Source organism: Erythrobacter sp., from assembly GCF_030066995.1.
Classification (GTDB): Bacteria; Pseudomonadota; Alphaproteobacteria; order Sphingomonadales; family Sphingomonadaceae; genus Erythrobacter.
Genome location: NZ_JASJAP010000001.1, coordinates 1,029,130 through 1,086,176, shown reverse-complemented (window position 1 = coordinate 1,086,176; position 57,047 = coordinate 1,029,130). Strand labels below are relative to the sequence as shown.

The following is a 57,047-nucleotide window of genomic DNA, read 5'->3' as shown; positions in this document are numbered from 1 at the left end:
GGGCGTGTTCCTGATCCTCGTCGCGTTGGTGCCGACCACCACCGATCAGTGCAACGAGAGCCTGTTCTCGCTCCACGCGGCCTTTGCGGTCGCGTTCTTCGTGTGCCTCTTCATCGTCGCGATCTTCTTTTCCAAATCACGCCTCGATTACATCTTGTGGCCACCCTTGCGAGCCCGGTTCAAGCGCGCCTACGATGTGACCGGCTGCCTGATGATCGCGCTTCCCGCGCTCGCCTATGGCGTCCATCTGGTCGATGGGCGCGATTGCGGGCACGAGATCTACTGGATCGAATTTGCCGCGATCGCCGCGTTCTCGGCGTTCTGGTTCGTCAAGACCTGGGAATACAAACGCCTGCTGGGCCTCAGCGTACGCGATGTCGCCCGGCGCCTTGTTTCCTAGGGCGCCCCTGAGAACGCTGGGAAACCGGGCCGGGGCCTGGCGGTTATTCAGGCACTCGTTTCAGCAAAAGGGCCGACCCGATGCTCAATCACACGCAAGCAGCGCTCAACGCCTTCCAGCCCTACAGCTATCGCGGCGATCCCGCTGTGCCCGAGTTCGATGACAGCCGCTCGCTCTTCATCTTCGACCATCACTGCGTGCTGTGCTCAGGCGGGGTGGGGTTCATCATGAAGCGCGACAAGCGCGGCGCCATCGCCTTCACTTCCGCGCAAAAGACGCTGGGGGCCGCCTTGTGCCGGCATTACGGGATCGACTGGGACGAGAGCTTTCTGTTTCTCCACAAGGGACGACCTTACATCAAGTTCGACGGCTATTTCGCGGTTGCGCGGGCGATGGGCGGGCTGTGGCGCATCCCGACCGTGTTCCGGATTGTGCCCCGCGCGCTGCTTGACCGCGTCTACGATCTTGTCGCGCGCAACCGCTACAAGTGGTTCGGGCAAACCCAGGAGGCCTGCGCGGTTCTGACGCCCGATCAGCGCGCGCGGCTGATGTGAGTGGCTTGACCCAAGCGCGTGGCGAGGCCAGCGTAGGTGCCATGACCAAAGTCGCCCTGATCGCCGGATTGATCGGCTTGCTTTTCGCCGTGCCCGCTGCGCCCCGGGAAGGCGATCGCGCGCCCGACCCCAACCAGCCGCCCGAGCACCTCGCGCCCTATCCCAGTCTTGCGACGGGCAAGAACCGAAAGGAGCGCCGCGAGAGCTTCAATCTGGGGCCGCAGATGCAACGCGGCGTTCCGGCGCGCGTCATGCTCGAACAGCGCCGCCGGCTCGACGCGGCTCTTGCCCGGATCGAGCCGCAGCGTCGCGGCACGGTTGATGCGTATGTTGTAACGATTGCCCTTGATAGCGATCCGGTGTTCGCCCGCGAGGCGCGCGAGGCGGGCCGGGTGCTTGAGCGCCGCTACGATGCAAAGGGGCGCACGCTTGTTCTGGCGGGGCCGGATGGCGCGCGCGACGATCGGCCGCACGGATCGATCGACGCGCTGATTGTAAGTTTAGCGCGGGTGGCCGAAGTGATGGACTCGCGGGAAGATGTGCTGGTGCTTTACTCCACCAGCCACGGTCTCGATCTGGGCCTGACCTATCACTACGGGGACACCGGCTATGGCGTTCTTAGCCCCGCGCGCTTCAAGGCGGTGCTCGAAGAACTCGGGATCAAGCGGCGCATCCTGCTCCTGAGCGCGTGTTTTTCGGGCGTGTTTGTCGATCCGCTGTCGAGCCCGGACACCGCGATCTTCACCGCTGCGGCCTCGAACCGCTCTTCGTTCGGGTGCGAAGCGGATAACGACTGGACCTTCTATGGCGATGCGCTGATCAACAACGCGCTGCGCAGCCCCCAAAGCCTTGAAGCCGCTGGCGATCAAGCGGTGAACCTTGTCGCCAAATGGGAAGCGGAACGGCGCCTGCTGGCCTCGCTTCCGCAGGTGCGCATTGGTCCGGGTGTCGGCGATTGGCTTCCCGAGCTTGAGGCGCGCATGCCCCGCACGGCGACGAGCCCTGTGGGCCGCCCGGCGATCAGCGGCGAATAGGCTCTAGTCGGCGACGATCCGGCGCGCCTTGATGATTGTCACCGGCTCGGCCAGCATCTGGCCGCGCATCGCGCCTTCGCCTTTATCCGGATCGGTCGGGCTCCCATGGATCGCCGCCACCACGTCCATGCCCTCGATCACATAGCCGAACACTGCGTAGCCGTTCTGCCAGACCGGGTCCGGATCCTCGGGCCGCGCGTCGAGGCCGGTCTGGTCCTGGAGCATGATCGAGAAATCGCCATTCGCGCTGCCCGGCTCCAGCATCGCCATCGAAAGCGCGCCGTTGGTGTGGCTGAGCCCGGTCTTGGTGGTGGGCTCGTGTTCGATACCGGGCAGAATGCGCTTGGGATCGAACTGGGTGCCGCCCTGTAAAAGCCCGTTGGGCTTGGGCTCGCGGTCAAGGCTCATGGCGCGGTAGAACACGGTGCCATCAAAGCGCCCTTCCTCGACATAGCGCAGGAAGTTTGCCGCCGTGATCGGCGCGCGTTCGACCTCCAGCGCGATGGTGATGTCGCCCATCTGCGTTTCGAGCACGACATCGACCGTCTCGAATTGCGGGTCGGGTTCGGGCGCGTCGGCGACCTGAGCGGGCGGCGGCTCGTCGCTCTTGATCTCGAATTTGAGCAGCAGGTTGTGCTGGCAATTCGCGCTGCCGGTTTCGAAGCAATTGTTGAAGTTGTCGTCCGAGGCCAGATAGAGATAGCGCTTGCCGAACTGTTCGCGCAGCGCGAGCCCCTCGAAATTGTCCAGCGTGAGCGGTGCATCGAAAACGGCGAGCGTTTTCTGCGCGTTGTCGGGCGCAAGTTCGATGAGCGCGGCGCGGTTGCCGTAACCGGGTTTGAAGCTGCGGATGAGGACGTAGCAGGTGCCATCCTGCGCGCAGGCCGCGTCTGTGGGTGCGCCGCCGTGTTCGGCGAGAGCGGGCGGGGCGAGGAGCTGAAAGCCCAGTGCCTCTCCCGTCTCATCGACCCTGACGCAATTGTTCTTCTGGGCATCCGCAAATTCAGCGCAGGCAATCATGCCTTGGCCGTGGGCCGCGAGTGCCTCAATTCCGTTGTTCGATGGCAGCAGGTCGGCGGGCATGAAGATGAGAGGCATCTCCTGCGGCGCCGAAGTGGGCCACTCGGCCGAAGCGGCTATATCGCTGTATTGCCAGATGCGATGATCTTGCTCGAAGCTGACCCACCAGCCGATTGTGGGCAGGAACGCAATCGCCTCCGCATCGCCATCGCTTTTGCCCTTGAGCTTGTCGCCATCAAGGTCGCGCAAGGTTCCGATGTCCATACCATAGATATCGCGCAGCACGCCGTTGCTTTCATCGGGCACGATCCGCATCCAGCGCCCGTTGTCGCTCACCGCCCACAGCGCGCCGCCGCCGGGAGCCGCCTCGTCATCGACCCATTCGAGGCCGGAAATCCCGCCGATCTCTTCCTCGCCCCCCTCGATTTCGGGCTCGATCCGAAGCCCGCCGCGATAGATCAATTCGCCCACTTCGATCCGCTCGGGATCGCTTTCATCGAGCGGCACGGGAAGGGTCTGCGGCAGAATGTCCTCGAACTCCTGCGCCGCCAGAGAGGCGGAAAGGGTCAAGCCCGTGAGAGCGATGAGGGCGCGCATCCATGTCATTGGCCGCACTCTATCGGCCGTCTATCGAGGCGCAACCGGGGAAATCCGGTGTTCATCCACGCTTCATGTTTACAAACGTAATCGATCCACCTACAAGTGTAATCGTCAGTTCCGCTGCGGGTGCTAGCGGGTGGGAGGAACGAACGTGCGCAAGAAGGCGATGGGCAAGTCCGGTTCGAAGGGCGAAAGCCCAGAGCGTATCACCGACGCGGAACACGCGATCATGGAAGCCCTTTGGGACCATGAAGGCGATGCCAGCGCGCAGGATATCTACGAAAGCGTGGGCACGGCTCGGTCCTGGAGCCTGGCAACGGTCAAGACACTGCTTTCGCGTCTCGTGCAGAAGCAGGCAATCGCTACGCGGCCCGATGGTCGCCGCTTCCTCTACGCGCCGCTGATTGCGCGCGCGGATTACGTGGGCGGGGAAAGCCGCCGTCTGGTCGACAAGCTGTTCGGCGGCCGCGCCGCCTCTTTGGTGGCGCATCTGGCCGAGTCCGAGGCTTTGAGCGTGGACGACCTCGCCGAAATCGAGCAACTTCTGAAGGAGCTGAAACAATGAGCGCCTTCCTCTTCGATACGCTGATCTGGACCGGCGCGCTGATCGCCCTTGTCCTCGTGCTGCGCCGCCCGGTCACTCGCTGGTTCGGAGCGCCCGCCGCTTACGCTCTGTGGGCGCTGCCCATGCTGCGCCTTATCCTTCCGCCGATCGAACTGCCCGCCTGGCTCGCGCCCGAGAAGACGGCGCCCGAAGCGGTTGAGGCAACCGGGCATACGGCGCCGCTTGTGGTCGAGATCGCTTCGGAGGCGGCCTCGGTCGCGCCGGACGCGGCTGCCACGAGCGAGGGCGCGACGAGCCTGATCGCTGCGCTTTCAAGCCTGCCGCTGACCGAAATCGCTCTTACAGCGTGGCTGGGCGGGGCGGCGGTGTTCCTTTTCCTGCGTTTCAGCGCCTATTTCCGCCTGCGCAACGGGCTGATGCGAGAAGCGCGCGCGGTCGGCAGCGCAAAAGGCCCGCTCGGCACGATCCGTCTCATAGAGACGCCGGGCACCACCGGGCCGCTCGCGTTCGGAGTGCTGGAGCCGGTGATCGCCTTGCCACCGGGTTTCATGGCCCAGGTCGATCGCAACGCGCGCGATCTGGCTCTGGCGCACGAACTCCAGCACCACCGGGGTTACGATCTTCTGATCAATGTGCTCGCCCAGCCGCTGTTTGCGCTCCACTGGTTCAACCCGCTCGGCCGTTATGGCTGGCTTGCCTTGCGGCGCGATCAGGAAGCAGCCTGCGACGCCCGTGTGATTGCGTCTGCGCCCAAGGAAACGCGGGCCGCCTACGCCGATGTGATTGCGAGCTTTGCAGCGGGTCCCAACGTCGCGCTGGCCGCCCCAATGGCGTGCCCCGTGCTGGGGGACAAATCGATTATCCAACGTCTGAGGAACCTAAAAATGACAGAACAATCCTCCAACACCAAGAGCCGGAAAATGGCCTCCCGTTTGATGCTGGGGACCGCGATCGTCGCGTTGCCGCTGACCGCTTCGGTCTCCTACGCCGAGAGGATCGCGCCCGAACCGCCCGCGCCGCCATCCGTTACCGCCGTGGCGCCCAAGGCCCCCGCTGCCCCTGTCCTGAGCGTTGTGGCTATCCAGGAAGCGCCCGAAGCGCCTGAGGCACCCGAACCGCCTGAGCCGCCGGAGGCACCCGAAGTCACCGAGGAAGAAGAAGTCACCGTCATTGTGATGGATCCTGACGAGGATGGGAAGGCCCGTTTCAAGCTCAAGAGCAAGGATGGCCAAGCCTTCATTTGGAAGGATGAAGACGGCACCGCCAAGGAACTCAGGAAAAGAGCCCGCTCGTACAGGGTCAAGATCGTCAACAAGGGCGAGGAGATGGACGAGGAGGAGCTTGAAGTGCTGCTCGAAGAGATGCGCGAAGGTCTCAACGAGGCCGATGAGGCCATGGAAGAGATGCGCGTCGAGCTGAAAGCGCTTGAGGAAAGCAAGGAATGGGCCGCCATGCTCAACGAGCAGAACCGGACCTTCGTGCGAATGCACTGTGACGACGATTCCGAGGACGTTGCCACCACGAAAGAGCTCAAGGGTGGCGGTACCGAAGTGCTGATCTGCCAGTCGCGCGTCATGGCGCGCGCTCTGGAGGGCTTGGAACAGGCGCGCGCGGCGATTGCCGAGAACCGCGAAATGCAGGCGAAAATGCGCGAGGAGGTCCTGCGCGAACTCGATCAGCAGATCGAAAGCTGGAAGAAAAAAGCGCGCTAGCTCTTTCGCGCTGCCACGCCTCGCCTGTGCATACAGAGCGAGGCCCAGAGATTAATGCGGCGGATCGTCACCAGACGGTCCGCCGCTCCTGTTTGCGCGGTTCATAACGAATTCAGTTCATCGCTCACAATGCACGGTTCGCCTCATGCAAAAAGGAGGATGAGCCGTGTCCGAAGAGCGAAGCCCCGCAATAAAACTCATGATCGTCGGCGCGCTTGGCGCGGTCTTGGTTGTGCCTTTGATGATGGTCTACTGGATACTCGGAGACCGTCAGCACCAGGCGCGCGTGGCCCAAAACTCGGTCACCGCAGCCTGGGCCGGGCCGCAGGTTGTCGCGGGGCCCGTTCTTGTCCTTCCCTACACCGCGCGCACTCGGACCACTGAGACCGTGGATGGCAAGCCGGTCACGCGCACCCGTGAAAGGCGCGCTTCGCTCTATATCGCGCCAAGCCAGCAGTCGCTTGGGACAGAGCTCGATCCCGAAGTTCGCACGCGCGGTTCGATCCACCGCACAGTGGTCTATGAGGCCGCGATCACCGGCAGTGCGCGCTTTGCGATGCCGCAGGATCTGGCGCGTTTCGGGATCCGCCCGGAAGATCTGATGCTCGACAAGGCGATCATCCAGATGCCGATCTCCGACCCGCGCGGGCTTCAGACCGATGCGCGCCTGTCCGCAGGCGGCAAAGCGCTGGATTTGCGACCGGGTCTTGGGACGAACGAGGAAGGAAGCGGCGTGCACGCGTTTTTCGACTGGAGCGCGCGCGGCGATGCCACGGTGGATTACGCGTACGCCCTGCGCGGATCGAGCGCGTTCAGCCTTGTGCCGCGCGGCGAAGAGACCGAACTCTCGGTGCGCTCTAGCTGGCCGCATCCCAGCTTTACGGGCGGATTTCTACCCAGCGAGGCTGACCGCGAGATCGGCGAGGATGGGTTCAGCGCGGCATGGTCGATCTCCAACCTCGCGCTTGGCCAATCGCTGGTGAGCGCGGCATCGCCCGGCTTGCCGCAGGCCGAGACGCCCGCAGACGCGCCGGACTACCGAGCCTCGCCTCAAGCCACCGGCGACAAGCGCGCGACGATCCGATTGATGGAACCCGTTGACCTCTACAAGCAGGTCGAACGCTCGGTGAAATACGGTTTCCTGTTCATCGGTTTCACCTTCACCGCGTTTCTGATGTTCGACGTCGTCGGCGGAGCGAGGGTCGCGTCGGCGGAATACCTGCTGACCGGGGCGGGGCTGATCCTGTTCTTCGTGATGCTGCTCGCTTTTGCGGAGATAATCGGTTTCGCGCCCGCTTACGCGCTCGCCAGCGCGGCAATCATCGGTCTTCTGACAAGCTACAGCGCGGCGGTTCTCCGCGGTTGGCGGCGCGCGACCTTTATCGGCGCCCTGCTGACGGCTCTTTATGCTGTGCTGTTCGTGCTGCTCAACCTGGAGGAGTGGTCGCTCGTGATCGGCTCGCTGATGCTGTTCGTGGCGCTCGCCAGCGTGATGTACGCAACGCGCCGCATCGATTGGTCGAGAGTGAGCCTGAAGGGCGAGGATGAGGCGCTGGCCGCTGCGCCGACCTGATCAGCGCCTGGAAACGACGGACCGGGAGACGACGCGCATCGTCTCCCGGCCCATGGTTTCCGGGACATACCGGGATCACTCGGCCTTGGGTCGCGCAGGATATTTGCACCCCTTGGCCTGTCCCAGACCCTTCAGATAGCTGCGGCGGGCCACACCGGCTGTGACCGCGGCTTCGGCCTTCCGCTTGTCGCCCGCGGCGCCGGAAATCTCGCGCACGACGCCGCGAAACGGAATGAGCGATCCAACCAGATCCTTGGCCGCTTTCTTGGTGTTGATATGGATCCCGTCTTCGTCCTTTTCGGCGATGTCGTAATCGTCGCCCAGCACTGTATCGAGCCTGGCAATTTCGGCGACCAGCGCGTTGCATCGACCGTTTCCGGCCGGCGCGTAGGGATCCTCGAGCGAGGCGAGCAGAACGTCGGCAAGCTCTTCCTTGCTCAGGCCGAGATCCTCCAGCGGCGTCTTGGCGACGTCCTTTACGTCTTCCATATCGTCTTCGCTGACCTGGTGCGCGGCCACCGGTTGTCCGGTAACGGTGGCCATCAGACCCACGATTGCCACCGTGCTAAGACATTTGCGTAATCCGGTCGCAGGCCCGGTCATCGCCTTGCAGTCCGAGCGCGAGGGCCTTTTGTCTTTGTTCGCTGCTTCCATGCGTAAAGGTCTCCGGATTGACGCGCCCGGTCGAGCGCTGCTGAATGGTATCATCGCCGATGGCGCTCGCCGCGCGCAAGCCTTCTTGCATGTCGCCGCTATCGAGCCGGTTGCGGTTTTTCGCGGCCCACACGCCCGCATAGCAATCCGCCTGCAGCTCCATCAGCACGTTGAGCTGGTTGGCGAGGCGGGGATTGGCGTTTTGCGCGCTGCGTATCTGGCCGGAAATACCGGTGATCGTCTGGATATGGTGTCCGTATTCGTGCGCGACGACATAGAGCCTCGCAAAGTCTCCGTTTTCGCCCGACATGCGCGCAAGCTGATCGTAGAAGCCCACATCGATGTAGATCGTCTCATCGGCGGGGCAATAGAACGGCCCGGTTGCTTTCGATCCGACCCCGCACGCGGTCTGGAACTGCGAGGCGGTTTTGAATCGCAAGGTTGGTTGACGAAAGGGCACGCCCTGCTCGGCAAAGGTGCGCTCCCAGGTTTCGTTCAGCGATGTCAGCGCCGCGCAGGTTTCGCTGGCGTAGGCGTTGGACGAGCAAATGTCTTCCTCGCTCATGCCGGCGGGAGCCTCGACCGGCCCGCCGGCCTCCATGCTTCCCAGAACCGAGAGCGTTTGCGATGGATCGATCCCGAAGACGAGCGCCCCGATCAGCGCCGCCACGATCGCGAAGCACCCAACGCCGCCCGCTTTGCGGCCACGCCCACCGGTGGTGCCAACCTTGATCTTAGAAGTGTTGAAGGGATTTAGCCGCATGTTTTGCCCCTTGCGCGATCCGTGATGTCGCTTGCGTCCTGGAATGGTTCATTTCACTGGACAGGCGCGTTCCATGGCGCAAGAGCTTGTTCCCAGTCTAGTATATCAATTGGAGGGAGCCCGTGTTCCTCAAAGGAAAGCGAGCGTTGGTGACCGGATCAACGTCGGGGATTGGCCTCGCCATAGCGAAGGCGCTGCGCAATGAAGGCGCCGATATCATCCTCAACGGTCTGGGGGATCCGGACGAAATCGCCGCCTTGCAGCAACAGATCGGCGCCGATTTCAACGGGGCAAACCTGATGGACCCTGCCGCCATCGAAGCCATGTTTGCCGAGATCGGCGCGATTGATATCCTCGTCAACAACGCCGGGATGCAGCACGTCGCGCCGGTGGAGGAATTCCCGGTGGAGAAATGGGATGCGGTGATCGCGCTCAACCTGACGGCGGCGTTTCACACAACGCGGCTTGCCGTGCCCGGCATGAAAGCGAAGGGCTGGGGCCGCATCATCAACACGGCGAGCGCGCATTCGCTCGTCGCTTCGCCCTTCAAGAGCGCTTACGTCGCGACCAAGCACGCAATGTCCGGGTTTACCAAGACGGTGGCGCTGGAACTTGCCGAGTTTGGCGTGACCGCCAATTGCATCAGCCCTGGCTACGTCTGGACGCCGCTGGTGGAAAACCAGATACCCGATACGATGAAGGCCCGCGGCCTAACGCGCGAGGACGTCATCAATGAGGTGCTGCTCGCCAAGCAACCGACCAAGACATTCGTCCAACCCGAAGAAATCGGCGCGATGGCTGTCTTCCTGTGCCGCCGGGAAGCCGCCAATATCAATGGCGCGAACTGGAGCGTGGACGGGGGCTGGACAGCGGAGTGAGAGCCGCCGCGCTCCTCCTTTGTGCGCTCACCGCGTTTCTTGGCGCGTGCGCCAAGGCGCCCTTGGCAAGCGCTCCGCCCGCCGAGCGCGAGGCGATTGCCGCGCGGCTGACGCAGGATATCGAAACGCTCGCCAGCGATGAGTTTGCAGGACGCCAGCCCGGTACGCCAGGTGGCGAAAAGACGGTCGAGTATCTCACGCAGCGGTTTGCCGAAGTGGGCCTGACATCGGGCACCAACGATCCTGGAAACCCGTGGCGTGCGCCGGTCCGGTTGACCCGCTTTCGCGCCGACACCAGCAAGGTGGAGATCCTGATGGGCGCTCGCCGCACGCGGCTGAGCGATGATGAAGCCATTGCGGTCACCACCCGTCAGCGCGAGCTGATCGCCGAAGCGGACCTCGTCTTTGTGGGGTATGAGGCCGAAAGCGTCCCCGCCGAGGCTGTCATGGGCAAAGTGGCCGTGATGCTGGCCGACGCGAGCCTCAATCCCGAGCGGCGCATCCTGCTCGAAGCCAAACAGGCCGCCGCGGTGATTGTCGTACCCGATGTCGATGGCGCGCTCGATGGGTTCTTTGTTGCCAAGGTTCGCACCGAATCGGGCCCGGAGCGCGTCGCGCTGACCGGCGAGATCGACGAAGCGTTCGGCGCGGTGGCCACCAAGGCGGCCATGGCGCGGGTTCTGGGCGAAGAGCGCTGGGAGGCGCTGATGATGGCGGCCAGGCAGAGCGATTTCACGCCGGTCGATATCGACGCGAGCGTCAGCATCGAGGCGACGTCCGAGCGGCGCGATTTCACAAGCTACAACATTCTGGGGCGCCTGCCCGGCACCCGGCCCAACACCGAAGCGGTGCTGCTGCTTGCGCATTGGGATCATCTTGGATTTTGCGGTCCCGAGGGGGCGGTGGACCGGATCTGTAACGGCGCGGTCGACAACGCGAGCGGCGTTTCGGCCATGCTGGAACTGGCTCAGCGCCTCGCCGACGGCGGTCCGTATGAGCGCGACATCTATGTTCTGGCCACGACCGCCGAGGAAGCAGGGCTGCTGGGCGCGAAGGCCTTTGCTGCCAATCCGCCTGTGCCGCTCAAGAGCCTCATAGCCGCTTTCAACTTCGATTCGGTCGCAATTGCGCCCGCTGGCGCTCCGGTCGGCTTTGTCGGCGAGGGGCGCACGCCGCTCGATCCGCTGGTCCTCGAAACGCTCCTGGCTGCCGAACGCGATCTGGGCGACCGCGCGTTCGCAGACCGGTTTGTCCAGCGCATCGATAGCTGGGTGTTGCTGCAAGAAGGCGTGCCCGCCGTGATGCTTTCGAGCGCGTTCGGATCGGAAATCACCACCGGGCCGTTCTTCGAGGGCCCCTATCACAGCCCGTCCGATGAGGCTGAGGGGGTCGAACTGGGCGGCGCGATCGACGATTTGCTTCTGCACGAGGCGCTGGTGCGGCGTCTTGCCATTCCGGCTCGGGAAACCGGCGAAAACGCCCGCTAGGGGCCAAACCGGTGAAACGGCGCCGCGCTCCCCTAGCGCTGCATGGCCAAGCGTCCTACATGGCCCCGCACCCGATTCCCTTTTCGCGAATGAAAGTGCACCCGATGGACATCCCTCTTGGCCTTACTTTTGACGATGTCCTGTTGCGGCCCGCGCAAAGCAGTGTCCTGCCTTCGATGGCGGACACCAAGACCAAGCTGACGCGCGAAATCGGTCTCAACATTCCGATCCTTTCGGCGGCGATGGACACAGTGACCGAGGCCGACATGGCCATAGCGATGGCCCAGCTTGGCGGCATCGGTGTGCTCCATCGCAATCTTGAACTCGAAGAGCAATGCGCGGCGGTGCGGGCGGTCAAGCGTTTTGAAAGCGGCATGGTCGTCAACCCCATCACGATCGGCCCCGACGCGGTGCTGGGCGAGGCGCAGGCGCTGATGCAGCAGCACCGGATCAGTGGCATTCCTGTGACCGATGCGAGCGGCAAACTGGTCGGCATTCTCACCAACCGCGATGTGCGCTTCGCAGAGAATCCCGGCCAGCCTGTGCGCGAACTGATGACGACGGAAAACCTGGCGACGGTTCCGCTGGGCACCAGCCAGGAGGAAGCGCGCCGTTTGCTGCATCAGCGGCGGATCGAGAAACTGCTGGTGGTGGACGACGACTACAAATGCATCGGGCTGATCACGGTCAAGGATATCGAGAAGGCGGTCACCTATCCCGACGCGACCAAGGATTCAGCGGGCCGTCTGCGCGTTGCGGCGGCGACAACGGTTGGCGACAAGGGTTTTGAGCGCACCGAAGCGCTGATCGACGCCGAGGTGGACGTGGTGATCATCGACACCGCGCACGGCCACAATAAAGACGTCTCCAAGGCGGTCGAAAGGGTCAAGGCGCTGAGCAATTCGGTGCAGGTGGTGGCGGGTAACGTCGCTACCGCCGAGGCGACGCGATCGCTCGTCGATGCGGGCGCGGACGCGGTGAAGGTGGGAATCGGGCCGGGCTCCATCTGCACGACGCGCGTCGTCGCGGGTGTGGGCGTACCACAGCTCACCGCAGTGATGGAAAGCGCCGCCGAAGCCGCCAAAGCGGGCGTGCCGGTGATCGCCGATGGTGGCCTGCGCACCAGCGGCGATGCGGCCAAAGCTCTGGCTGCGGGCGCTTCGAGCGTCATGGTAGGCTCCATGCTTGCCGGCACAGCCGAAAGCCCGGGCGAAGTCTTCCTGTTCCAGGGCCGCAGCTACAAGAGCTATAGAGGGATGGGCAGCGTTGGCGCGATGGCGCGCGGGTCCGCAGATCGATACTTTCAGCAGGATATCTCGCAACAAAAGCTGGTGCCCGAAGGGATTGAGGGGCAGGTGCCCTTCAAGGGCCCGGCGTCCGACGTCGTTCATCAGCTTGTCGGCGGGATCAAGGCGGCGATGGGCTACACCGGCTCGGCGACGATCCGAGATCTGCAGGAGCGTACGCAATTCGTGCGGATTACCGGCGCCGGGCTGTCCGAGAGCCATGTTCACGATGTCGCGATCACGCGCGAGGCGCCAAACTATCCAACGCGTTGAGGGAGGATGGAGTGATTGAATTTGCCCCATTTCTGCTGATCATCCTGGGCTGGCGGGCCGAAAGACCCGGTGACATCGATCTCCAACGTCCCGAAATCCTGTTTGAAACACGTGAGGCGTGCGAAGAAGCCGGCGCCAAGATGGCGGCTCGCATGACTCAGGCAGCGCTCGACAAGAGTGGAGCCGAATACCAGCATCGCTGCCTCGCTGCGCCGCGCATGAAAGAGTATGACGAGGCGTTTGAGCGGATCAAGACGCGCAGCCCGTGACTTTGGCCGTCCGCTGTTTTCCTACTGCGGCCCGGTGTGGCATGCGGACGCGATGAACAAACGCGCGCGTCCGATGGTTAGGGCTCGGTTGCACCTTTGCGCGGATCGCTTCGTTGGCGCGTTCCAGCACGGGGCGATTTTTCTGGCTCAGGACAGTGTTCCAGGTGTTCCACCCGTTCTCCACGCGCGACGAACCGAGTGGTTTGGGCGGAGCGCTGCGTCGTGACCCCCGCCGCGCGCGTTCAGGCGGCGATCGAGCTGCTCGACCGGATCATCGACGCCGCGCGGGCGAAGGGCGCACCGGCGGATCGACTGATCACGGCCTACTTCAAGACGCGGCGCTATGCGGGTTCGAAGGATCGGCGCGCTGTGCGTGAACTGGTCTATCGCGCGGTGCGCCATTGCGGAGAGGTGCCGGACAGCGGGCGCGCGGCGATGCTCGCTTTGGCCGAAACGGACCCCGCTCTTTTCGAGCTGTTCGATGGCTCTGCGCACGGCCCCGCGCAGCGTGTGTCGGGCGAACCGGTCGCCGAGGCGGGCCTGGCGCCTGACTGGCTGATTGAAGCGCTCGCTGCATCGGGGATCGAGGGCGAGGCGGCTTTGGCGCTTCTGGATCGCGCGCCGCTCGATATCCGTGTTAACGCGCTCAAGGCGTCTCGCGAAACGCTCGATCTGCCCGAGGTAGGAGAGCCGCTGATCGCGCCGCACGCTTTGCGCTTTGCGACCGGCACCAAAGTCGAGCCATGGCACGCCTTTCGGGACGGCATCATCGAGGTGCAGGACCACGCGAGCCAGCTGATCTGCGAGGCGGTTCCGGCCAATCCGGGTGACACCGTCCTTGATCTGTGCGCGGGCGCGGGCGGCAAGACGCTGGCTCTTGCTGCGCGTTTCGGCAACGCCCTGAGCCTGATCGCGTCGGATACCGACAAGCGGCGGCTCGGCAATCTGGCGCCGCGCGCCGCGCGGGCCGGGGCGGCGATCGACCACACCGTCCTGCTCGATCCCGGCCGCGAACTCGAAGCGCTAAGCGCGTTCAAGGGCAGCGTCGATCACGTTCTGGTGGACGCGCCGTGCTCGGGCAGTGGCACCTGGCGGCGCAATCCGGAAAGCCGCTGGCGGCTCGATCGGGCTGAGCTTGCGCGTCTTAACGCCCTGCAGGACCATGTTCTCGACGTCGCGGCCGCGCTGGTGCGATCGGGCGGGAGCGTGACGTATGTTACGTGTTCGCTGCTCGACGCCGAAGGGCCGGATCGGATGAGCGCGTTTCTGGACCGATGTCCGCGCTTTTCGCCGGATGATGCCAAGCTCCCCCTGGGGACGCCGCGGGGAACAGGAACGCGGCTCGATCCGTTCCATCACGGCACGGACGGGTTTTTTATCGCCATCGCGCGCTGCGCATGATAGGCTTAAGAGCTATGGCTAAGCCCTCAGTAACCCAGGTCGATGTCCGACCGGAAAGCCGGGTTGCTGGTCTGAAGGAGTTGTTCATGCGTTTCGCCCCCGCCGCCGCTGCTCTCTCGCTGTTTCTTGCCACCACGGCCAGTGTCATCAGCGCGGCCGACAAGGTACCCGATCCGCGAGCCGCCTCGTTAATCGCGCAAGGACAAGCGGCTCTGGCGACCGGGGACACGCAGGGGGCGATTGACGCTTATGAGGCCGCGCTGGCGGTCGATCCGGGCTACACGCCGATCTTCCTCGAATTGGCGGAAGTGGCGCGCCAGGAAGGCCTGCAAGGCAAAGCGATCAAGTATTACCGCGAAGCCTTGGCCCGCGATCCCGGCAACTTTGCAGCCATCTCTGGCGAGGGCGCGGCTCTGGTCGAGAAGGGCGCGCTTGAGAAAGCCAAGCGCAATCTGGCCAGGTTGCAAAGCCTGTGCGGCGACGCCTGCCCGGAAACGCTCAGCCTAGCGACCACGATTGAAGCGGGGCCTTCGACGCGTTTTGCGGTCGAAAGCGCCGACGCTCCAACCGCCAACTAGTCCGCCCGAGGTTTTGCAGCAGGGGGCGATGCGATGCTGACGCTGCATCACCTTGAGTATTCGCAGAGTTTTCGCATCCTGTGGCTGCTTGAGGAATTGGGCGCACCGTACGAACTCAAAACCTACAATCGCAACCCCGAGACCAATCTCGCGCCCGATGCTTACAAGGCGCTTTCGCCGCTAGGCACCGCGCCGGTGGTGACCGATGGAGATCTGGTTCTCGCCGAAAGCAACGCGATCATCGACTACGTGCTCGACGGTTATCCCGACAGTCCCCTCAACCCCAAGGCTGGCAGCCCTGATCGCGCGCGCCATCTGTTCTGGTATCACGCCAGCCCCGGTTCGCTGATGTCGATCCAGAGCGTGGCGATGATCCTCGGCCTGCTCGAAACCCGCGCGCCATGGCCAGTGAGCTCGCTGCTCAAGGCGATCTTCGGGCAGGTGCGCAAACTCTTCATCAACCCGCGCACCCAGGCGCTTTACACATTGATGGAGAAGGATCTGGGCGAAAAGCCGTTTTTTGGCGGCGACAACCTCACCGCAGCGGACATCACCTTGATCTACCCCATGATCGCCGCGCGCACGAAAGGGGCCTTTCAGGGCTACCCCAACATCCTCGCGTGGTTCGACCGGGTGGAGGCGATCCCCTCTTTTCAGGCGGCGCGCGCCAAGGACGACCGCCCGCACATCGATTTCCGTTTCTGAAACGCCTCAGATCAACTCGCGAAACTCAGCGACGAGAGCGGCGTAGACTTCGCGTTTGAAAGACACGATCCTTTCGGGCAGCTCATCAAGCGAGAGCCAGCGATAGGCGTTGAATTCGGGCGGGGCGTGAGCCTCAAGGTTGATATCCGCCTCTTCGCCCAGAAACCGGCCGAGGAACCAGTACTGTTCCTGCCCGCGATACTTGCCCTTCCAGACCTTGCCCAAAAGCTCTGGCGGCAAGTCATAGCGGTGCGCCGTGGCCGAGCGCGCGAGCACCTTGACTTTGTCCGGGGTGATTCCGGTTTCCTCTTCGAGCTCGCGCAGAGCCGCTGTCTCTTCGTCTTCGCCCGGATCAATCCCGCCTTGCGGCATCTGCCAGGCCCCATGCGCGCGCGGATCGATACGCTGGCCGGTGAAGACAAGGCCTTCACGGTTGACCAGCATGAAGCCCGCGCATGGGCGGTAGGGCAGGTCTGCAGGATTGATTGCCATGCTTATGGCGTCTCCAGTTTGAACTTCATCGCAGCGATGATCCGCTCAAGATCGGCCTGCGTGCTCGGAACCGCTTGGCGAAGATTGCAGAAGGAGTGGGTCACACCCTTCATCTCGATAAAGGTGAAGTCGGAGCCAGCATCGGCCAGCGCCTTGGCGTAGTCGCGCCCCGAATCGCGGATCGGATCGAGGCTGGCGGTGACGAGCACCGTGGGCGGGGCGGCCGCGTGATCGCCCAGAATGGGAAAGCCGCGCGGGTCGGAGCGATCGGCCTGGTAGGCGGCGTCGAAGAATTCGATGGCGGCTTTGGTGAGCACATAGCCCTCGTCGAATTTCCCGAGGCTGGCCGAGCCCAAGGCGTCGCTGGCGAGCGGAAAGATGGGCACTTGCAGGACCACCGTCGCTTCTGCGGGGGTGGCGGCGAGCAACTGGCTGACCGCGATGGTCGCGGTCCCCCCGGCGCTGTCGCCGATTGTGATCAGGCCAGTAGCCGGGCGGCCCAGCGCCTCTGGGGACGAAGCGATCCAGCGCGCGGCGGCTTCGCAATCCTCGATCGCGGCGGGGAAGGGGGCCTCGGGTGCGCGGCGGTAATCCACTGCGACCAGTGGCAGGTCCATCAGCGCGGCGATTTCCGTGCACAGCGCGTGGTGCGTCTCGAGATCGCCAATCACGAAGCCGCCGCCGTGGAAGAAGCTGATCACCGGACCCGCTTCGCGCGTCTCGCGCGCGTCGTAGAGACGCAGCGGAATCTCGCCCGCTGGTCCGGGACACGAGAGGTCCTCGATCACCGCCAGATCGCGCGCCGGTCGATCCGCCATGCCGTGCAGCGTCATGTAAGATTCGCGCGCCTCCTCCAGGGACATATCCGTAATCGCGGGGCTTCCCATTGCGGCAAGGGCGTCGAGGAACATCTTCATGTCAGGCCGGATGAACGGCGCTTGGTCCGCGGGCGTGTCGGTCATGGCGCGAGTGTCTCCCATATCTCGTTCTTTGACGGACCTATGCACCATCGCTAATCGGCTGAAAACAAGGAACCTGCATGGACAATCTGACACACGGTCTCACCGGCGCCCTGATGGGGCAGATGGGACTGAAGGCGAAGACGGGACTCGGGCTGGCCGCGCTCGTTCTTGGGGCCAATCTGCCCGATATCGATGTAGTGGGCCTGTTGTGGCTCGACAGCACCGAAGCCCTGGGCTTTCGGCGCGGGATCACACACGGGCCTATTGGTGTGGCGTTGTTACCGGTCGGGCTGGCGGCGCTGCTGTGGGGCTTTGACCGATGGCAGGAGAGGCGCGGGAAAAGGCCGGAGGGTCGCGATCCGGTGAGCTTCAAGTGGCTATACATCTTGGGACTGATCGGCGCGATCTCGCATTCGCTGATGGACTGGCTCAACGTCTACGGCGTGCGGTTTCTCTATCCGTTCGACACAAGCTGGTATTACGGCGACACGCTGTTCATCATCGATGTGTGGCTGTGGGCGCTGCTTGGGGTGAGTGTCTGGTGGTCGGCGCGCGGTGAAAAGCACGGCGGATCGGGACGCCGCCGCGCGGCGTTTGCAATGGTGGCAAGCGTCGCGTTGGTCGGCCTCAATTGGGCGATCACGACGCTGGATTATACAACGCGCGGCGAGATGACCGAGCCCTACCCGACGCGCTTCATCGCCGCGCCGCTTCCGCTCGAGTTCTGGCGACGAGAACAGATTGCGCAATTGTACACAGGCGAGTGGATATCGAGCGACTGGAGTGGCGATGACTTCGGCTATGGCTACCGACGTTCGAAGGCGCAGCAATGCGAGATGCCGGACCTGAGCGCGGTGCGAAGGACGAATTCCCAGCTCGACGGCTTTCTCACCTGGACCAGAGCGCCCTTTGCCGAACGCGCGCAAGACGGTTCCGTCATCCTGCGCGATGCGCGCTTCTACGATCCGCGCGCGCGCGAAAGCTTCAGCGTTGCTTTGCCCGATTTGGAGTGTGTTCCGCTCCCGCTTGCGTCGCCCTGATCTTGGTTCTGGGTCCATCTCCGTCTCCCGGGACCGATCACAGTTTTGACGATGGATGCTGAAACGAGTTCAGCATGACGGCGTTTGCTAGGGGATGACTGATACCACCCCCCAAATAGTATGGCTGCGGCGCGATCTGCGCATGGCTGATAATCCTGCGCTCTATCACGCTGCGAAGGCGGGCCCGGTCATCGCGGTTTTTGTGCTGGATGATGAGCGCGCCAGCACCCACGCCTATGGCGGGGCCTCGCGCTGGTGGTTGCACCATTCGCTCGATAGCCTCCAGAACGCGTTTGCGAGACGCCACGCCCGCATCATCCTGCGCAAGGGCGATGCGGTCGGGGAGTTGCTCAAGATTGCCAAGGAAACCGGCGCGACCACGATACACGCCAACCGCCATTACGAACCCTGGTGGCGCAACGCCGAGAAGGCGCTGGCCGAGGAAATCGATCTGAAACGCTACGACGATGGCAATTTCCTGACTGTGATGGGCTCGATCAAGACCGGCTCTGGCGGGCAGTACAAGATCTACACCCCGTTCAGCCGTGCGGTGCGCGAGCAATTCCCCCCGCGTGACGAACTGCCCGAGCCCGAGACGCTGTCTTCTCCGGACGATTGGCCCGCCTCTGACGATCTGACCGAATGGAAGCTTCTTCCCGCAAAGCCCGACTGGTCGGGCGGCATTGCCAAGGCTTGGGAGGTTGGCGAAGAGGCCGCGCATGAGCGCCTCAAGTGGTGGGAAGACCACGTTGACGACTACGACGACAAGCGCAATTTCCCCAGTGTTGAGAAAGTCTCTCGTCTTTCTCCGCATCTGCATTTCGGCGAAATCACCCCGGTCCAGATATGGCACCGCTTCAAGCGCAAGCGCTCGGATGGCTGGAGAACTTACGAAAGCGAGCTGATCTGGCGCGACTACGCGCAAAACACCGTCGCTCAGTTCCCGCTCTACGCCCGCGACAATTACCGCGAGGACTTCGACCAGATCGAGTGGCGCGATCCCGAGACCGACGAAGAGGCCGCGCGCGATCTCAAGGCGTGGCAGCAGGGAAGGACCGGCTATCCGATCGTTGATGCGGGCATGCGCGAATTGTGGCGAACGGGCTGGATGCACAACCGTGTGCGCATGATTACGGCGAGCTTCCTGATCAAACATCTGCTGCTCGATTGGCGCGAGGGCGAGAAGTGGTTCTGGGATTGCCTGGTGGACGCGGATTACGCTTCGAACGCGACCAATTGGCAGTGGACCGCGGGCACAGGCGTCGATTCCAACATGTTCAGCCGTATCATGGCGCCGCTCAGCCAGTCGGAGAAATTCGACTGCGCGAAGTATATTCGCACATTCGTGCCCGAGCTCGCCGATCTCGATGAGCCCTACATTCACGATCCAGAGGAGTTCGGGCGTCTGCCAAAGGCCTATCCGCCCAAGATCATAGCCCACCGCGCCGCCCGCGAACGCGCGCTGGCAGCGTACAGGGCCATGAAGGACGATTAGCGAGGACGGTTAACCTCAGGCTTGCCGCGCGCTTGGGGCGGCGACTATGTAGGCCTCCATGAACGCGGGCGGAGTAGGAACGGGATCACGCGGCGAACCGCTCCTGAGCGGCGGGGCCCGTTTTGCCAGCGCTCCCGGCCTTCTCTCGCGTCTGATCGCGCCTGGCTTTCGCGCCATCATCAATGCCATCGACAGGGGTCTGGAGCGCGGATCCTTACTCGCTCATCTTCCCGATGGGTCCAGTGAGCTCCTGGGCGGACGCAGGCCCGGGTTTGACGCGCAGATACATGTCCGCGACTGGCGCGCGCTCCTGCGGTTGGCGACCAGCGGCTCAATCGGTTGGTATCAGGCCTACGAAGCCGGAGAATGGGAGTGCGACGATCTGGTCGCGCTATACGCAATCATGGGCGACAACGCGCTTACCCTGGGCAACGCCGCGCGCGCTTCCGGACCGTTCCGATGGGCGGCGAACCTCGCGCATCGCTACAACCGCAACAACCGGGCGGGCGCGCAGCGCAACGTTGCCGCGCATTACGACCTTGGCAACGATTTCTACCGCGCATGGCTCGATCCCAGCATGAGCTATTCCAGCGCGCTCGGTCTTGATCCGATGGCGGGTGAGGACGGGCTTGAAGCCGCTCAGCGCGCCAAGATCGAGGCGATTGTCAAACGGCTTGGGCGCCCCAGCGACGCGCTTGAGATCGGCTGCGGTTGGGGCACCTTGTCCGAACGGCTCGCCGATCGCGGCGCAAACGTGACGGCGATCAGTCTGTCGGACGAACAGCTTGCCTACGCGCGCTCGCGCTGTTCGCCCTTCATCCGCTTCGAAAAGCGCGATTACCGCGACGTCGAAGGGCAGTACGATGCGATTGCGTGCGTCGAGATGGTGGAGGCTCTGGGGCGCGAATACTGGGGCGACTTCATGGATGTTATCGCGCGCTCGCTTCGCCCCGGAGGAAGAGCGGCGATCCAGTATATCTCGATGGCAGAGGAGCTGTTTGAATCCTACGCCGGATCGGCCGAGTTTATCCAGGCCTACATTTTCCCCGGTGGGCTGCTCATCAAGACCAGCGAGTTTCGCGCGCTGGCGCAGGCGAGGGGGCTTGGATGGCACGATCAATGCGATTTCGGGCTCGACTATGCCGAGACGCTCAAGCGTTGGCGCACGCGTTTTGAGAGCGCGGTTGAGAAAGACCGTCTCCCGGACGGTTTCGATGCGCGTTTTGTCCGGCTCTGGCGCACCTATCTCGCCTATTGCGAGGCGGGCTTTCGCTGCCGTAACGTGAATGCTCATCAAGTGACGCTGACAAAATCCTAACGCGCCGACTTGAGATTGGATTGGAAGAGGGGCCCTGTTCTATGGGAATGAAGAAATGGTTGTTGGCGGGAAGCGTCGCGCTGGGCGTGAGCGGCTGCACCGCCACGATGCAGACCGCCAATGGCGTGGACGCAGCTCTTCCAGAGCTCGAAGAGGTCCGCCTCCTCCCACCGCCCGAAGTCGACCCGGCCGACCTTCAGGTTCTGTTCTGGAATGATGAGCAGCGCTCGCAGCGTTTCCGCGAGATGGAAAAGTGGTTTGCGGGCCATGAAGTGCCCGCAGCGACCACGCCTAGCAAACTTGTCAGGGGCGATCCCCTTCCCGAGGCGATCGCAAGCGAAATCCGCGCGACCATGGCGAAGACGAACGCGGCGGGCGTGATGGTCTGGCACAAGGGCGCGGTGCGCTTCGAAGACTATGCCCTCGATTTCGGACCCGAACAGCGCTGGACCAGTTTCTCGGTCGCCAAGAGCTTCACGTCCACGCTGCTTGGCGCGGCGATTGCGGATGGGTTCATCGGCGATCTCAGCGATCCCGTAACGCAGTACATTCCCGAGCTGGAGGGCTCTGCTTACGACGGCGTCACCGTCAGGCAGCTCGCCACCATGACGAGCGGGGTCGCGTGGAACGAGGATTACACTGATCCCGACAGCGACGTCGCGCAGATGAACAGATACGTGCTCGAATACGGCGCCAATGCGATTGTCGAGCAGATGAAGCGGCTTGAACGCGACACGGAGCCGGGTGCGAAATTCGTCTACAAGACCGGCGAGACCAATCTCATCGGCCTGCTGGTCGAGAATGCGGTAGGTCTTCCGCTTGCCGAATACGCGCAGGAGAAGATCGTCGAACCCGCCGGTTTCGAAGGCGGCCTGTTCTGGATGGTCGATCCGCGCGGCGGCAATATCGGCGGCTGCTGTTTGTCGCTGAGCCTGGCCGACTACACGCGTATGGGTGTTTTCGTGTTGAACGAGGGCCGCTCTCCCGACGGGACGTCGAGTGTGCCCGACGGTTGGTTCGGTGAAGCGGGCGATTCGGTCGTCGACTTTGGCGATTCCGGTTTCGGCTACGGCTATCAGTGGTGGACCTATCCGGGAGGCAACTTCGGCGCGCAGGGCATTTTCGGTCAGTCGATCACGCTCGTGCCGTCGCAGGATCTGGTGCTTACGGTGGTCAGCAATTGGCCGAAGGCGACGAGCGATGAATACCGGAGCGCTTGGAGCGCGGTCGCGGCCAAGATTGCCGCATCGGGAACCTGAAAAAGGGGGTAGGGGCCGCGCCTGGCTCGCGGCGCCCCGTTTTGGTCTGGTGGTCGGTCAGATGGCCTTGCGCGGCGCCGAAATGTGGCTGTAGCGCTGGAGAATGTTGTCGTGCACGATCGGGCTGAGCAGCTCGCTGAATGCGCAGCCGACGATGCAGTTGTCCCACCAGACCACTTCGCTCTGCAGCGCTTCAAGGCCCGGCAGCGTCAGCCAGCACACCTGGCCCTCGTGCATGCGATTGATCGACGCAGCGGAGAACCCCGAGATCGACAGGTCGTGCACCACGCTCTGAAACGCCCGGCCACCCGAGGCGCGAAGCGTGGCAGGAATGGTCAGTTTTGTCCGCGGCGCGCAGCGATCCTCCTGCGCAGCGAGATCGTAAGTGTTTTTATCCGTCGGCATCGCTTGTTTGCTCTCGTACCAGTAGCGGTTGGTCTCTTGCCAGTGGTCTGGAACGCGAATGTGGTCGCGTCTCATAGACACCGCTTTGCGTTTCCAACCGATAGACGAGAACGGTTAACGAGGGGTTTTCGAGGATTTTTTTTGGACGGATGAAATGAAACCTGTGTCGAAGCAGGCACTTATCCGTCTCAGCGTCAGTCCACTCGCTCGCGGTGCAGGCCGTCAAAGTCTTCGCTCAACAGGGCGACGAGGCGGTCCGCCACCACTTCGGGCGGTTTCACGGTTTCGGGATCTTCGCCCGGATAGGCGCGCGCGCGCATTTGCGTGCGGGTTGCACCAGGGTCAATGATGGCGACGCGTACAGGGCTGAGCCGTTCGACTTCGGCAGCGTAGGTTGCGAGCAAATTTTCAAACGCGGCCTTGGTCGATCCATACGCGCCCCAGAAGGGGCGCGGATTTGCGCCCACGCTGCTGGTAAGGCCAACAACCCGCCCCTTGTCCGAACGGCGCAGCAAGGGATCGAAGTTGGCCAGCAAAGCCTGTGTGGCAACCACATTGGTCATCATCGCTTCGTTGAACTGCTTGGGATCAACCTGCGAAAGCGGTGTGAGCTCCGGCAAATAGGCGGCTGAAAGCAAGAGAATTTCGAGTGTATCCCAGCGACCGGCAATAGCGCTCGCCAGACGCGAAACGGAGTCCGCTTCGGTCAGGTCCACTGGCGCGATGGTCGATGTGCCGCCCGCCTCGTGGATGGCGTCCTCTATGGCTTCGAGCGGTTTGACCTTGCGGGCCACAAGAATGACGTGCGCCCCGGCCTTGGCCATGGCGATAGCGCTCGCAGCGCCAATTCCGCGGCTTGCGCCGGTCACGAGGGCGGTCTGGCCCGCCAGGGGTTTATCGGTCATGTGTTCGTTTCGCTCTCAATCGCGAGCGAGAGTTGCGCTTCTTGCGCGCGCGCCATCTCCCGGTCGGTCAGCGGTGTGGGATAATCGCCGGTGAAGACCGCGTCGTGGTACTTGGGCGCGTCATTGTCGCGACCGCGATCTTCCCCGACGGCGCGGTAGAGGCCGTCAATCGAGATGAAACGCAGCGATTCGACGCCGACGAAATTGCGGATTTCCTCTTCCGACATTTGCGCAGCGATCAATTCGCCGCGCGTCGGCATATCGACCCCGTAGAAATCGGGCCACATCGTGGGCGGGCTGGCGACACGGAAATGCACCTCGCTCGCGCCCGCTTCGAGCACCATATCCTTGATTTTCTTCGAGGTCGTCCCGCGTACGACGCTGTCATCTACGAGCACGACGCGCTTTCCCCGCATCAGCGACCGATTGACGTTGAGCTTTAGTCGCACGCCCATGTCACGGATTTGCGCGGTGGGTTCGATAAAGGTGCGCCCGACATACTGGTTGCGCACGATTCCCATTTCGAACGGGATACCCGATTGCTGGGCGAAGCCGATCGCGGCGGGCGTGCCGCTGTCGGGTACCGGGCAGACCATATCCGCTTCGACCGGCGCCTCGATCGCGAGCTGCTTTCCGATTTCGCGGCGCACTTCGTAGACGGACCGGCCTCCAATGATCGAATCGGGCCGGCTGAAATAGACGTATTCGAAGATGCACGGGCGCGGGCGCACCGGTTCGAAAGGCCGGTAGGTTTCGACGCGGCCGTCGCTGATCACGACCATCTCTCCCGGCTCGATCTCGCGCAGCAATTCAGCCCCTATAATGTCGAGCCCGCAGGTTTCGGACGAAAGCACATATGCGTCTTTCAGCTTGCCGAGCACAAGCGGGCGAATGCCAAGCGGATCGCGCACGCCGATCAGCTTGGAGCGGGTCATCGCAACGATGGAAAACGCCCCTTCGACCTGGCGCAGCGCGTCTTTCATCCGGTCCGGAATGGTCTTGCCAAACGAACGCGCCATCAGATGGATAATGCATTCGGTGTCGGACGAGCTTTGGAAGATCGCCCCGCGCTCGACAAGATCGCGCCGCAAAGCGCGGGCGTTGGTGAGGTTGCCGTTGTGGGCAATCGCCGCGCCGCCCATCGCGAACTCGCCAAAGAAGGGCTGAACATCGCGGATCGCCGTTGCGCCCTTGGAGCCGGAGGTCGAATAACGCACATGACCGATCGCGATCGGGCCGGGCAAATGGGCCATGACGCTGGCGCGGGTGAAGTTATCGCGCACATAACCGAACTTGCGCGCGGACTGAAAACCATCCTTCTCGCTATAGGAGACGATCCCGCCCGCTTCCTGCCCGCGGTGCTGAAGCGCGTGAAGCCCCAGCGCGACGAAATTGGCCGCGTCTTGCACCCCGCTCATCCCGAACACGCCGCACTCCTCGCGCAGCCTGTCCTCGTCAGGATCGAATTCGGGCGAGGAAGCGCGCATGTCTCGGACCTGTTGGCTGCTGGCGTCAGGGCGGCGTCGCTCGCTCAATGGCGATGTTACGGACCAATTACAAGTCGGCAAAACAGGTGACCGTCAAGCCTGTCCTCAGGGCGCTGATTTTTCTGCCCTGAACAGCCCGCCAATCCGCCAGCGTTACGCACAAAATGCTGGCGTAAACGCATTGTGCGCTATGCAGCCTGCTTCTAAGGCTCTGGACACGCTGGCGCGTGCCGGTCTCTTTTCGCTCCATCTCTCCTCCACGAAGCCCGTCAATGCTCTCACCCTTCGAACGCATGATCGCCAAGCGCTACCTCTGGCCGGGCAAGGGGGAGGCGTTCATTGCGCTCGTCGCGAGCATCTCGATTGGCGTTGTCATGCTCAGCGTGGCGATGCTTGTGATCGTCATGAGCGTGATGAACGGGTTTCGCGGGGAGCTTACGGACAAGATCGTGGGGCTTAACGGCCACGCGATCATCCAGGCCTATGGCGGCAAGCTGGAAGACTGGGAAAACATTCTGGAGGATGTGAAAGCGACGCCCGGCGTGGCAGACGCGTCGCCTCTTATCGAGCGCCCGACGGTGGTGTCCTTCAATGGGGTGGCCTCGGCGATCTTCCTGCGCGGCCAGATCGATGAGGACCTTGTCGAGCTTGAGGAAAAGGTCGTGATGGGCAGTATCGCGAACTTCGTGCCGGGCGAGCGGCGCGTGGCCATCGGAACGCGCCTTGCCCAGAACATCGGCGCGCGGGTGGGGGATACGATCACCGTGATCAATGTCGACGGGCGACCAACCCCGTTTGGTACGCAAATCCGGCGCGTGGGCTATGAGGTCGCGGCAATCTTCGAGGTCGGCATATACGATTACGATGAGAAATTCGTGATCATGCCGATGGCGGACGCGCAAACGCTGTTCCTGATGGGCGATACGGTCGGGCAGATCGAAGTAACCGTGGATGATGCAAATAGCGTGGGCGAGATCCTCGCTCCTATCCGACAGGCGTTGGGGACGCAGGCGGTGATCGCCGATTGGCGTACCATCAATTCGGCGTTGTTCGAAGCGCTTCAGGTGGAACGCGCGGCGATGGGGTTTGCCTTGAGCTTCATGGTGCTCGTGGCCGCTTTTAACATTCTTTCCAGCTTGGTCATGCTGGTGCGCGCCAAGACGCGCGACATCGCGATCATGCGAACGATGGGGGCAACGCGCCGCTCTCTGCTCAAGATCTTCGTGACAACTGGCACGACGATCGGAGCAATCGGAACGATCGCCGGGCTCCTCCTTGGCGCGCTCGTCCTGTTTTTCCGGGAAGAGATCACGGGGGGCGTTGCCTGGCTCACGGGCCAGGAATTGTGGGACCCGGAAGTGCGGTTTCTTTCAACACTGCCCGCCAAGGCCGATCCTTGGGAAATCGCCGCTATTATCGCGCTCGCGCTGATCCTCAGTTTTCTGGCCACGCTTTATCCCGCGCTAAAGGCGGCGAACACCGATCCGGTTCAGGTGCTGCGCTATGAGTGAGCCGATCGCGCGCCTCACCGACGTCAAACGCAGCTTCGAGCAGGGCGGGCAGCGCATCGACGTGCTGCGCGGGGTCAATCTGACCATTCAACCGGGTGAGATCGTGGCGCTCCTGGGCCCTTCGGGATCGGGCAAATCGACCCTGCTGCAAGCGGTCGGGCTGCTCGAGGGCGGCTTTGAAGGCTCGATCGCGATCGCAGGCGTCGCTGCGCAGGAACTGCCGAGCGATCAGCGCACGGCACTTCGGCGCGCGCATTTGGGTTTTGTCTACCAGTTCCACCATCTCCTCCCCGATTTCAACGCGCGCGAAAACGTGATCATGCCGCAGATGATCGCGGGGCGGGGGCGGGCCGATGCCGAAACGCGCGCTGACAGCCTGCTGTCGAGCCTTGGCTTGCAGCAGCGCCTGGAGCACCGCCCAAGCCAGCTTTCGGGCGGTGAGCAGCAGCGGGTGGCGGTGGCGCGGGCTCTGGCAAACCGGCCCACACTCGTGCTGGCGGACGAGCCCACCGGCAACCTTGATGAAACGACTTCGGACACCGTGCTGGCGCAGTTTCTCGAACTGGTGCGCGGAGAGGGAAGCGCGGCCTTGGTGGCGACACACAATGAAAGGCTGGCGGCACGGATGGACCGCGTGGTGCGGCTTGTCGATGGGGTTCTGAAATAGGCGCTTGCCGAGCGCTCCGGCTGTCCCCATCTGCCTGCAAGGCCAGTTAGGGAATCCCAACACATGACCACCATTGCCGATTTTACCGTCACGACCAATCGCGGCGAAGAGCTCGATCTGGCAACCAAGAAGGGCAAGGTTCTGCTTGTCGTCAACACCGCATCGAAATGCGGCTTTACCCCGCAATATGACGGGCTGGAGAAGCTGTATCAGCAATTCAAGGACAAGGACTTCGAAGTGCTGGGCTTCCCGTGCAACCAGTTTGGCGCTCAGGAGCCGGGAAACGCCGACGAGATCGCGGAGTTTTGCAAGGTCAACTTCGGCGTCACCTTCCCGTTGATGCAGAAAATCGATGTCAACGGCCCTGACGCCTCGCCTTTATTCGACTGGATGAAGAAAGAGCAGAAGGGGATCATGGGCTCGACTTCGATCAAGTGGAACTTCACGAAATTCCTGATCGACCGAGAGGGCAAGGTTGTGAAGCGCTATGGTTCCAACGACACGCCCGCGCGCATCGCGAAGGATATCGAAAAGCTGCTGTGAACGCGCCATTCCTTCTACTCAAGGAGTTCTCCACAGCGCCTTACGAATCGGCTCGATTCTCCTAGATTGCGAGCATGCCATTCGCTCCGTTCGTTCCATTGCGCGTCCTGTCGTCCTATTCCATGCTGGAAGGCGCGATCGATCCCAAAGCGATCGCCAAGCTTGCCAGGGAGCGCGGCTTTCCGGCCATCGCCATCTGCGATCGCAACGGACTTTACGGCGCGGTCATGTTCGCAGGCGCGTGCAAGGATGAAGGCGTTCAGCCCATCATCGGCGTTCTGCTGGGCGTCGCGCGAGAGGGATCGCAAGGCAAACAGGTCGATTACCTGCCGCTCTACGCGCAGGACGAGGCGGGGTATGACAATCTGTGTCACCTGGTCTCGAAGGCGCATCTGGAGCGCCCACTGGAGCTTGAGCCGCACGTCATGCTCGGCGATCTGGAGGGTCACACCGATGGTCTGATCGCGCTCACCGGAGCGGGCGAGGGTGCGCTCACCCGGCTGCTGGCGGAGGGGCAGGGTGCCGCCGCGCAGGCCGTGTGCGATAACCTTCAGGCGTTGTTCCCGGAGCGGCTCTATATCGAACTGGCTCGGCACGCAGACCCTGTCTGCGAGCGCGCCGAAGAGGCGCTGATCGATCTCGCCTACGCGCGCGATCTTCCGCTGGTGGCCTCCAACCCCGCCAACTTCGCCGAGCCGCATATGCATCAGGCGCATGACGCCATGCTGTGTATCGCGGGATCGAATTATATCGTCGATGACGATCGCCCGAAAACCAACCCGAACGCTTTCGTCAAATCGGCGAGCATGATGGAAGAGCTGTTCGAAGATCTGCCTGAGGCGACCGCGAACTCGCTGGTGATCGCGCAACGTTGCGCTTACGCTCCGCCTTATCGCGATCCGATCCTGCCGAGCCTTGCGGGCGATCAGGAAGGCGAAGCGGCGATGCTCGCCGAACAATCGCGCGCGGGCCTTGAAAAGCGGCTCGAGCCGTATGGCGAGATGGATGAAGAGACCCGAAAGGTCTATTTCGACCGTCTCGAATACGAGATCGACATCATCGTGAAGATGGGTTTCCCTGGTTACTTCCTGATCGTTGCCGACTTCATTCAATGGGCGAAGGATAACGGCATTCCGGTCGGACCGGGCCGCGGTTCGGGCGCTGGCTCGATTGTCGCCTGGGCGCTGACGATCACCGATCTCGATCCGATCCAGCTTGGCCTGCTCTTCGAACGCTTCCTTAATCCCGAACGCGTGTCGATGCCTGACTTCGATATCGATTTTTGCGAAACGCGCCGGGGCGAAGTCATCCGCTACGTTCAGGAAAAATACGGGGCCGACCACGTCGCGCAAATTATCACTTTCGGAAAGCTGAAAGCGCGTGCGGCGATTCAGGACTGCGGGCGCATCCTTCAGATGGGCTTCAACAAGCGCAACGACCTGGCCAAGATGGTGCCCAACCACCCGACCGATCCCTGGGATCTCAAACGTGCTCTCAACGGCGCGGCGGATTTCAAACGCGAATACGACAACGACGAGGACGTGAAGCAGCTCGTCGATCTCGCGCTTCAGCTGGAGGGGTTTCCGCGCAATTCCTCGACCCACGCGGCCGGTGTCGTCATTGGCGACCGTCCACTGTCCAAGCTCGTCCCGCTCTACCGCGACCCGCGTTCGGACATGCCGGTGACACAGTACGACATGAAAAATGTCGAGAGCTCGGGGCTCGTCAAATTCGATTTCCTCGGCCTCAAGACCCTTAGCGTTCTGCGCAAAGCGGTGGATCTGCTGGCCGAGCGCGGGATCGATATCGATCTGGGCGCGCTGCCGCTGGATGATAGGGGCGTCTACAATCTCATGCAGGCGGGTAACACCGTTGGCGTTTTCCAGCTGGAATCGGACGGGATGCGTCGCACGCTCAAAGCGGTGAAGCCCTCCAATTTCGGCGATATCATCGCGCTGGTCTCGCTCTACCGCCCCGGGCCGATGGACAACATTCCACTGTTCGGACAACGCAAGGCCGGCGAAGTCGCTATCGAATATCCGCACCCCAAACTCGAAGGCATTCTGGCGGAAACCTACGGCATCTTCGTCTACCAGGAACAAGTGATGCAGGCCGCGCAAATCCTGGCGGGCTATTCACTCGGGGATGCGGACCTGCTGCGCCGCGCGATGGGCAAAAAGAACCAGGCGGAGATGGACAAGCAGCGCGCGATCTTTGTCGAAGGATGCAAGCGTGTTTCGGCCATCGATGCGGGGCAGGCGAACGAATTGTTCGACTTGATCAACAAGTTTGCGGGCTATGGTTTCAATAAGTCGCACGCCGCAGCCTACGCGCTGCTTGCGTACCAGACGGCCTGGCTAAAGGCGCATTATCCCGAAGAATTCTACGCCGCTTCGATGTGTTTTGACCTGCACCAGTCGGAAAAGCTGAGCGTGTTTGTGGACGACGCGCGGCGTTATCCCGTGGAGGGCGGCGTTGAAGTCCTGCCCCCCGATATCAACGCCAGCGAGGCGCGGTTCACGGTTGAACAGACCGATCATGGCTACGCGGTCCGTTACGCGCTCGCTGGTATCCGCAATGTCGGCGAAAAGGCGATGGACCAGATTGTCGACGAACGCGACGCGAACGGCCCGTACCGGAGTTTGAAGGACCTGTGCGAGCGTGTCCCGCAAGGCTCCATGAACCGTCGGCAGCTCGAAGGATTGATCTGCGCGGGTGCGCTCGATGGTCTTGAGGAGAACCGCGCGCTTCTTCACGCCAACGTCGATACGTTGCTGGCGGTCACCGAAGCGGCGATCCGTGAGCGCGAAAGTGGCCAAACAGCGCTCTTCGGCGGCGATCAAGGGGGCGATGAGCCCCTGCGCCTATCTCCCACAGACCCATGGTCTCGCGCTGAAAAAATGGCGCAGGAACGTGAGAATTTCGGCTTCTTCTTTTCCGCACACCCGGTGCAGCATTATCGCGAAGCCGCCTCGGCTCAGGGAGCGCGCACCTATCAGAGCATCATGGAAGCCGGTGCGCCGCCGGGCGGTCGGGGTCACGCTGCCATTGCGGCGATGGTTGAAGGGGCGAGCAAGGGCCGAACAAAGCGCGGCGCGGAGTTTGTGCGCGCGGACTTCTCGGACGCGACGGGCCAGTTCAAGGCGGCGTGCTTCGAGGGGTCGCTGGTTGAGCAGTTCGAGCGCTGGGCGAAGACGGGTGAGTGCCTGTTGCTGAGCGTCGAGCTTGATTCGCCCAATCCCGGCGAACCGCCCCGCCTCACCGTGAGGGGAGCCAAACCGCTGTCCGATGTTCGCGGTCGCGTGCCGATGCGGCTTGAGGTCGATGTGCGCCACGCAGCCGCGTTCGAGATGTTCCGCCATGAGCTTGAAGCGTCAAGCGACACGCCGGGTGAGGTGGTGGTGCGGTTGGCTATGGCGAACGGGCAGGACGCGCTCGTCCGGCTTGGAACACGCTTCCGCCTCGATGGCGAAATGGCCAATCGCATTTCTCAGATCGAGGGAATTGAAAACGTCCGGCTGGAACCTGTGCGTGGGGAAGCCCCGCTCAAACTGGTCGCCTGACCTTCAGCTCCAGGCTCTTGCCGGATGCGCCAAGAAAGGGCCGGAGGTTTGCGCCTCCAGCCCTTTCTTGACGGAAGCGGCCCGGACTACCGACCGGAGCCCGGGCCGTAGGTGATTTCCACACGGCGGTTGCGCTGTTCGCGCACACCGTCTTGCGTCGGAACCATCGGTTGCGCTTCGCCAAAGGCTTCGCTGGCGATGCGATCAGCGGCGATGCCGCGACCGATCAGATATGTTTCAACCGCAGCGTTTCGGCGTTCGGCCAGGCCGACATTGTACTGCACCGCGCCCGCCCGGTCCGTGTGGCCTGCAAGCATCACGCGTGCCGAGCCGCAGTCAGCATAGGACGTCGCGGCGCCATCGAGGATGCGCGCGGCCTCGGGCGTGATCTCGCTCTCATCGAAATCGAAGAACACGATGTAGGGCCCGGTGTTGCACTCAACGACAGGAGGCGGCGGAGGAGGAGGTGGTGGTGGCGGAGGCGGCGGCGGGGCAGGAGGAGGCGGCGGCGCCGGTGGGGGAGGCGGGGGAGGAGGCGGGGGTGCCTTGCGCCCGAAGTTGTAAACCACGCTCGCAAGGATGGAATGCGCAGAATAATCGACCTCGGCGGGCACACCCACCGCCGTATCGATGCTGAAATCATCGATCACGAAATAGCGATACTTCAGTCCCAGATCGATGTTCTCGGTCACCGGGAAACGCAATCCGGCGAGCGCCTGATAGGCAAGATCGGTCGCGCTATCATCGATGACAGTGCCTACGCCATCGACCTCGACAGGAATATCGACATTGGCGACCCCGATCCCGCCGCCAACGAAAAGGTTGAAGCCGTCGTCCTTGCCGATATCGATCAGAGCGTTGAGCATCCCGGACCAGATCGTAAGGTCCCGCTCGTTCTGGACGACCGTGCCGGACGCAACCGGTGCGCCGGGCACCACTTCTGGCAGGACGACCGTCAGGCCGTTGTAACCGTTGCGCTTGTATCCCCCTTCGGCTTCGAGCCGGAATGGCCCGAAATCGTAACCGACGACGACATCGAGATCGAGGCCGGTTTCGGTGTCCGCGAAGGCGGCGTTTTGCGCGGGATCGGTGGCCGTGTCGACGTCGACCTGGTCCTCAAGGCTGACGCCTGCGTTAACGCCAAGATAAGGCCCTTCGCGAGCGGCCACCGGTGTGGCGACAAGCACGCTGGCGCATGCCAGCAAGAGTGCGGTTCTCTTCATATCGTGAGGTCCTCCATGCTTATGGCGCAGCGATAAGCGAGCTTTGTTACAGCCGCTTGGCATCGTCGCGCTCCCTGTTCGGCAAGCCCGGACCGGTCCCAAAACCGAAACCCCATCGGCTTGCGCGTTCGGCATCGCCTCAAGGAGATCGGGCAAACGCTTCGCCCAGACCTGTTGCCAAGGCTGATGGTGCGCGGCATGAATGCGCCAAAGCACAACGTATCCATTGAGAGAGGAACGACCCATGCTGGGAGCCATGCAGGACTGGACCATGCGCGTGACACACGTGATCGATCACGCGGCGCGCGAGAATGGCGCGCGCGAGATTGTGACGCGCTGGGCCGATGGTAACGAGACACGCACGAATTGGTCCGGCATTCGCCGCGACGCGCTCAAAATGGCGCAGGCGCTTCAGGCTCTCGGTCTCAAGAAAGGGGACAAAGTCGCAAGTCTCGCCATGAATCACTCACGCCATCTTGTCAGCTGGTACGGTGTGGCCGGGATGGGCGGGGTGCTCCACACTGTGAATCCCCGTCTTTTTGACGACCAGCTCGAATACATCGTCAACCACGCCGAGGATAAGGTGCTGTGTTACGACGCGGCCTTCCAGCCGATCGTCGACAGAATGAAGGACCGCTGGAAGACGGTGGAGCATTACATTTGCTTCGACAGCGGCGAGCACGCGCCCGCCTTCGAAGACTGGATCGGCGCGCAGGATGGCGATTTCGACTGGGTCACGGGGGACGAAACCGATCCGTGCATGATCTGCTACACTTCGGGCACCACGGGTAACCCCAAGGGCGTGCAATACGAGCACCGCTCAACCGTATTTCACGCTCTTGCGGGACTTCAGCCGGCAACCTTCAACTTCAGCGCGGCCTCGGTGATGCTGCCCGTGGTGCCAATGTTCCACGCCGCCTCCTGGGGCCTGCCCTATGCGGGCGCGATGGCGGGAGTGAAGTTCGTCTTCTCTGCGGTTAACGATCCGGCCGTGCTGCACGAGCTCATGCTGAGCGAGAAGGTCACCGACAGCGCCGGTGTACCCACCGTCTGGCTCGCGCATTTCCAGTATTGCGACGCGCAGGGCATCGATTTGCCGCCGCTCAAAGCCGCGACCATTGGCGGCTCGGCGGCGCCCAAATTCATGATCGAGCGCCTGATGAAAAACGGGACGCGGGTGCAGCACGCCTGGGGCATGACGGAAACCTCGCCGATTGGCACTGTAGGCTCGCCCACCTGGGACTGGGAGGATCTCAGCTTCGAAGAGCGCGTTGCCAAGACGATGATGCAGGGGCGCCCGATCTTCGGCGTTGAACTGCGCACGGTCGATCTCGATGACATGACCACCGAATTGCCGCGCGATGGCAAGACCTCGGGCGCGCTACAAATCCGGGGGCCATGGATCATCAAACGCTACTTCAAGGCCGACAAGGACGCCGCCAGCCCCGAAGGCTGGTTCGACACGGGCGATGTCGGGATCATCCATCCCGACGGCACGCTGCAACTGACCGACCGCACCAAGGACGTGATCAAATCGGGCGGCGAGTGGATCAGCTCGGTCGAGCTCGAAAACGCCGCCGTGGGCCATCCCGCCGTCGCCGAGGCGGCCTGTATCGGCATGCCGCATCCCAAATGGGACGAGCGTCCGGTGCTCTTCGTCGTCCCGAACGACGGCGCGCAGATCACCAGTGGCGAATTGATAGAGCATCTCAAGCCGCAAGTCGCCAAATGGTGGCTGCCCGACGCGGTCGAATTCATCGACGAGATCCCGCACACCGCGACGGGAAAGATCAGCAAGAAGGACCTGCGCGACCGCTTCCACAACTACAAGCTGGAGGCGTAAGACGCGATGGCGGTGCCCTATATCGATCCGTCGCCCGAAAACTGGAAGGCGTTCAAGGACCTGCCGCGCGATGAGCCCATCCATATGCTCAACCTGCTGCGCTATCGCGATCTCGCGAAATATCCAGAGGACCATGAGCATCACGGCAAGGGGTGGTCGGGCCGACGCGCGTATGAGGAATACGGCAAGACGAGCGGCCCGATCTTTTCGCGCGTCGGTGGCGAGATTGTCTGGCGCGGCGCGTTCCAGACGATGGTCACCGGGCCGACGCCCGATCAAAAGGTCTGGCACGATGGTTTCGTCGCCTTCTACCCGAATTCGGCGGCGTTCCTGGAGATGGTGACCGATCCGGATTATCAGAAGGCCGTGACCAACCGCACCGCTTCACTGGTGGACAGTCGGTTAATGCGGTTTGCACCGGGCGTGTTGGGGGATGGGTTTGGTTAGACCATATATTCTTCGAGATGATCACCTAGATCATCAAAGCCGTGGCTCATTTCCGAGACCGTAGCGGACCGACCATCTTCGAAGGTGATCCTCCAATTGCCTTCGCCATTCGCCTGCTTAATCTCGACAATCTCATCAAAGCTGTACTCGGTGAAACGCCGTAATGTCCAAAGCCTGATCCGATCATCACGCCAGCAGATCCTGTTCGCGTAGAACAGCCACCAGACTACAAGTGCGCCGAGACCGAATGCCAGTGCTAGGAGCAGCATTCCCGTTTCTTGGTACTCGGCATCCGCACGCGCAGACCCTACGAAAAAGTAGAGCCACCACATCAGCAGTGAGAAGAGTAGCGACCCTACCACGGCAAAGTGATGCATGAAGGAAGGCCGAACCCACTGCCAACCCTCCGAATCAACAGGCGCTGACTTCAGACTTCTTGCGGTGAAAAACACCATCGCGCCAAAGATCGCGCTGTAGACGACGAATTGGAGAATATTCTCCAATGTGAAGTCGAAGGTCGTCAGAAAGCGTAACAACGGATAGGTGCTCCCGTCTTCGTTTAGGAGTTATTCTCTCGACGTTGACAAACGGTTACGCATTCGGATCTTCGAGACCTCCGGCCCGTGAGCCTGAACTTCGATGGTGGTCTTGTGTCAAAACAGCCGCATCTGCCCACCGACCTCCGGCGGTCTGAAGCGTGAGCAATCGAGCTCGAAGCGATGCTTCCCCACGCCCGCCCGTTTGCACGCGACCTTGAAGCGCGCCCGAAACAAATCCGCCCACACGCCGCTCGGGTTCATGCGCGTGAAGAAGTCGGGATCGTTGTCGCGGCCCTTTCCATCCTTTGAGCGGATCGAACGCACGATGCTCATCACCTTGCCCGCTCGCTCGGGATAATGGACGTCGAGCCATTCGCGGAACAGCGGTGCGACTTCGTGGGGAAGGCGCAAGGGTATCCAGCCGACGCTTTGGACGCCCAACGCTGCAACCCGTTCGATGATCGCCTCCATGAATTCATCGGTGAGTGCGGGGATGATGGGCGAGATCGAGCAGTGCGCGGGCACACCGGCGCGCACCAGCTTGCCCAATGCCGCAAGCCGCTTGGCGGGGGCAGCGCATCTGGGCTCCAGCTTGCCCGAAAGCGCTGGATCGAGGGTCGTAACCGAAATCGCGACAGCGACCAATTGCTTCGCCGCCATCTCTTGCAGAAGGTCGAGGTCGCGGATCACCCGGTCCGACTTGGTGGTGATCGTCACCGGGTGACGCGCGTCGAGGCACACCTCAAGGAGCTGCCGGGTTATGCGGTAGGTGCGCTCGATCGGCTGATAGGGATCGGTGTTGGTCCCCATCGCAATCGGCCTGGGCCGATATTTGGGCTTGGCCAGCGTCTCGCGCAGCAGCCGTGCAGCATCGGGCTTGGCGAACAGCTGGGTTTCGAAGTCGAGGCCGGGGGAAAGGTCGTGAAAAGCGTGCGTGGGGCGCGCAAAGCAATAGACGCAGCCATGCTCGCACCCGCGATAGGCGTTGATCGAGCGATCGAAAGGCACATCGGGCGAGGTGTTGAAGCTGATGATGCTCTTGGGGTGTTCTTCGGTGACGCGGGTGCGCAACTTGACCGCCGGACCGTCCAGTTGCCGCATGTAATCGCGCCAATCGCCATCTATTTCCCGCTCGGCCAGTCCGAAGCGTGTCGAGACATCACCCGAAGGTGCGCCGCGTCCATTCTCCGCATCGGGATGGGTGTGGGAGAGCGGGGTTCGCATGAAAGGAACGTATAGAGAACAACCGGAGCGATGTCACCGCAGAATTCGTTTTCCTACACCGGTACTCCTGCGCTTGGGATCGGACTTCCTTGCGAACAATAGTTTCGCAGAAGGTGGATCGAGTAGGATAAGTGTCAACTTCGCAGGATGGTTTTAAGACATTGTTTCCAAGAGGGAAAAGGACGGAATTGCCGGTTGACAGGGTGTCGGCTTTGTCACCTTCGTCTGCCGATGGGCGAGCGGATCTATTTCTCGCGCAAACGCGGCATCAGCTCGATGAAGTTGCAGGGGCGATTGCGGCTGTCCAATTGCTCGGCGAGGATGCCGTCCCAGCCATCCTTCACCGCGCCGTTCGAGCCGGGCAGGGCAAAAATGTAGGTGCCGCGCGCGACGATCGCGCAGGCGCGAGACTGCACGGTGCTGGTGCCGATCGTCTTGTAACTGAGCCAGCGAAACAGCTCGCCAAAGCCGGGAATGTCACGCCCGCCTTCGATCCGCGAAAGCGCCTCGGGCGTCACGTCGCGGCCCGTCAGGCCCGTGCCGCCTGTGGAGATGATCGCGTCGATCTCACGGTCCTCGATCCACCGATCGAATCGATCAGCGAGCAGATCTGCGTCGTCTTTCACGATCGCCCGTGCGGCCAGCGTGTGTCCAGCGTCTTCCAGTCGTTTCACCAGGATGTTGCCCGACGTATCGGTTTCGGGCGTGCGTGTGTCGGAGACCGTCAGGACCGCGATATTGATCGGTTGGAATATCTTCTCCGGATCGATCGCCACGGCGCTGTTATCCCTTCCCTATTCGCCACGCCCCAGTTGCGCGCTGCGCACCCTAGAGACCACGGGAAAGTCTGGCCAGCGCCCTTGCGCCAGCGCTCGGCGCGAGGGGGAGGGGACGCCCGCCGCGCGCTCATACATCCAGTAGTTGCGCATCACGATCGCGACGTAGCCGCGCGTCTCCCAGTACGGGATCGATTCCATCCAGAGCAGAGGATCGCCAAAGTCCCTGATCTCGGCGTTCCAACGCGTCACCGGTACCAGACCAGCGTTGTAGGCCGCCATGATCTTGGGCAGCTTGCCGCCCGTGGCTGGCGCATCGCGCAGCATCTCGAGATGCCGCTGGCCATAGGCAAGGTTGACCTCGGGATCGTTGAGATCGGCGTAGCTTGCGCCAAGGTTCATCCTGCGATTGTGATCGCGCGCCGTGCCCGGCATGATCTGCATCAGCCCGCGTGCGTTTGCGGGGCTCACGGCGGAGGCGCGAAAGTTCGACTCCTGAAGCGCGTGGGCAAAGGCGAGCGCCGGATCGACCCGCCAGCCTGTCTTGGGACGCCAGCTCGCCACCGGATAACGCAGCGCCGGGTCGGCCCGCTCCCCGTAAGGCGCGTGGTGCGCCATGAAGAGCTGGGTGGAGGGAAGACCCAATTCGCGCGCCAGCCTCGCCAGCGAGGTGTAAGCGCGGGCGCCGCCGATCTTGGCTTCGTGTCGCAGCACTTCGTCGGCAAGGCTTGTCTGGCCCACCTCTATCAACGCAACGGCAACCTGAGCGTTCGGGCGCGCTTGCAACAGGCGCCAGTCGTCGGAGGTAAAGCCCGCACCAACGCTCATGGGCGCCAGCGCAAGGCCGAGCTGATCGCCCGCGAGCATTCCGTAGAGCGTTTCGCTGTATTGCGCGGCGTTCAAAAGGTGGTCTTGCGCTCGGCCCGGTTCGCGGCAACGAATAAGCGCGCGGTGCGCCCAGTAATGCGCCGCCGCCGTAAGCTCGAGGTTGGTGGATGTGTAGGCCGCCTTGGCAAAGGCGTTGGCCGCGAGATCGCAATAACCAAGTCGCCAGGACGCCAGCCCGGCAACCCATTCGCCTTCGGCAACCCAGGGCCCGCTGCCATCAGCTACGGTCTCGGCAATCGCCAGCGCGCTTGTGTCGTCGTTCTCGATGTAAAAGCTCCACGCCACGCGCTGCCGCCATTCGGCCCGCGCTTCGGAGCTCAGCTGAGCGTCGACCTCCACCAGAGCGGTGTGCGCGGTTACGGGATCATCGTTCTTGATCGCTTCGAGAACAGCCAAGCGGCTGCGTTCGGGCATTGTACCGTCGCGCACGGTGCGGGGGCGGATGCGCTTGGCGGCGCCTGTCTGAAAACGCAGCGCCTGCTCGCTGGGAAAAGTTGGGAGGTCATCGAGGCCTCGCCTGGCTCCCATCCGACCCAATTGCTCCGATTGCGGCAAATGGACTCCGTCCCGAAACCACTCCGCGATCCGCTCACCGCCGACTTTTGGACTTCGCGCATGCGTAAAATACTCGGCAAGCGCCACTTGGTAGAGGACTTCGCCGCGCGCGTTCTTGAGCTGCGTCTCGACCGTCTTCCAGTCTTCAGCGTCGATCGCGGCGAAGACGGCCCGATAACGTGCCCGCTGCTGCTCGGAAAGGATCCGCGGCAGCGCTCGGCTCAGACGCGTGGAGATATCCGGGGCGTTCTCGTAGTGTGCCGCCATACTGCCCGGGATCTCGAGAGATTGCGCCAGCGCGCCCTGGTTCCCGAAGAGAAAAGCGGCCGCGCAAAGCCCGATGCCAGACCAGGAGGCTAGCTTTCTTCGCGCTGCGATGACCATTCGATATATCTCCGCCAGAACCGGGCCTTCAGGCGCGGGACATCCATCAGACTGCGGAGCCCCTCGCTGGTGAACACCGGGGTCTTCGCCGCAACGTGGTTACCAATGGGTAAAGGTGTCTGAATGTTTGCTACATCCGAGCTGAGAAACGGGGCAAGTCCTGCACCAAACGCCATCAACCGTTTTGGCGCAACGAGTTCGATGTGACAGCGCAACACTTCGTCGAGCCCGCCGGCTGCCAGCGCTTTCGTATCCGCCATCGGCGTGTAGCGCGGCAGGGCCGAAGCGATATAGGTCCGATCGGGATCGACCTGGATAGCGCTGAGTATGGCGTTGAGCAGACGGCCCTGAGGTCCGGACAGCAATGTGTCGACGTCGTTCTCTTCCGGGTCGACCACAAGGACCATGAGTTCCGGTTCGCGAACACCGCGCGGGGGCACGCGGCCGCGTGTTCCAACTGTGTCGAGCCCCGGCGTCTCAAGCCAGAAGTCGCGGAACTCGTCCAGCGTCGAAGGTCGGCCCTCAGCAAAAAAATCGACGCGTTCGATCGATCTCTCTTGGGCTTTTTGTGGCGTTACGGAAGCAAGCTCCGGGCTTTCCGACCGCGCTCGGCCTGCCGCCGCCGTCTCCTTTTTCGCTTCGTCGTCCTTCGATGAGCCGAGCCAAGCCGTAGCGTCATCGTCGCAAAACTCGGCCACTCCCGCATCGCGCCACCATTCGAGGGCAGCGGCAATCTCCTCAGCGAGAGGTGGGATCGGTGGGGGGGCGGAGGCGTTCATGGCGTTGGGTACGGGTCTTGACTGTCTTGAACTGGCTTAGCAAGTGGGTGCCAAGATCGGAAACAGCGTGGATACCGGCTTCGCGCGAATAGGGACAGAGTTACTCGATGATTGAACGCGAAAGCATGCCTTGCGACGTAGTGATCGTGGGCGGAGGGCCAGCGGGCCTTTCGGCCTCGATCCGGCTGAAGCAGCTCAATGAAGAGCTCGAAGTGGTTGTGCTCGAAAAAGGGTCTGAGATCGGCGCGCATATCCTTTCGGGCGCGGTCGTCGATCCAAAGGCGTTGGACGAATTGCTGCCTGAATGGCGCACAATGGATTGCCCGATGGCGGAAACGCCGGTGACCGACAACTGGCACTGGGTCCTCGGCAAGACGGGCAAGACATCGCTGCCGCACATCGTCATGCCTCCGCTGATGAGCAATCACGGCTGCTACACCGGTTCGCTCGGCAATCTTACCCGCTGGCTGGCCGAGCGCGCCGAGGAGCTTGGCGTGATGGTTTTCCCGGGCTTCCCGGCGTCCGAGGTCATGTTCGACGAAAACGGCGCGGTAAAGGGCGTGATCACGCAGGACATGGGCATCGCTGAAGATGGCAGTCACAAGCCCGATTTCACGCCGGGCATGGAGATCGAGGCGAAGTACACGCTGTTTGCCGAGGGCGCGCGCGGCAGCCTCACCAAGCAGATGAAAGCAAAGTTCGATCTTGAGGCCAATTGCGAGCCGCAGGTCTACGGGCTTGGCATCAAGGAGCTGTGGGACATCGATCCGGACAAGCATGTACCGGGCCGGGTGCTTCACACGCAAGGCTGGCCGCTGAGCGAAAGCGGCACCTGGGGCGGGGGCTTCCTCTACCATCAGGCAAACAATCAGGTCGCGCTCGGCTTTGTAACGGCGCTTGACTACAAGAACCCCTGGGTTTCGCCCTATCAGGAATTCCAGCGCTGGAAGACGCACCCGGAGATCAAGGCGATCCTCGAAGGAGGCACGCGCGTCGCTTATGGCGCGCGCGCGATCAACGAAGGCGGCTGGCAATCCGTGCCCAAGCTCGCTTTCCCCGGTGGCGCGCTGATCGGATGCGCGGCGGGTTTTGTGAACGTGCCGCGCATCAAGGGCAGCCACACCGCGATGAAATCGGGCATGCTGTGCGCCGAGGCGATCGTGGCCGAGATCGAGACTCACGAGAGCCAGCCTGAACTTCAAGGTTACGAGCCTGCCGTTCGCTCCAGCTGGATCGCGGACGAGCTCAAGAAGGTGCAAAACGCCGAGCCGGCCGTGGCGAAATATGGCGACGACATTGGCTCGCTGCTCGCGGGCGTCGATATGTGGATGCGCACGCTCAAGATCGGCCTGCCGATCAGCATGAAGCACCACGCGGATTACAAGGCGACAGGTCGCGCAGACCTCTATCCCAAGATCGACTATCCCAAGCCCGATGGTGTGATCAGCTTTGATCGCCTCACCAACGTTGCCTTTTCTTTCACCAATCACGCAGAAGACCAACCGGTTCACCTGCAACTCGGCGATGCTGAGCTTCAGAAGGCGAGCGAGTATGATGTCTTCGGGGGGCCTTCCGCACGCTATTGCCCGGCGGGCGTCTATGAGTGGATTGAGGAAGAAGGCAAGGAGCCCAAATTCCAGATCAACTCGCAAAACTGCGTCCACTGCAAGACCTGCGACATCAAGGACCCCAACCAGAACATCAACTGGGTGACGCCCGAGGGTGGCGGCGGGCCTAACTATCCGAATATGTGATCCGATCTGTAGGGAAAAGCGACCGTGGATTTACCGAGAAGGTTGCCAAAGGAAGAGTATCTGGCGACCTTCTCGTATCCGATGGAGGATGTGACCGAGACTGCAGAGGAGCTTCTCGATATCTGGCCCTATGTAGATGCAATCAAGTTGGACGAGCTTGGGATCGAGAAACTGAATGACGTTCACTACGTCTATCGGCAACCGGAAGGGCATTATGAGCATGTCCTCATTGGGACGAGTCGCTTCAACTCTCTTCTCGCTATTGTGATTGATCGGAAGGCTCGAACCATTCTTGGCCATCATCTCGTCGATTTGAACAAAGAATTCAACGTCAGTGGCGGTCATCTGCGCGAGGTCTAAAGGTCTGTCTCTTCACAGGGAGCCAAAATGACATGCAGCAAACCGCCTACGCCAAGATCAATCTGGCTCTGCATGTCCGCGAACGGCGTGATGACGGATATCACGAGCTTGAGACGCTGTTCGCCTTTGTCGATGCGGGCGACACGCTGACGGCCAGGGTCGCGGAACAGGACAGCCTGCATGTCGTCGGCGAGTTCTCGAGGCTGCTCACCTCTCCGCTTCCCTCCCTGGGTGGAGGGGCTGGGGGTGGGGGCTCGCAGCTATCGACCGACGAACACCCCGACCTTGATCCTCCCCCTCAAGGGGGAGGAGGCGTCTTCGACAATCTTGTCGCCCGCGCGCTTGCGACCCTTCCACGACCTCAGGGGCTCGCGGTCACGCTGGAAAAGAACCTGCCTGTGGCCGCTGGCCTCGGCGGCGGGTCCGCTGACGCCGGCGCGGTGTTTCGTATGGTGGAGGAACTCCACGGCCTACCCGATGATTGGCAAACCCGCGCGGCCAAGCTGGGCGCCGACGTGCCCTCCTGCGTGCGCAGCGAGATGGCGATTGGCTATGGCACCGGCACCAAGCTCGTCCCCGTGGACAATGATCTGACAGGAACCCCGGTGTTGTTGGTCAATCCGCGCGTTCCGCTTTCGACCGGAGCGGTCTTCAAGGCGTGGGACACCAAAGATCGCGGGCCTTTGCCCAAAGGATCGGCCCGCACCATCACTCTGGAGGGTCGTAACGATCTCCACGCGCCCGCTCTCGCGCAGTGCGCGGTGATTGGCGACGTGCTGGCAGCGCTTAACGCGACCGAGGCCTGGATTGTGCGCATGTCGGGTTCGGGCGCGACGTGCTTTGCGCTTTTCGAAACCGAGGTGCAGCGCGATGCCGCGCAGGCCCATATCGCGACAGATCGCCCGCAATGGTGGATGCTCGGCGGCAAACTGCGCTAGGGAAAGCGCATGATAGATGATCTTCCTTACAAACATTTAGGCGAATACGATGCGGGCAACCCGCACGCAGCCCGGATAGTGTGCGTTGCCGACCACGCGTCCAATTTCGTGCCCGAGGACATCCCCCTTGGTATCCCGTCAAAGCTGCTGGACAAGCACATCGCGCTGGATGTCGGGATCGAAGGCGTTGTCCAAAGGCTTGCGCGCCGTCACGCGATCCCCGCTCACATGGCCACGGTAAGCCGACTTGTCGTCGATCTGCATCGCGAAGAGGATCACCCCAAAGTGGTCCCAACGGAAAGCGACGGGCATCTGATACCGGGCAACATCGGCGCGGATATCGAGATGCGGCTCGATCGCTTTCACCGGCCCTATCACGCCGCGCTGGCGGAATGGCTTGAGCGCCAGGCGCCCGAACTGATCCTGTCGCTGCACAGCTTCACTCCGGAGCTCGCGAGCACCGGAGAAGAGCGCCCCTGGGAGGTCTCCTTGCTTTACAACAAGGATGACCGCGCCGCTCGTCATGCAATTCGCCTGTTTGGTGAGCTGGGGCTCAATGTCGGTGAGAATGAGCCTTATTCGGGCTCAGAGCTCAACGCGACCATGAACCGTCACGCCGAAGCGCACGCTCGCCCTTATTGCTTTATCGAGATCCGTCAGGATCTGATCGCCACGCGCGCGGAACAGGCGCGCTGGGCGGCGATGATCGCCGATGTCGCGGGAAGGGTTGCGCTGGCGCTGTCCTGACGGCAGGGAGACGGCGAAGAGCAGTCCACGGGTAACTTTATGTCTTCACGCTTCGACAAAATGAAACTCCCCTCGCGTCACGTCTCTGTGGGCCCCGAAAGAGCGCCGCACCGGTCCTACTACTACGCCATGGGGATGACCGAGGAAGAGATCGCGCGGCCCTTTGTGGCGGTGGCGAGTGCGGGCAACGATTCCGCGCCGTGCAACACAACGCTTAACGCACAGGCCGATATCTGCCGCGAAGGCGTGGTTGAAGGGGGCGGCACGCCCAGACGGTTCAACACGATCACTGTCACGGACGGGATCGCCATGGGTCACCAGGGCATGAAGAGCTCGCTGGTGAGCCGCGAGATCATCGCCGATTCCATTGAAGTTTCGGTGCGCGGCCACTGCTACGACGCGCTTGTCGGCTTTGCGGGATGCGACAAGAGCCTACCGGGCATGATGATGGCTATGCTGCGGCTCAATATTCCGAGCATTTTCGTTTATGGTGGCTCAATCCTTCCCGGCACGCACCGGGGCGAGGATGTGACCGTGGTGGACGTGTTCGAGGCGGTGGGCCAGCACGCTGCGGGCAATTGTCCCTTGAAGGAGCTGACCGCGCTCGAGAAGGTCGCGTGTCCGGGACACGGCGCGTGTGGCGGCCAGTTTACCGCCAACACGATGGCCTGTGTTGGCGAGGCGATGGGATTGTCCTTGCCAAACAGCAATATGGCGCCCGCTCCTTACAGATCGCGCGATGACATTGCGGTTTCCGCTGGGCGGCAGGTCATGGTCTGCCTCGAACGCAATTTGCGCCCTCGCGACATCTGCACGCGAGCCGCATTCGAAAACGCCGCGCGCGTCGTTGCCGCAACCGGTGGGTCGACCAACGCGGCGCTCCACCTGCCAGCCATGGCAAGCGAAGCGGGAATCGATTTCGACCTGTTCGACGTCGCTGAGATATTCAAATCGACGCCTTACATCGCGGATCTCAAGCCGGGCGGGAAATACGTCGCCAAAGACATGCACGAGGCGGGCGGTGTCTACATGGGCATGAAGACGCTGCTCGACGGGGGTTTCCTCGATCCCGACCCGATCACTTGTACAGGCAAGACGCTGGGCGAGAACATCGAAGAAATCACCTGGAACCCCGATCAGAAGGTGTTTTACGAGGTCTCGAACCCGATCACGCCCACGGGCGGTGTGGTTGGCCTCAAGGGCTCGCTCGCGCCCGATGGCGCAATCGTGAAAGTGGCGGGTATGGAACGCTTGCAGTTCACCGGGCCTGCGCGCGTGTTTGACCGCGAAGAAGACGCTTTTGCCGCCGTCGAAGCGCGCGACATCGCGGAAGGCAGCGTGATCATCATCCGGTACGAAGGGCCCAAGGGCGGGCCGGGTATGCGCGAAATGCTGTCGACCACCGCCGCGCTCTATGGGCAGGGGATGGGAGAGAAGGTCGCGCTGATCACCGATGGGCGGTTTTCGGGCGCCACGCGCGGTTTCTGCATCGGCCATGTCGGCCCGGAAGCGGCGGAATGTGGACCGATTGCGCTGGTCGAAGACGGAGACACCATTTCAATCGACGCCGAAGCGGGCACGATCGACCTCGAAGTGGACGAGGCTGTGCTGGCAGAACGCCGCAAGGCCTGGAGACCGCGCACCAACGACTATCAATCGGGCACACTGTGGCGGTACGCTCAGAACGTTGGCTCGGCGCGCACCGGAGCTCTGACGCATCCGGGTGCGAAAGCGGAAACCCATGTATACGCGGATATCTAGGCTCGCCTTTGCGTCGATCGCGTTGCTGTCGGCCTGCGCTCCCGAGGACGGCGCACCCGGAGGAGTGAGCATCGAATGCGCGCTGGGCGAGGGCGCAGCGTTTGCATCGGACTGCGTGCTCGAAAGGGCAGCGGACGACGTGTTTGTGATCCATCATCCCGACGGCGCCTTCTATCGTTTCCGGTTCCTCGGCGAAGGTTCCGAGGCGGTGATAGCCTATGGCGCCGAGCCCGTAGTCGAGTTCCGGGTTCAAGGGCCGGCTTTGGGTTCAAATGATGAAGCTGGCGGCGTAATCGAATTCGCCACACGGGAGCACCGCTACCGCTTCGGCCTCGATCTGATTGCATCGTCCACTCCATGAGCGCCGCCCAAGTCCTCACCGCCGAGCAAATGCGCGCGGCTGAGCGGCGCATCTTCGATGCGGGCACGACGGTTGGCGAGCTTATGGAAATCGCAGCCGGGGGCGCGGCGGAGTGGGTGCGGCGTCTTGCCAGTGGGCGAGGTGTAACCGTGCTGTGCGGGCCCGGAAACAATGGCGGCGATGGCTATGTCATCGCCCGGCGCCTTTGCGAGGCCGGTCTAAAGGTACAAGTCGTGGCTCCGTTGGCGCCCAAGACACAAGCCGCGAAGGACGCGAAAGAGGCGTGGGGTGGTACGGCGCTTACCTCCGGTGGCAGGACCGATGGCGGTGTCTTCGTCGATTGCCTGTTCGGCTCAGGATTGGTGCGGCCACTCAGCGCGGAACACGCCTTGCTGCTGCGGGACCTTGCCGAGCGCCACGAGACTTGCATCGCGGTTGATGTGCCCTCTGGGATCGCGACCGATACGGGTGAACCGCTCAACGAGAAGCTGCCCCGCTTTGACGCGACGCTTGCGCTTGGTTCGTGGAAGTTTGCCAATTGCCTGACCCCGGCGCGCCCGTACCTTGGTACCCAGCGCCTTGTGCCCATTGGCGTTGAGCCGGTTGAGGGCGCGGCGCAGAGGGTGGAGAAGCCACGACTTAACGCGCCGGCGACTGATGCACACAAATACCGCCGCGGGCTTTGCGTAGTCGTGAGCGGCGATATGCCAGGGGCCTCCCTGCTCGCTGCAAAGGCCGCAATGCGGAGTGGGGCGGGCTATGTAAAGCGGACGGGTCCGTGCGTTGAAGGTACGCCGCCCGGATTGGTGTGCGAGGCCTCGCCTCTTGCGGAGGCTCTATCCGACAGCCGCATCGCAGCGGTCTTGGTTGGGCCCGGCCTCGGGCGCGATGAAGCCGCACGCGGCGCGCTCAGCCTGGCACTGGAAAGCGGGCACTCCTTGGTCCTCGATGCTGACGCCTTGCACTGTCTCGAGCCTGGAGACATGCGAGAGGACCGATTGATCATCGGGACGCCGCACGATGGAGAACTCGACGCGCTGTGCCGTCGGTTTTCCGTTATCGCGCAAGGACGCATGGCGAAGGCCAAAGCGCTGGCGGCGGCGAGCGGCATGATCGTGCTGGCGAAGGGGCCCGACAGCTTCGTTGCGTTGCCCGACGGCGCGCTGGCGATTGGCCCGGCTGCGACAAGCTGGCTGTCGGTCGCTGGCAGCGGCGATGTGCTCGCTGGCATTCTTGTCAGCCGCCTCGCAACCGGTTCTGCGCCTTACAAGGCCGCGTATGAGGCTCTTTGGCTCCACGCCAAGGCCGCGCGGCTTTGCGGTCCTGCCTTTACCGCTGATGATCTGGCCGCGCGCGTCAGCGACGCTGTAGCCGTCTGCCTGTGAGCGAGGTCGAAACGATAGCGCGGATCGCCGCGAAGGGAGACGGCGTCACCCAAAGCGGCCGCCACGTGCAAGGCGCAGTTCCCGGCGATACGGTCGATGCGGACGGCCGGGTTGAGCCCGGCCCCCACCGCGCCGAGCCGCCATGCCCGCATTTCGGTCGGTGCGGCGGCTGCCAGTTGCAATACGCCGACGAGGCCACGCTTTCCGATTTTGTGACCAGCAGGGTGCTCAACGCAGCACACGGCCAGAGGCTGGAGCCTCAGTTGCTCCTCGCCACGCACCTTTCGCCGCCACACACCCGCCGCCGCGGCACCCTGCACGCGATTCGCACGCAGAAGGGCGCGCTGATCGGATTTCGCGAAAGCGGCTCGCACCGGATTGTCGACCTCACGCAATGCGATGTTCTCTCGCCCGAGCTCGCGGCGCAGATTCCCTCTCTGCGAGAATTCATTGCGCAGAACGCGAGCAAAGGCACGGTCGATGTGGGCCTTGCACTCTGCGATCAAGGGGTTGACCTTACGATCAGTAATCTGGCGTCCGAGGGGCTGGAGGAGACCGAGTTGGCGCTGGATTACGCTCGGACCCAGAATTTGGCGCGGTTGAGCGTTGACCATGGATACGGACCCGAAACCGTTTGGGAGCCGGAGCCGGTCACTATTACGCTTTCGGGTAACCGCGTGCCGATGCCGGTCGGCGCTTTTCTGCAGGCGACAGCCGATGCGGAAGCGCGAATGGTGGCCGACGCCTTCAGCTTCCTAGATGGAGCTGGGCCGGTGGTTGATCTGTTTGCAGGGCTCGGCACGTTCGCTCTTGCGCTTGCTGAGCAGCGTAAAGTTCTTGGCGTGGAAGCTGACCGGGCCGCCTACCTTGCTCTGAAAGCGACCAGCGGGCGTTCCAAGAGCATGGTTCACGCCATGCACCGCGATCTTTTCCGCAATCCCCTACAGCCTACCGAACTGAACCGCTTTGACGCGGCCGTGCTCGATCCTCCGCGCGCTGGCGCCAGAACTCAGGTCGCCGAGATTGCTGCTAGCGACCTTGCAAGGGTCGTTTATGTCAGCTGCAATCCATCCAGTTGGTCGCGCGATGCCGCGACGCTGACACAGGCGGGTTTTGCGCTCGAGGCGCTCCGTCCCGTTGGGCAATTTCGCTGGTCAACGCATGTCGAGCTCATCAGCTTGTTCACGCGGCAATGACGCTCTGAGCGCGGTAAGGATGCGCGCGTAGAGCCATTCGCGGTGGGGCGGTTCGACAAAGGCGTGTCCTGCGCCCGCGCAGCGTTCGATTCGCGGGTCCGCGCTATCCCAACTCGACTCGAAAGCCTGCGCCGCTCGGTCATCGCCCGACAAAAGGATTGAGACAGGCCCTGAATACGCCTCAAGTCCCGCTTTGATCTCTTGCGCAAGACCAGTCGCGATCGGGTCGGATCGAACGGATTGAAGCAGGCCGCGCGACAGATTGCGAAGACTTACGCCGCCGGTCAGTAAACGACGTATCTCGCTCGGGTTCTTCAGCTTTTCGGCGTAGCGCTGGCGAATGGCGCTAGCAGGCAGCGCGTCGGCCGCGTCGGTTTCGACTTCGGCGCTTTCAATTGTCCAGGGGTTGGCAAGGACAAGAGCGTCAAACCCCGCACCTTCCGTCAGCATCAGGGCGCTCGCCGCGTTGCAGTTGCCGAAAGCGACAATCCGTTCAACATCGGGGGCGATGGCGCGAAAGGCGCGCAGCGCAGCGGCGATATCCTTCGCCGATGAACGAAAGCCGCGGTTTTCCCCTTCGCTGTCGCCTATTCCGCGCCGGTCAAATCGAAAGACGGGAAATCCTGCGCGGGCAATCGTGGCGGCCAGTTGAGCCTGACCGCTAAAAGCGCCAGAGCGGACCTCGTTGCCGCCGCTTACGATCAGAAGGCCTGTCTTGCCCGGCGCTGTGTCGAGCGTGCCTGCCAGGGTCAGACTACCACAGGCAAAGGTTAGGTGCAGTCGGCTCATGGTGCGGGCTCTGCTTGCCCGGCAATCTCGGCAGCGACAATGGACGCAAGGGCGAGCGCCTGCGCGGGGTCATCATCTGGCTGAGCGCGCAACCAAAGACCTGCGCCGCCAAGACGCCTTTGCTCGACCTCAGATTGCCCTTCAATCTGGGGAATCTCGGCTGTCTCAAGCTCTTTCAGCATTTCTGCTCCAATATCCCACCCGCCGAGCATGAGCCCGCTTTGCCGCCCTTGAGAGAGCAACTCCTCGCGGGTCCTGTTCCGCCCCGCCTCCCTCTCGGCAATAACTTGCGCCCGAAGGAGACCGGCGAGCTGCTTTCGCCCGCTTGTGGCCGCGTACCGCCATCCCGGGAGGGTGGCCGGGCTGAGCAATGCCCCGGCGCGCATGGTGAGGACGTGGGTGGCGCAAAAACCCCGCGCCGCCTGGTCAGCGCAGCTGCGCCAGCACTCAAGCGTCTGATCCGCCAAGTGCGAAAGGCTCTCATTGCACCCCGGCCAATCGGGCAAGAGCGTGTCGATCCCCGCTTCATCAAGCGCTCGCATCACGCCAAGCGTGAACCGTCGCATCTTGTTGGCCTCATCAAACAGAGCGGGGACGACAAGCAGCCGCTTCCCTCGATCCCGGTCAATCGCAAGCGCCAATTCTTCTGGCCCTTCGCTCAACGACGAATGGTAAGGGGTCCAGCTACGAAGTTCCATCGGGACGCCGCCGCTTGCGACCAAGCGACTTCAGCTGTGCGGCGCTTGGTCGGCAATCTTGGATTGAACGAACCCGAGCAAAGCGCCGTAGGTTTCCAGCATTTCTCCGTCGACATCGTCGTCTTCAATCACGATATCGAGCCGGTCTTCGATTTCCGTCAAAAGGCCGGCGACAGCCATCGAGTCGAGTTCGGGTAGGTGGCCGAAAAGGCCGCTCTCGGGCGTCAGGGCGGCTGCATTCCTCTCCGAAAGTCCAAGCACATCGGCAAGTATGCTTTTGAGTTCCCCATCGACGGGGGCTGCTTCCGCAGCGGCCCGTCCATCGTGGAGTGACGGGGCGTCAGCGTCTTGCGCATCAAACTCTTCGTGCACGATTGGCTGGCTGCTCATGGGCTGGCGTTCCCTTTTTCCTGACCCGCAGGGCCCTTCTATCGGGCTTTAAACCTTACGGCAAAGCGAAGTTTATTGCGCGGTTCACCGAGCGCCTTGCCGATGGCGCGCGCATTTAGCTATCCAAGGGCACGCGCGCAAGAGCTGGCACTTCGGCTTCCCAGGAGCGGCGCAAAGCGAGACGGGCCAGATCGACCCATGCCCGCGCGCTGCGCATGTCGAGGCAATCGATTTGGTATCGCGGTCGCGTCGTTTCCATCCAATCCCGCTTGAACGGCTCATCACCAGTCCCGAAATCGATGAGCTCGACACCGTCGCCGTCGATGACGCGCTCAAACAGAGCGGCCATCAAGGTCGTTCCGGGCGAAAGGTACCGATGGCATTCTCGATGCGCGAGTTTGTGAATGTAGGCAACGCCGCCTTCAACGGTCCAGAACTGCGCGGCGATTGGCTCGCCTTTATGGCTTGCAAGGCCAAGGCGCAGCCGGCGCGCGCGCGCCTCTTGCTCGGCGAAAGCACGCAGCATGGCCGCCTTTCCTTCGGATGGTTTCCAGCTTGCGGCGTAAACATCTTCAAAGCTTTGCCAGGCATTGGGCTCGAAGGCATCGCAGATCACTACGTTCACTTTGCTCGCCTTGCGCTTTAATGTTCCGCGTAAACGGCCAGGCCGCGCCGCCCAGTATTGCGCAAAGGATCGGCCGGCAACGCGCAGCGCATGATTGGTGTCGCATCGGGAGACTTCAACGCGCCAACTCGCGTTTCCGAAAGCCTTGGCAAGGGCTGAGGCCGAGCCGTCTTCCTCAGGGACCGGCGCCAGCGTGACCCGATGGGCGCGCCCGCGCAACTTTTGCGCAATCGCCGCTAGCAAAACGTCGCCTTGCGGTCCTCGCGCGCCGATTTGCCGCCAGGTAAAGCTGTACCAGTTTCGAAGCGGCTCAATCCGCCGGTTCTTTTCCGTCAGCGCGAGCGCCGCGCGCCCGTCCGCATTTTCAGCCGAAACGATGAGCGGTGCAAGGCCGGTTTGCGCGAGAAGTGCAAACCATTGCGCGCGGTCAAAAGGCGTTGGCGCGTCGTCGAAAGCGGTGCGGTTATCAAACATCTCTTGCAAGACGTGAACGCTGTCGTGATACCGCGCTTCAATCACCCACACGAGCCCTTTGGCGAAAGCTGAATGTCACTGCCTCTTGATCCAACCCCGTTTCCGCTCGATCATCTTGTTGAAAGGGGATGCCTTTCCGGATGGGAGGAACGGCCAGCGCTGGCGCTCAAGGCTGAGACGCTTAGCCATAAGGCGTTAAGACAGCGTGTTTCGGCGCTCGCGGGATGGTTGGCAGACCGAGTGAATACACCGGGCGCGCGGGTTGCCACCTGGGCGGCCAAGGGTGAACTCACGTGCCTGATGCCATTGGCCGCGGCGCGGGCGGGGTTGGTTCACGTGCCTATCAATCCGCTGTTGAAGCGCGGGCAGGCGGCGTACATTCTCGCCGATAGCGGAGCGAGTGCGTTGATCGGCAACAAAGCGCGGATTTCGTCTCTGGAACAGGGGGGTGTGCCTGCAACTTGCGAGGTATTCGAAGAGGACGATGCGTTGCAAAGCGCTTACGCGTTTGGATCGGATCTTCCGCCATCCGGTGCAGACCCGGATGACCTGACGGCCCTTCTTTACACAAGCGGATCAACCGGGCGACCCAAGGGTGTGATGCTCAGCCACACCAACTTGTGGCTGGGAGCGGTAAGCGTCGCGCATTATCTCAAGTTAGGTAGCGATGACGTGACGTTGGCGGTTCTGCCTCTGTCCTTCGATTATGGCCAGAACCAGCTGCTCTCGACTTGGTACGCTGGCGGTTGTGTGGCGCCGTTGGATTATCTCTTTCCAAAGGACGTCGCCAAAGCCTGCGCGCGGCACGGCGTGACGACGCTGGCGGCTGTTCCGCCGCTTTGGGTGCAGTTGACCGAGATCGAATGGCCTTCCGAAGCGAGCGCGCACCTGCGGCGGCTCACAAACAGCGGTGGTGCGCTGACCGTCGACCTGGTGCGCGATCTACGCGGCCATTTTCCAATGGCAGACCTTTATGCAATGTACGGCCTGACCGAGGCCTTTCGGTCAACCTATCTTGATCCCGCTCTGGTTGACGCGCATCCCACCTCCATGGGGACTGCTATTCCATTTGCGGAGATACTTGTCGTGGACGAACACGGTTCTGTCGCACAGCCTGGCGAGGAGGGGGAGTTGGTGCACTGCGGTCCGCTTGTATCGAAGGGCTACTGGCAGGACAAAGAGCGCACCGCCCGGCGCTTTCGACCTGCCCCCACGGCTTCGCGCTATGGTGGGACCGCTGTGTGGTCGGGGGACACCGTCAAACGCGAGGCGGATGGCTTGCTCTATTTCGTCGGACGCAGCGATGCGATGATCAAGAGCGCTGGCAACCGTATCAGTCCGCAAGAGATTGAAGAGGCCGCGACTGCGTTTGCGGGCGTGGCCGAGGCGGTCGCGTTCGGACTGCCGGATAAGCGGCTGGGCCACGCGGTGCATCTCGTGGTGCGCGGCGAGGGGAGCGACGAGGCTGAAGAAGCGCTTGCGAAGCACCTTGGGCGTGAGCTTCCCAATTTTATGCAGCCGCGCCAGATTCATTGGCGTACCGCGTTGCCACTCAATCCGAACGGAAAAGTCGATCGCACGCGGCTTTATCGAGATCTGTTGGAGAGCGAGGCGTGAGCAAACCCCTCGGTCCAATACCGCCCGGTTACGAGACGCTGGAAGGTGAACTTGCTGTGGGCGGGAAGCGGGCCAGCGCGCTCGTCACCGAGGCGGGCCGCACGCCGCTGTTCGTGTATTCGCGCTCCCACATCGACCAGCGCATGACCGACCTTCGCGCCGCTCTGCCCCAGCGTATCGGCGTGAATTACGCAATCAAGGCCAATCCTCACCCGGACGTCATTCGTCATTTGGAGCCTCTTGTCGACGGCTTCGATATCGCCTCTGCCGGTGAACTTGAATTGGCGCTTTCGATTGGTCTGGACCCCTCGCGCATCAGCTTTGCGGGACCAGGCAAGCGCGACGACGAGTTGGAATCGGCCATCGCCGCGGGCGTCACGCTCAATTGCGAATCCGAAGGCGAGGCCGACCGCGCCTTGACGATTGCTCAGAGGCTTGGCCGGACGCCGCGCATCGCGATCCGAGTGAACCCCGATTTCGAGCTCAGAGGCTCAGGCATGAAGATGGGAGGTGGGGCCAAACCCTTTGGCGTCGACGCCGCACGCGTGCCCGACCTTGCGCGGCGCGTAATCGCTGAGGGGGCGGCTTGGCGTGGTTTGCATATATTCACCGGCAGCCAGGCGCTGAGCTCACACGACATCATAGAAACCCAAGGTAACGTCCTTAAACTTGCAAAAGAATTATCCGATGCGGTCGGCGTTCCGCTACCAAAGCTCAACATGGGCGGAGGGTTTGGCATTCCATACTTTCCCAGGGACAAGGCTCTTGACCTTCCGGCCGTTGGCGCAGCGCTCAGCGAAATGGTTGCTGATCTGCCACCGGTTCTGGCCCGGGCCGAACTGTGCCTTGAGTTGGGACGCTTCCTAGTCGGTGAAGCGGGTGTTTACCTGTGCCGAGTCGTTGACCGCAAGGTGAGCTACGGTGTGACCTACCTCGTCACCGATGGCGGTCTGCATCACCAACTCGCCGCTTCGGGCAACTTTGGCACTGTCGTACGGCGCAACTGCCCAGTCGCAATCGCTTCGCGCTTCGACGCGCCAGCCGATGATGAGGTCAACGTCGTGGGCTGCTTGTGCACTCCGCTCGATCGGCTTGCGGATCAGGCGTTGTTGCCGCGCGCGGAGGTCGGCGATTTGGTCGCGGTGTTCTGCGCGGGGGCCTATGGGGCAACGGCGAGCCCATCGGCTTTTCTTGGCCACGGTCCAGCGGCGGAAATGCTGGTCTAGCCGGGATCCAACCGAGCGCAGCGTTAACCCTCCCAAGACCCGCTGTCCCAGATCGGGAATAGCCGGAATCGAGGTGTGATTCCTAAGGGTATTTTCACCATTCTTGGCCAAACCAATCGGGCTTAACGTCAGCGCCGTCAGCAGGTCGCTCCTGCGCAGGGGATCCGGGCTGGCTAGGTCAGGCCAAGGATGCGTGGGAAATGGGTTACTTGAATTCTTGTTTCCGGTTTGCGGGGTTTGTCTTCGCTTCTGTATTGCTGAGCGCTTGCGGCGACGGTCCGCGCGTCGAGTTGCCGCCCGCCGTGCCAAGCGCCGCGCCCTCCGCCCCCAAAGAAGACTATCTGATCGGTCCTGCCGACAACATCACCATCCATGTGTGGCGCAATCCGGAACTGAGCGCGGAGGAAATTCAGGTCCGCCCAGACGGGCGTATCACCATCCCGCTCGTGCGCGACATGGTTGCGGTGGGCAAGACACCCACTCAGCTTCAGGACGATATTCGCGACGTGCTGCTGGAATATATTGAGCAGCCGATTGTGTCGGTGATTGTCAACAAGTCGGTTGGCGAACTGTCGAAACAAATCCGCATAACCGGCGCCGGCGCGCAGCCGGCCGCGCTTCCCTACCGCGCCAATATGACGATCCTCGACGCCATGATCGAGGTCGGAGGTCTTGGCGAGTTTGCAGCCGGAAACCGCGCGACGCTCACGCGCTACGACGCAAAATCGGGTGAGAACGTGCTTTACCGCCTGCGTCTCAAGGATCTGCTCAACAAGGGCGATGCAACCGCAAACGTCGCGCTCAAACCGGGCGATACGATCTCGATCCCCGAAAGCCGGTTCTAAAAGGCTCCTTTGGGCATGGACGAACTCTACGACGAGGTGCGCACGGCGCTCTACACGGTCTGGCACCGTCGCTGGATCGCGCTGGGTGTGGCATGGGTGGTGTGCCTGCTGGGCTGGGTCGCGGTGGCGCTCATCCCCAATTCGTACACTTCGCGCGCTCGTATCTATGTCGATGTCGAGGATGTGTTGTCCGAACAGCTTGGGATCGCCGGCGATGGCCGCGAGGAGATCAAGAAGGTCCGCCAGACGCTGGCGAGCAACACCAACCTTGAAAGGGTCCTCACCGGCACGAGGCTGGGAGAGGGCATCGATGGTCGCGGGGCGATGACCAAGGCGATCGAGAGCCTTTCGGAAAAGGTCTCGGTGCTCAGCGAAGAGGATAATCTGTTTGAGATTTCTGCAACGGTTGGTCGCGGAGACTTGAGCGATGCGGAGAACGCGCTGCTCGCGCGGAACGTTGTCCAAAAATTGCTCGACATCTTTCGCGAGGACCATGTCGCCGGGAGCCGGGTAGGGGTAAATCGCGCGCTGGCAAAGATCGACGAGCAGCTCGCCGAGCGCAAGCGCGAGCTTGAAGACGCCGAAGCGCGTCGCCTTCAGTTCGAAGCAAAGTATCCGGACCTCATTGGCGGATCGGCCACGCTTTCGACCAAGATTCAGCAGTTGCGCACCGAAATGCGGGACATCGACGCCGACATGGCCGGCGCGCAGGCGTCGCTTGCCTCACTCGATAGCCAGATCGCGAACACGCCGAGGACGATCATCGGCCCGGACGGATTGGGCGGACCGAAAGCGGCGCTGGTTCAAGCGCAGCAACAGCTCTCAGCGCTCAAGGCGCGCGGCTTGACGGATCAGCATCCGGACGTCGAAGCGGCGATCAAGCGGGTGGTGGCATTACGTCAGCAAGCCGAGAACGCTGGACCCGAGGACGAGATCGGCACGCCGAACCAGGTCTATTCCTCGCTGGTCGCGATCCGGTCTGAGCGTGAAGCCAATATCCAGTCGCTCGAAGCGCGGCGCGCCGGTATCCAGTCCCAGATTGCCAACCTGACCGCAAGCCAGGCCTCCGAGCCCGCCATCGCCGCTGAGGCAAACCGGATCAGCCGCGACTACGATGTGCTTCGGCAGAACTATGAAAAGCTGCTGCAGGATCGCGAGGATATCCGCACCAGAGGCGAAGTCGACGATCAGACCAGCCAGTTCAAATTCGACCTGATCGATCCTCCCGTCGTGCCGCAAGAGCCCGCCGCTCCCAACCGTCCGTTGTTGCTGGTCGGCGTGCTGATCGTGGGTCTGGGCGCGGGCGCAGGGAGCGCCTGGGCGCTGGGTCAGATGCGCTCGACCTTCATGACCGCGCAGAAGCTCGAACGCACTTTTGACTTGCCGGTGATCGGGACGGTGTCTCAGACCGTCTCGGATACGGCGCGTGCGCTGGCGAAGCGGCGCTTGATTCAGTTCAGCGGCGCGACCGCCGCGCTGGTCGGGGTGTGTGTTCTTCTCCTTGTGATCGAAATCGTCTCGATCCGTTCGGTGGCGTGAGGGACGGACCATGACCAAGCACACACCGATACAGCCCGCCGGGCAAGACCCGTTCCGTCGCAAACGCGGTTCGCTGATCGAGCGCGCTGAGGCGGCCTTTGGGGTCGAAGCGCTAGGCCCCGCGAAGGTTCCTGACGTTCTGCCCGAGCGGCCCGTGCGGCGAAATGACGCACCTTCCGTAGATGAGGCGTCAAGCGCTTCGGCTGAGCCCGAGAAAGAGGCAACCCCTGTTCCGGCTAAGCCGCCATCCCCCATGGTCCGCTCGCAGGCGAGTTCAGCTTCGCG

Annotated in this window: 54 protein-coding genes (2 of these 54 only partly in view); 36 read left to right on the top strand and 18 right to left on the bottom strand. The window is 62.5% G+C overall.

The annotated features are described in order from the left end of the window. From QNI87_RS05165 to QNI87_RS05155, 3 genes are all read left to right on the top strand, one after another. Positions 1-400, top strand: the 3' portion of a protein-coding gene (locus QNI87_RS05165; protein ID WP_300594909.1) for a hypothetical protein. 308 nt of this gene lie to the left of the window's left edge; 400 of the gene's 708 nt are visible here — the last part of the coding sequence; the start codon falls outside the window, past its left edge; the stop codon is at positions 398-400. Between the two features lie 80 nt (positions 401-480). Beyond that, positions 481-954 (top strand): DCC1-like thiol-disulfide oxidoreductase family protein, encoded by a 474-nt coding sequence (locus tag QNI87_RS05160; protein WP_300594906.1) that lies wholly within the window; start codon positions 481-483, stop codon positions 952-954. 41 nt (positions 955-995) lie between these two features. Continuing rightward, complete coding sequence (locus tag QNI87_RS05155) at positions 996-1,988, top strand: C13 family peptidase (protein WP_300594903.1); 993 nt, start codon at positions 996-998, stop codon at positions 1,986-1,988. Positions 1,989-1,991: 3 nt separating this feature from the next. Here QNI87_RS05155 and QNI87_RS05150 read toward each other — a convergent pair whose 3' ends face one another. Beyond that, complete coding sequence (locus tag QNI87_RS05150; RefSeq protein ID WP_300594900.1) at positions 1,992-3,614, bottom strand: esterase-like activity of phytase family protein; 1,623 nt, start codon at positions 3,612-3,614, stop codon at positions 1,992-1,994. 160 nt (positions 3,615-3,774) lie between these two features. On the opposite strand from QNI87_RS05150, the gene QNI87_RS05145 reads away from it, so the two are divergent. The 3 genes from QNI87_RS05145 (at position 3,775) to creD (ending at position 7,458) form a co-directional block, all read left to right on the top strand. After that, a complete protein-coding gene (locus QNI87_RS05145; RefSeq protein WP_300595321.1) occupies positions 3,775-4,173 on the top strand; it encodes a BlaI/MecI/CopY family transcriptional regulator in 399 nt (132 codons plus the stop codon). Then, complete coding sequence (locus tag QNI87_RS05140) at positions 4,170-5,885, top strand: M56 family metallopeptidase (protein WP_300594897.1); 1,716 nt, start codon at positions 4,170-4,172, stop codon at positions 5,883-5,885. Before QNI87_RS05145 ends, QNI87_RS05140 begins: the two co-directional genes overlap by 4 nt. A gap of 166 nt (positions 5,886-6,051) precedes the next feature. Next, positions 6,052-7,458 carry a cell envelope integrity protein CreD gene (gene creD, locus QNI87_RS05135; RefSeq protein ID WP_300594894.1) on the top strand — a complete coding sequence of 469 codons (1,407 nt, stop codon included), beginning with the start codon at positions 6,052-6,054 and terminating at the stop codon, positions 7,456-7,458. A gap of 75 nt (positions 7,459-7,533) precedes the next feature. Here the strand turns inward: creD and QNI87_RS05130 are convergent, their stop codons facing one another. Continuing rightward, positions 7,534-8,001: a hypothetical protein gene (locus QNI87_RS05130; RefSeq protein ID WP_300594891.1), complete on the bottom strand. Its 468-nt coding sequence runs from the start codon at positions 7,999-8,001 to the stop codon at positions 7,534-7,536. A 22-nt stretch (positions 8,002-8,023) separates the two neighbouring features. Continuing rightward, on the bottom strand, positions 8,024-8,875 hold the full coding sequence (locus QNI87_RS05125; RefSeq protein WP_300594888.1) for a neutral zinc metallopeptidase: 852 nt from the start codon (positions 8,873-8,875) through the stop codon (positions 8,024-8,026). 122 nt (positions 8,876-8,997) lie between these two features. Between QNI87_RS05125 and QNI87_RS05120 the strand changes: the two genes are divergently transcribed. From QNI87_RS05120 to QNI87_RS05090, 7 genes are all read left to right on the top strand, one after another. Further along, positions 8,998-9,753: a 3-hydroxybutyrate dehydrogenase gene (locus tag QNI87_RS05120; RefSeq protein ID WP_300594885.1), complete on the top strand. Its 756-nt coding sequence runs from the start codon at positions 8,998-9,000 to the stop codon at positions 9,751-9,753. Then, positions 9,750-11,240 (top strand): M28 family peptidase, encoded by a 1,491-nt coding sequence (locus tag QNI87_RS05115; RefSeq protein ID WP_300594882.1) that lies wholly within the window; start codon positions 9,750-9,752, stop codon positions 11,238-11,240. Before QNI87_RS05120 ends, QNI87_RS05115 begins: the two co-directional genes overlap by 4 nt. A gap of 104 nt (positions 11,241-11,344) precedes the next feature. Next, complete coding sequence (gene guaB, locus QNI87_RS05110; protein ID WP_300594879.1) at positions 11,345-12,799, top strand: IMP dehydrogenase; 1,455 nt, start codon at positions 11,345-11,347, stop codon at positions 12,797-12,799. 11 nt (positions 12,800-12,810) lie between these two features. After that, positions 12,811-13,068 (top strand): hypothetical protein, encoded by a 258-nt coding sequence (locus tag QNI87_RS05105; protein WP_300594876.1) that lies wholly within the window; start codon positions 12,811-12,813, stop codon positions 13,066-13,068. A gap of 222 nt (positions 13,069-13,290) precedes the next feature. Continuing rightward, positions 13,291-14,469 (top strand): RsmB/NOP family class I SAM-dependent RNA methyltransferase, encoded by a 1,179-nt coding sequence (locus QNI87_RS05100; RefSeq protein ID WP_300594873.1) that lies wholly within the window; start codon positions 13,291-13,293, stop codon positions 14,467-14,469. A 14-nt stretch (positions 14,470-14,483) separates the two neighbouring features. Further along, positions 14,484-15,047, top strand: a complete 564-nt coding sequence (locus QNI87_RS05095; RefSeq protein ID WP_300594870.1) for a tetratricopeptide repeat protein — start codon at positions 14,484-14,486, stop codon at positions 15,045-15,047. 33 nt (positions 15,048-15,080) lie between these two features. Further along, entirely contained in the window at positions 15,081-15,752 is a 672-nt protein-coding gene (locus QNI87_RS05090) for a glutathione S-transferase family protein (protein WP_300594867.1), read from the top strand. 6 nt (positions 15,753-15,758) lie between these two features. On the opposite strand, the gene QNI87_RS05085 is transcribed toward QNI87_RS05090, so the two are convergent. Together QNI87_RS05085 and QNI87_RS05080 are read right to left on the bottom strand one after the other, a co-directional pair. Beyond that, a complete protein-coding gene (locus QNI87_RS05085; RefSeq protein WP_300594864.1) occupies positions 15,759-16,244 on the bottom strand; it encodes an RNA pyrophosphohydrolase in 486 nt (161 codons plus the stop codon). A 2-nt stretch (positions 16,245-16,246) separates the two neighbouring features. After that, a complete protein-coding gene (locus QNI87_RS05080) occupies positions 16,247-17,224 on the bottom strand; it encodes an alpha/beta hydrolase (protein ID WP_300594861.1) in 978 nt (325 codons plus the stop codon). Between the two features lie 59 nt (positions 17,225-17,283). On the opposite strand from QNI87_RS05080, the gene QNI87_RS05075 reads away from it, so the two are divergent. The 4 genes from QNI87_RS05075 to QNI87_RS05060 all read left to right on the top strand — a co-directional run bounded on the left by QNI87_RS05075 (position 17,284) and on the right by QNI87_RS05060 (position 22,318). Further along, the gene (locus QNI87_RS05075; protein WP_300594858.1) at positions 17,284-18,246 is read left to right on the top strand and encodes a metal-dependent hydrolase; all 963 of its coding nucleotides are present in this window, start codon (positions 17,284-17,286) and stop codon (positions 18,244-18,246) included. Between the two features lie 94 nt (positions 18,247-18,340). Next, the gene (locus tag QNI87_RS05070; protein WP_300594854.1) at positions 18,341-19,741 is read left to right on the top strand and encodes a deoxyribodipyrimidine photo-lyase; all 1,401 of its coding nucleotides are present in this window, start codon (positions 18,341-18,343) and stop codon (positions 19,739-19,741) included. Positions 19,742-19,799: 58 nt separating this feature from the next. Further along, entirely contained in the window at positions 19,800-21,059 is a 1,260-nt protein-coding gene (locus QNI87_RS05065; RefSeq protein ID WP_300594851.1) for a cyclopropane-fatty-acyl-phospholipid synthase family protein, read from the top strand. 47 nt (positions 21,060-21,106) lie between these two features. Next, positions 21,107-22,318 (top strand): serine hydrolase, encoded by a 1,212-nt coding sequence (locus QNI87_RS05060; protein WP_300594849.1) that lies wholly within the window; start codon positions 21,107-21,109, stop codon positions 22,316-22,318. Positions 22,319-22,375: 57 nt separating this feature from the next. On the opposite strand, the gene QNI87_RS05055 is transcribed toward QNI87_RS05060, so the two are convergent. From QNI87_RS05055 to purF, 3 genes are all read right to left on the bottom strand, one after another. Then, on the bottom strand, positions 22,376-22,723 hold the full coding sequence (locus QNI87_RS05055) for a PilZ domain-containing protein (RefSeq protein ID WP_300595320.1): 348 nt from the start codon (positions 22,721-22,723) through the stop codon (positions 22,376-22,378). A gap of 194 nt (positions 22,724-22,917) precedes the next feature. Further along, entirely contained in the window at positions 22,918-23,628 is a 711-nt protein-coding gene (locus QNI87_RS05050; protein WP_300594847.1) for an SDR family NAD(P)-dependent oxidoreductase, read from the bottom strand. Beyond that, on the bottom strand, positions 23,625-25,115 hold the full coding sequence (gene purF / locus QNI87_RS05045; protein ID WP_300594844.1) for an amidophosphoribosyltransferase: 1,491 nt from the start codon (positions 25,113-25,115) through the stop codon (positions 23,625-23,627). The genes QNI87_RS05050 and purF overlap by 4 nt, the downstream gene beginning before the upstream one ends. Before the next feature lie 272 nt (positions 25,116-25,387). On the opposite strand from purF, the gene QNI87_RS05040 reads away from it, so the two are divergent. The 4 genes from QNI87_RS05040 to dnaE all read left to right on the top strand — a co-directional run bounded on the left by QNI87_RS05040 (position 25,388) and on the right by dnaE (position 31,399). Next, complete coding sequence (locus tag QNI87_RS05040) at positions 25,388-26,626, top strand: lipoprotein-releasing ABC transporter permease subunit (RefSeq protein ID WP_300594841.1); 1,239 nt, start codon at positions 25,388-25,390, stop codon at positions 26,624-26,626. Further along, positions 26,619-27,293: an ABC transporter ATP-binding protein gene (locus QNI87_RS05035; protein WP_300594838.1), complete on the top strand. Its 675-nt coding sequence runs from the start codon at positions 26,619-26,621 to the stop codon at positions 27,291-27,293. The genes QNI87_RS05040 and QNI87_RS05035 overlap by 8 nt, the downstream gene beginning before the upstream one ends. 63 nt (positions 27,294-27,356) lie before the next feature. Beyond that, positions 27,357-27,836 carry a glutathione peroxidase gene (locus tag QNI87_RS05030; protein WP_300594835.1) on the top strand — a complete coding sequence of 160 codons (480 nt, stop codon included), beginning with the start codon at positions 27,357-27,359 and terminating at the stop codon, positions 27,834-27,836. Between the two features lie 74 nt (positions 27,837-27,910). After that, a complete protein-coding gene (gene dnaE, locus QNI87_RS05025) occupies positions 27,911-31,399 on the top strand; it encodes a DNA polymerase III subunit alpha (RefSeq protein ID WP_300594832.1) in 3,489 nt (1,162 codons plus the stop codon). A gap of 86 nt (positions 31,400-31,485) precedes the next feature. On the opposite strand, the gene QNI87_RS05020 is transcribed toward dnaE, so the two are convergent. Next, the gene (locus QNI87_RS05020; RefSeq protein ID WP_300594829.1) at positions 31,486-32,622 is read right to left on the bottom strand and encodes an OmpA family protein; all 1,137 of its coding nucleotides are present in this window, start codon (positions 32,620-32,622) and stop codon (positions 31,486-31,488) included. A 244-nt stretch (positions 32,623-32,866) separates the two neighbouring features. Here QNI87_RS05020 and QNI87_RS05015 point away from each other — a divergent pair, with 244 nt between their 5' ends. Both QNI87_RS05015 and QNI87_RS05010 read left to right on the top strand, forming a co-directional pair. Then, complete coding sequence (locus tag QNI87_RS05015) at positions 32,867-34,465, top strand: long-chain fatty acid--CoA ligase (RefSeq protein WP_300594826.1); 1,599 nt, start codon at positions 32,867-32,869, stop codon at positions 34,463-34,465. Between the two features lie 6 nt (positions 34,466-34,471). Continuing rightward, positions 34,472-34,912 carry a DUF1330 domain-containing protein gene (locus tag QNI87_RS05010; protein ID WP_300594823.1) on the top strand — a complete coding sequence of 147 codons (441 nt, stop codon included), beginning with the start codon at positions 34,472-34,474 and terminating at the stop codon, positions 34,910-34,912. On the opposite strand, the gene QNI87_RS05005 is transcribed toward QNI87_RS05010, so the two are convergent. The 5 genes from QNI87_RS05005 to QNI87_RS04985 all read right to left on the bottom strand — a co-directional run bounded on the left by QNI87_RS05005 (position 34,909) and on the right by QNI87_RS04985 (position 40,057). After that, positions 34,909-35,448 (bottom strand): hypothetical protein, encoded by a 540-nt coding sequence (locus QNI87_RS05005; protein WP_300594820.1) that lies wholly within the window; start codon positions 35,446-35,448, stop codon positions 34,909-34,911. The genes QNI87_RS05010 and QNI87_RS05005 overlap by 4 nt on opposite strands. A gap of 117 nt (positions 35,449-35,565) precedes the next feature. Then, complete coding sequence (locus tag QNI87_RS05000) at positions 35,566-36,675, bottom strand: PA0069 family radical SAM protein (protein ID WP_300594817.1); 1,110 nt, start codon at positions 36,673-36,675, stop codon at positions 35,566-35,568. Positions 36,676-36,920: 245 nt separating this feature from the next. After that, positions 36,921-37,451 carry a molybdenum cofactor biosynthesis protein B gene (moaB, locus tag QNI87_RS04995; RefSeq protein ID WP_300594815.1) on the bottom strand — a complete coding sequence of 177 codons (531 nt, stop codon included), beginning with the start codon at positions 37,449-37,451 and terminating at the stop codon, positions 36,921-36,923. Between the two features lie 18 nt (positions 37,452-37,469). Beyond that, positions 37,470-39,161 (bottom strand): lytic transglycosylase domain-containing protein, encoded by a 1,692-nt coding sequence (locus tag QNI87_RS04990; protein WP_300594812.1) that lies wholly within the window; start codon positions 39,159-39,161, stop codon positions 37,470-37,472. Positions 39,162-39,250: 89 nt separating this feature from the next. Continuing rightward, positions 39,251-40,057: a hypothetical protein gene (locus QNI87_RS04985; protein WP_300594809.1), complete on the bottom strand. Its 807-nt coding sequence runs from the start codon at positions 40,055-40,057 to the stop codon at positions 39,251-39,253. 107 nt (positions 40,058-40,164) lie between these two features. Between QNI87_RS04985 and QNI87_RS04980 the strand changes: the two genes are divergently transcribed. Genes QNI87_RS04980 through QNI87_RS04945 form a run of 8 tightly spaced genes read left to right on the top strand, consistent with a single transcriptional unit; the run spans position 40,165 to position 48,559 of the window. Next, a complete protein-coding gene (locus tag QNI87_RS04980; protein WP_300594806.1) occupies positions 40,165-41,811 on the top strand; it encodes an electron transfer flavoprotein-ubiquinone oxidoreductase in 1,647 nt (548 codons plus the stop codon). Between the two features lie 24 nt (positions 41,812-41,835). After that, positions 41,836-42,171: a hypothetical protein gene (locus QNI87_RS04975; RefSeq protein ID WP_300594803.1), complete on the top strand. Its 336-nt coding sequence runs from the start codon at positions 41,836-41,838 to the stop codon at positions 42,169-42,171. A 32-nt stretch (positions 42,172-42,203) separates the two neighbouring features. Beyond that, the gene (locus tag QNI87_RS04970; RefSeq protein WP_300594800.1) at positions 42,204-43,109 is read left to right on the top strand and encodes a 4-(cytidine 5'-diphospho)-2-C-methyl-D-erythritol kinase; all 906 of its coding nucleotides are present in this window, start codon (positions 42,204-42,206) and stop codon (positions 43,107-43,109) included. Positions 43,110-43,118: 9 nt separating this feature from the next. After that, the gene (locus QNI87_RS04965) at positions 43,119-43,856 is read left to right on the top strand and encodes an N-formylglutamate amidohydrolase (protein WP_300594797.1); all 738 of its coding nucleotides are present in this window, start codon (positions 43,119-43,121) and stop codon (positions 43,854-43,856) included. Positions 43,857-43,895: 39 nt separating this feature from the next. Then, entirely contained in the window at positions 43,896-45,617 is a 1,722-nt protein-coding gene (gene ilvD / locus QNI87_RS04960; RefSeq protein WP_300594794.1) for a dihydroxy-acid dehydratase, read from the top strand. Beyond that, positions 45,598-45,978: a hypothetical protein gene (locus QNI87_RS04955; protein ID WP_300594791.1), complete on the top strand. Its 381-nt coding sequence runs from the start codon at positions 45,598-45,600 to the stop codon at positions 45,976-45,978. Before ilvD ends, QNI87_RS04955 begins: the two co-directional genes overlap by 20 nt. Continuing rightward, positions 45,975-47,363 (top strand): NAD(P)H-hydrate epimerase, encoded by a 1,389-nt coding sequence (locus QNI87_RS04950; RefSeq protein ID WP_300594788.1) that lies wholly within the window; start codon positions 45,975-45,977, stop codon positions 47,361-47,363. The genes QNI87_RS04955 and QNI87_RS04950 overlap by 4 nt, the downstream gene beginning before the upstream one ends. Next, positions 47,360-48,559, top strand: a complete 1,200-nt coding sequence (locus tag QNI87_RS04945) for a class I SAM-dependent RNA methyltransferase (RefSeq protein WP_300594786.1) — start codon at positions 47,360-47,362, stop codon at positions 48,557-48,559. Before QNI87_RS04950 ends, QNI87_RS04945 begins: the two co-directional genes overlap by 4 nt. Here the strand turns inward: QNI87_RS04945 and QNI87_RS04940 are convergent. From QNI87_RS04940 to QNI87_RS04925, 4 genes are all read right to left on the bottom strand, one after another. Then, positions 48,518-49,348, bottom strand: a complete 831-nt coding sequence (locus QNI87_RS04940; protein ID WP_300594783.1) for a hydrolase 1, exosortase A system-associated — start codon at positions 49,346-49,348, stop codon at positions 48,518-48,520. The genes QNI87_RS04945 and QNI87_RS04940 overlap by 42 nt on opposite strands. Further along, positions 49,345-50,046, bottom strand: coding sequence for a hypothetical protein (locus QNI87_RS04935; RefSeq protein ID WP_300594780.1), 702 nt, complete (start codon positions 50,044-50,046; stop codon positions 49,345-49,347). Before QNI87_RS04935 ends, QNI87_RS04940 begins: the two co-directional genes overlap by 4 nt. A 30-nt stretch (positions 50,047-50,076) precedes the next feature. Further along, on the bottom strand, positions 50,077-50,319 hold the full coding sequence (locus tag QNI87_RS04930; protein WP_300595319.1) for a phosphopantetheine-binding protein: 243 nt from the start codon (positions 50,317-50,319) through the stop codon (positions 50,077-50,079). Positions 50,320-50,551: 232 nt separating this feature from the next. Next, positions 50,552-51,580 carry a GNAT family N-acetyltransferase gene (locus QNI87_RS04925; protein ID WP_300594777.1) on the bottom strand — a complete coding sequence of 343 codons (1,029 nt, stop codon included), beginning with the start codon at positions 51,578-51,580 and terminating at the stop codon, positions 50,552-50,554. A gap of 27 nt (positions 51,581-51,607) precedes the next feature. Here QNI87_RS04925 and QNI87_RS04920 point away from each other — a divergent pair, with 27 nt between their 5' ends. The 5 genes from QNI87_RS04920 to QNI87_RS04900 form a co-directional block, all read left to right on the top strand. Continuing rightward, positions 51,608-53,152, top strand: a complete 1,545-nt coding sequence (locus QNI87_RS04920; protein ID WP_300594774.1) for an acyl-CoA ligase (AMP-forming), exosortase A system-associated — start codon at positions 51,608-51,610, stop codon at positions 53,150-53,152. Further along, positions 53,149-54,378 (top strand): pyridoxal-dependent decarboxylase, exosortase A system-associated, encoded by a 1,230-nt coding sequence (locus QNI87_RS04915; RefSeq protein WP_300594771.1) that lies wholly within the window; start codon positions 53,149-53,151, stop codon positions 54,376-54,378. Before QNI87_RS04920 ends, QNI87_RS04915 begins: the two co-directional genes overlap by 4 nt. 290 nt (positions 54,379-54,668) lie before the next feature. Further along, positions 54,669-55,223: an XrtA/PEP-CTERM system exopolysaccharide export protein gene (locus QNI87_RS04910; protein ID WP_300595318.1), complete on the top strand. Its 555-nt coding sequence runs from the start codon at positions 54,669-54,671 to the stop codon at positions 55,221-55,223. 15 nt (positions 55,224-55,238) lie between these two features. Further along, the gene (locus tag QNI87_RS04905; protein WP_300594768.1) at positions 55,239-56,762 is read left to right on the top strand and encodes an XrtA system polysaccharide chain length determinant; all 1,524 of its coding nucleotides are present in this window, start codon (positions 55,239-55,241) and stop codon (positions 56,760-56,762) included. Between the two features lie 10 nt (positions 56,763-56,772). Beyond that, on the top strand, positions 56,773-57,047 hold the beginning of the coding sequence (locus QNI87_RS04900) for a P-loop NTPase (protein ID WP_300594765.1). Its footprint extends 739 nt past the window's final position; the window shows 275 of its 1,014 coding nt (coding positions 1-275); the start codon lies at positions 56,773-56,775; the stop codon falls past the right edge of the window.

Coding starts and splice junctions, on each gene's coding strand:
- QNI87_RS05160 (WP_300594906.1), top strand. CDS start 481: ATGCTCAATCACACGCAAGCAGCGCTCAACGCCTTCCAGCCCTACAGC.
- QNI87_RS05155 (WP_300594903.1), top strand. CDS start 996: ATGACCAAAGTCGCCCTGATCGCCGGATTGATCGGCTTGCTTTTCGCC.
- QNI87_RS05150 (WP_300594900.1), bottom strand. CDS start 3,614: ATGACATGGATGCGCGCCCTCATCGCTCTCACGGGCTTGACCCTTTCC.
- QNI87_RS05145 (WP_300595321.1), top strand. CDS start 3,775: ATGGGCAAGTCCGGTTCGAAGGGCGAAAGCCCAGAGCGTATCACCGAC.
- QNI87_RS05140 (WP_300594897.1), top strand. CDS start 4,170: ATGAGCGCCTTCCTCTTCGATACGCTGATCTGGACCGGCGCGCTGATC.
- QNI87_RS05130 (WP_300594891.1), bottom strand. CDS start 8,001: ATGGCCACCGTTACCGGACAACCGGTGGCCGCGCACCAGGTCAGCGAA.
- QNI87_RS05125 (WP_300594888.1), bottom strand. CDS start 8,875: ATGCGGCTAAATCCCTTCAACACTTCTAAGATCAAGGTTGGCACCACC.
- guaB (WP_300594879.1), top strand. CDS start 11,345: ATGGACATCCCTCTTGGCCTTACTTTTGACGATGTCCTGTTGCGGCCC.
- QNI87_RS05095 (WP_300594870.1), top strand. CDS start 14,484: ATGGCTAAGCCCTCAGTAACCCAGGTCGATGTCCGACCGGAAAGCCGG.
- QNI87_RS05090 (WP_300594867.1), top strand. CDS start 15,081: ATGCTGACGCTGCATCACCTTGAGTATTCGCAGAGTTTTCGCATCCTG.
- QNI87_RS05085 (WP_300594864.1), bottom strand. CDS start 16,244: ATGGCAATCAATCCTGCAGACCTGCCCTACCGCCCATGCGCGGGCTTC.
- QNI87_RS05080 (WP_300594861.1), bottom strand. CDS start 17,224: ATGGGAGACACTCGCGCCATGACCGACACGCCCGCGGACCAAGCGCCG.
- QNI87_RS05075 (WP_300594858.1), top strand. CDS start 17,284: ATGGACAATCTGACACACGGTCTCACCGGCGCCCTGATGGGGCAGATG.
- QNI87_RS05070 (WP_300594854.1), top strand. CDS start 18,341: ATGACTGATACCACCCCCCAAATAGTATGGCTGCGGCGCGATCTGCGC.
- QNI87_RS05065 (WP_300594851.1), top strand. CDS start 19,800: ATGAACGCGGGCGGAGTAGGAACGGGATCACGCGGCGAACCGCTCCTG.
- QNI87_RS05060 (WP_300594849.1), top strand. CDS start 21,107: ATGAAGAAATGGTTGTTGGCGGGAAGCGTCGCGCTGGGCGTGAGCGGC.
- QNI87_RS05055 (WP_300595320.1), bottom strand. CDS start 22,723: ATGCCGACGGATAAAAACACTTACGATCTCGCTGCGCAGGAGGATCGC.
- QNI87_RS05050 (WP_300594847.1), bottom strand. CDS start 23,628: ATGACCGATAAACCCCTGGCGGGCCAGACCGCCCTCGTGACCGGCGCA.
- purF (WP_300594844.1), bottom strand. CDS start 25,115: ATGCGCGCTTCCTCGCCCGAATTCGATCCTGACGAGGACAGGCTGCGC.
- QNI87_RS05040 (WP_300594841.1), top strand. CDS start 25,388: ATGCTCTCACCCTTCGAACGCATGATCGCCAAGCGCTACCTCTGGCCG.
- QNI87_RS05035 (WP_300594838.1), top strand. CDS start 26,619: ATGAGTGAGCCGATCGCGCGCCTCACCGACGTCAAACGCAGCTTCGAG.
- QNI87_RS05030 (WP_300594835.1), top strand. CDS start 27,357: ATGACCACCATTGCCGATTTTACCGTCACGACCAATCGCGGCGAAGAG.
- dnaE (WP_300594832.1), top strand. CDS start 27,911: ATGCCATTCGCTCCGTTCGTTCCATTGCGCGTCCTGTCGTCCTATTCC.
- QNI87_RS05020 (WP_300594829.1), bottom strand. CDS start 32,622: ATGAAGAGAACCGCACTCTTGCTGGCATGCGCCAGCGTGCTTGTCGCC.
- QNI87_RS05015 (WP_300594826.1), top strand. CDS start 32,867: ATGCTGGGAGCCATGCAGGACTGGACCATGCGCGTGACACACGTGATC.
- QNI87_RS05010 (WP_300594823.1), top strand. CDS start 34,472: ATGGCGGTGCCCTATATCGATCCGTCGCCCGAAAACTGGAAGGCGTTC.
- QNI87_RS05000 (WP_300594817.1), bottom strand. CDS start 36,675: ATGCGAACCCCGCTCTCCCACACCCATCCCGATGCGGAGAATGGACGC.
- QNI87_RS04990 (WP_300594812.1), bottom strand. CDS start 39,161: ATGGCGGCACACTACGAGAACGCCCCGGATATCTCCACGCGTCTGAGC.
- QNI87_RS04985 (WP_300594809.1), bottom strand. CDS start 40,057: ATGAACGCCTCCGCCCCCCCACCGATCCCACCTCTCGCTGAGGAGATT.
- QNI87_RS04980 (WP_300594806.1), top strand. CDS start 40,165: ATGATTGAACGCGAAAGCATGCCTTGCGACGTAGTGATCGTGGGCGGA.
- QNI87_RS04970 (WP_300594800.1), top strand. CDS start 42,204: ATGCAGCAAACCGCCTACGCCAAGATCAATCTGGCTCTGCATGTCCGC.
- QNI87_RS04965 (WP_300594797.1), top strand. CDS start 43,119: ATGATAGATGATCTTCCTTACAAACATTTAGGCGAATACGATGCGGGC.
- ilvD (WP_300594794.1), top strand. CDS start 43,896: ATGTCTTCACGCTTCGACAAAATGAAACTCCCCTCGCGTCACGTCTCT.
- QNI87_RS04955 (WP_300594791.1), top strand. CDS start 45,598: ATGTATACGCGGATATCTAGGCTCGCCTTTGCGTCGATCGCGTTGCTG.
- QNI87_RS04950 (WP_300594788.1), top strand. CDS start 45,975: ATGAGCGCCGCCCAAGTCCTCACCGCCGAGCAAATGCGCGCGGCTGAG.
- QNI87_RS04940 (WP_300594783.1), bottom strand. CDS start 49,348: ATGAGCCGACTGCACCTAACCTTTGCCTGTGGTAGTCTGACCCTGGCA.
- QNI87_RS04935 (WP_300594780.1), bottom strand. CDS start 50,046: ATGGAACTTCGTAGCTGGACCCCTTACCATTCGTCGTTGAGCGAAGGG.
- QNI87_RS04920 (WP_300594774.1), top strand. CDS start 51,608: ATGTCACTGCCTCTTGATCCAACCCCGTTTCCGCTCGATCATCTTGTT.
- QNI87_RS04905 (WP_300594768.1), top strand. CDS start 55,239: ATGGACGAACTCTACGACGAGGTGCGCACGGCGCTCTACACGGTCTGG.